Raw genomic sequence first — 56150 nt, 5'->3', positions numbered from 1 at the left:
CCACGACTTCCAGCATGGTCACACGCGATGTCCGCTTCCGGGCGGAGGCAAATTTTGCCTCCAGGGCCGACATTAGGCGCTAACCGCCCGCTCCGCTCCCCCAAGGACCATGGAAAGCGCCCTGCCCATCGATGCGCTCGAAGCCGTGCGCGCCGAAGAAATCGCGCTGCGCCTGGATCAGGTTCGAAGTGCCGCGGCCCTGCCGGTAACTGTCGAAATAGGCAAGTGCAGATGACAGGGCCGGCACCGGCGAGCCGGCTTCGGCCGCCCTTGCGACGACACGGCGAAGCGACGGATGTGCCTCCTGCATCAATGAGACGAAAGCCGGCGCCATCAACAGGTTGGTGGCTGCGCCGCCGCCGCCGAAGGCCTCCGCCATCGTATCCAGCAATTGCGAGCGGATGATGCAGCCGGCCCGCCAGATCTTGGCGATGACCGGCATCGGCAGGTTCCAGTTGAATTCCTTCGACGCGCCGCTCATCACCGCGAATCCTTGCGCGTAGGCGGCGATCTTGCCGGCAAACAGAGCCAGCTCGAGATCGGCGAGCAGGGCGTCCCTGTCTCCGGAAATCTTGCTCACGCCGCCGCCATAGACCTTTTCGGCGGCAAGCCGCTCGTCCTTGATCGACGACAGCACGCGTGCCGCCACAGCCGCCTCGATCGCGGTGGCCGGGATGCCGAGCTGCTGCGCCTCGATCACCGACCATTTGCCGGTGCCTTTCTGGCCGGCGCGGTCGAGGATGATGTCGACCACCGGTTTGCCGGTCTTGGGATCGTCGGCGGCCAGCACCTTGGCGGTGATCTCGATCAGGTACGAATTGAGCCGACCCGTGTTCCACTGGGAAAACACCTCGGCGATCTCTTTCGGCCCCATGCCGAGCCCGTCGCGCAATATGCCGTAGATCTCGGCGATCATCTGCATGTCGGCATATTCGATGCCGTTGTGGATGGTCTTGACGAAATGGCCGGCGCCGTCGGTGCCAAGCCACGCCGCGCAAGGCTCGCCCTTGAACTTGGCCGAGATGGCGGTCAGCACCTTTTCGACGCGCTTCCAGGACTCTTCGGTGCCGCCGACCATGATAGAGGGACCGTGACGTGCGCCCTCCTCGCCGCCGGACACGCCCATGCCGATGAAGGTCAGGCCCGAATCGGTAAGCTCGGAGAAGCGCCGCATCGTATCGCGGAAATTGGCATTGCCGGCGTCGATGACGATGTCGTTGGCCGACAGCACGCCGCGCAATGCCGCGATCTGCTCGTCGACCGGCTTGCCGGCCAGCACCATGATGATGATCGGCCGCGGCGGCCGGATCGCGGCGGCCAGTTCTTCGAGGCCGTAGCAGGGCACCATCCTATCCCGAAGCGCGCCGGCATTTTCGACAAAGGCATCGGTGCGCGCCGCGGTACGATTGAAGACGGCGATGCGGTGCCCCTTCTCGGCGATATTGAGCGCCAGGTTGGAACCCATCGTGCCAAGGCCGATCAGGCCTATTTCGGCTTTTTCCATCGTTTCTTCCCTGCTTTCGGATCTTGTTGGTTTGAGCCCGCGATTGGGTTGGACGCCCATTCTTGATGGCGATGATTGACGGGGGTTCGCGGCCGCGTCAACCGCCTCGCCGAATTGTCTTGCAGCCGGGGCGTGTTGAGATGCAGGTCAGGCCGAGCCGGGGTCGAAGACGGGCGCGTAAGCGACCCAACAGGTGGTTTCCGAGAACCGGAGCGGAGCGTACTCAAAGTACGTGATCACCAGAAGCGCAGGATACCGCCATTTGCAGGCCGGCATCACCTGAATATCAGCACGTCACTCCGGCCTGATGTCGATCGGCGCCTCTATCTTCACCATCTCGAAATCCGAGACCAGGATATCGAGCCGCGCCGTCCACCGGCCAGCGACCGGAATGACGAGATCGTCGACGCGCCAGGTGCCGTCGCCAAGCCTCGTCGCCGGGCGCTTGATGGGTTCGATGCCGGAATCGGGCTTTGACAGTACCAGCGTTACCTGCTTGGCGTCGAGCGGGCCGAAATCGCCGGTCATGATGAAGATCGAAGCGGCAACAAGCCCGGCATGGCCGGGCGCAATGCTGAGGTCGGCCATCGCTTGCAGTGTGTGGATATGCACCGACGCCGGCTGTGCCGCGGCGATCGCCAGCGCGCGCGGCGGCGGCGTGAAGCGCCAGCCGGAGGCAACGCCGAAGATCGCGACCACGATCAACACCTCGATGGCGATCGAGCGGGCCAGCCGCCTCTGGACCTCGGTATTTCCTGCCTCGGCCGGGGCCGTAAGCTTGAAGCGATTGACGGCGGCGAGCGTGAACAGAAAGACGAGCAGCGCCAGCTTGAGCAGCAGCAGCCGGCCATAAGCGGTGTGGACCAGCGCCGACGGCGTTCGCACCTGGATGACGGCGAGCACGATGCCGGCTGCCGCAAGTACGGCCACGACGAAAAGGATCGCTCGCGAAAACCGGCGCAGCAACGGCCCGGCTTTGTCCGGCTGCCGTTTCAAGGCAAGACCGAGCGGCGCCAGCGCCCCGGCCCAGACGGCGATACCAGTGGCGTGCAGAAACACCATCGGCCGGGTCAGCCATTGCGGCTCGGCGGCACTGGCATGCCCGCTGGCGGCAAGTGCTGCGCCGACGCCAACCAGTCCGGCCAAGGCCAGCGGCTTTGCGTCGGCGGGCGGCACGACCAGCGATAATAGGCCAAGGCCGAGCGCCATCAGCGCGATCAGCACCGTCCAGCCGAAGCTGGTGCCAAGCCCCGTCTGCCAGATGACCGGCTGCGCCAGCCGGGCAAGCGGCGCGCCGAGTGCATCCAGCCCCTGGAAGCCGTGCGACAAAACTGCGGCGGCCAGCCCGCACAGGATCGCGGCGACGATCATGTTCTGGCCGGATCGGCCGCCTTGTGCCAGCCAGGCCAGCGCAAAGGCACCGCCGACGCCGAAGAACAGGCCGATATATAGAAAAACCTTGCCGATCCAGATCGCCGTTCGAAGCTCCCGGTCGACAGCTTCGGAGGCGGCCGGCGCAGCACTCGGTGCACCGACCGAGAACAGCACCGAGCCGCCGACCGGATGGCCGTCGGCGGAAATCACCCGCCAGCTCAGCACATGCGTGCCGGATGTCAGCGCCTGCGGATTGTCGATCTCGACGGTCTGGCCGCTGAGCCGGAAAGAGCTCAGCGGGATCGACGTCCCGTCGGGCCGCACCAGCGTCAGCACCAGCGGCGAAACCGGCTCGCTGAAGGTCAGCGACATCTGCGACGGGCTCTGCGCCAGCACCGCACCGTCAGCCGGCTCGGCCTGGATCAGCGCCGCATGGGCGAAGGCAGCGTTTGGCGCGGCAATGGTGGCAAGCAGCACAATCGCAGCCAGCAGGCCGATGGCAAGCCGGCCGGTTGTGCAGGCCGTTCGCAGGATGGATGCCGCGCTCATGTCACCGCCACAAAGACAGCGGCGCGCTCTTTCGGATAGAGCGCGCCGCGTAAGGATCACTTCTTCGGCAGCAGCTTGAGGCCGGGCGCCGGAAATTCCAGCGCGTCCTCAGCCTGCCCGGCCGCCGGAATTTCGATCCAGCGATCGGCAACCCCGTCACATTCCTGCACCACCGGGAAATGCAGCATCTGGCCTGCCGGCAGATCCGCCGCCAGTGTCGCGCGAAAGACGAATTCGTCGTAGAATTCGTCCGGCAGGCTGCCGGCGCTCCAGTCGATCTCCTTGACGCCGCTGGTCACTGCCTGGCCGTAGAGCTGATAGGACTTCTCGTATTTGCCGTTCTTGACCTGCAGCGTCCAACCCGGCTTCGGCATCGGTTTGACCGAAAGCACCCCTTCCGGGATCTGCACGCGCACGGCGGTCGTCGCCTTGCCCTCGCAGCCATGCGGCACCCGAAGAACCGCCTTGTAGGTCGAGCCCACCGCCGCCTCCGGCGTTTCGAGCGTGATGTGGGCAAAGGCCGCGCTGGTCCCGAGGACAAGAAGCACGCAGCCGGGCAAAAGAGATCTCTTCATGATGCTACCTCTCGAAGCGGCCAAGTCAGTCGTCGTCCTGGGGCGGCGCGCTGCCGATGCCTTGCACGGCGAATTCAATCTGCACGGGCCCGGCTTTTTCGAAGGTCAGCGTGGCGGAGAACATTTCGCCCTCCTTGGGCTGCCGCTTCAAATCCATGAACATCAAATGATAGCCGTTGGGCGCCAATGCGACCTTGCCGCCAGCCGGGATTTCGAGGCCGCCGGTGACCGGCCGCATCGTCATCACGCCATTGCTGACGCCCATCTCGTGCAGTTCGGCCTTGGCCGAAATGTCGGAGGTGATCGACAGCAGGCGATCCGGCGCACTGCCGGTGTTGGTGATGGTGAAGTAGCCGCCGGCCACCTTGGCGCCGGCTGGCGTGGCCCGCGACCAGGGGTGCCCGATCTCGAGATCGCCAAGCTTGAACTCGTGCGCCAACACCGTCTGGGCGCTGGCGAACAGGAGGGCAAGAACGCAGAGGGCGACGCCGAGACGCTGCTCGAAACTACCCAGTGAGAAGCGCCTGCGGCTGGATGCGGCAGCGCGAAAAGAGTGAGACATGATTGCTCCGTGGACTTTAGGGGATCGCGCCGATGGCCGGTCGCGAATGATGTCGATAAACGCGCCGGCAAAGCGTTGCGCGGCGCGAACCAGAACGGATCAGGCCGTCGCCGGTGGTGCGCGCGGATTGGACGGAGTGCGGGCGCGGGCGAAATCGCGATGCCGGAAGGCCGGCAGGATAAAGGCGATGGTTTCGACGGAAAGGCTGCGAGCCAGGCTCCCGGCTGCATCCAGCGGCGCGTAGACCGCCGAAACGAGGTTGCAGCCAAGCATGCAGCAAGCCGGCATGTGCTGCTGATGCGGATCGCCGGCGGGGAGTTGCGCCGCACCGTCATGGGTGCAGATCGTGTTGCCGAAAGCATCGAATTGCGAGGCGTTCGGCTCGCCGCCGGAAGCAAACGCGCCGAACATCGACTGGAGCACGAAAAGCCACGCCGCGGCGAACGCGACCGGCATGCTCCATCGTCTCCGGCGTATGGTCAAGAACCAGCCTCTTCACGCAGCAACGTCAGCTCTCTAGCACGGAGCCGGCGGCCGGAAAATCGCCAAAACGTTGCTGCGGCAACGCAACACAATCACGCGCGTTGCGGCTGCCTGCCCTCGGGAATGGACGTCAGCAGCGTGTGGCGGGCCGATTTCAGGTGCTTGCGGCAGGCGGCGTCGACCTTGGCGAGATCGCGCGATTTGAGCGCGGCGATATAGGCGAGATGCTCCTGGACCGCGACTTCGTTGCGCTCGCGCTCCTGCGCCTTGTTCCACTGGTAGTGGTAGTGGAAGATCATGGCGATGACGTCGTAGAAATCGACGATGAAGCGGTTGTGCGACGCCCGATGGATCAGCCGGTGAAAGCGCTCGTCAAGCTCGGAGAATTCGTTGAAGCGCACGGCGATCTCGCGCTCCAGCCGGTGATGCTCGTCTTCCAGGCGGTCGAGGTCGGCCCACACCGGGCTGTCCTCGGGCAGAGCGGCAAAGGCTGCGGCCGAGCGCAGTTCGAACATCTCGCGGATTTCGGTCAGCTCCAGCGCGAAGGCGCGGGTAAAGCCTTTCAGCACCCAGTGGCTGTTGCGGCGCTTCTCGATCAGCCCGAAGCGCGAGAAGCGGATCAGGAATTCGCGCACGCTGGTGGTGCCGACGCCGATCTCGCGCGCCAGTTCGAGCTCGTTGATCTGCATGCCGGCTTCGGCACCGCTGGCAAGCAGCCGCCGCATGAAGGAGCGCTCGATGATCTCGGCCAGCGTGTCGGTTTCTTCCTCGGGGAAGAAATCGTCCGGTCGCGGTTCGCGCAGGACCGTCTTGCTGCGCTTGTTCCAGTCGATCAGCCCGGTTTCTTCCATGCGCGCAAGGATAGTGCGGACCGTCGTGCGGCTGACGCCGAGCAGCGTACCCAGCTCCGGCTCCGAAGGCAGGCTCCTGGTTTCGTCGAGCAGCCTCAGACCGCGATTATAGGCGTCCTTGTAAACGTTGTTGCTCTTCGACATCCCCTGCCCCGTGGCGCATCTGCGTTTGCGGCCAGTGTGAAGCGTTTCTCGCGCATGAAACCGGTACCTTTTCGGAAAACATCATGCGCAACGCTAGTTTTGGTTGTAGAGCCTACTTCTCGCATCCAAAAGACGCGTCGCGCTCTGGCGAAAAAACAATTGACGCAAAAATGTTTTTTCACGATAAAAGACATTATATGTTAAGAGCCGCGTGTCAATCCGCTCGCGCACCCAGGAACACACCCAGGAAGCTCCCGTGAACGCCGCAAACAGCATTCTTCTGTCTCCCGCCGACAATGTCGCGGTCGCCAATGGCCGCATCGAGATCGGCACCGTGCTGCCGGGCGGCGCCGTCGCCGCCGCAGTGATCGAGCCGGGCCACAAAGTGGCGATCAAGCCGATTGCGGCCGGCGAGGCCGTGGTCAAATACGCCCAGGCGATCGGTCGCGCCACGCAAGACATCGCGCCCGGCGAGCATGTCCATTCGCACAATCTGGTCTTCGAAAGCGGGCGTTTGCCGGTGGTGCCGCCGAGCGAGGCTGTGCATGCGACCGAGGCCGATCGCGCCCGCACCTTCATGGGCTACCGCCGCGCCGATGGCCGCGCCGGCACGCGCAATTTCATCGGCATTCTCGCCAGCGTCAATTGCTCGGCCACCGTCTGCCATGCCATCGCCGACGCCGCGAACCGCACGCTTTTGCCGCAATATCCCGGCATCGACGGCTTCGTCCCGATCGTCCACGGCCAGGGCTGCGGCATGAGCGCCACCGGCGACGGCATGATGGTGCTGCATCGCACGCTGGCCGGCTATGCCCGTCACCCGAATTTCGGCGGCGTGCTGATGGTCGGGCTCGGCTGCGAGGTCAACCAGCTCACCCTCTACGGCCAGAAGGGCGTTGCCGCGGGAAAACGTCATTTCAACATCCAGGAAGCCGGCGGCTCGCGCAAATCGGTCGAGAAGGCGTTGGTCGTGCTGGCCGAGATCGCCGAGGAGGTCGGCAAGCTTCAGCGTGAGCCGATCCCGGTCAGCGAGATCGTCGTCGGCCTGCAATGCGGCGGCTCCGACGGCATGTCCGGCATCACCGCCAATCCGGCGCTGGGTGCCGCGGTCGACATTTTGGCCGGCGTCGGCGGTGTCGGCATCCTCTCCGAGACGACGGAGATCTACGGCGCCGAGCACCTGCTCGCCTATCGCGCCGCAACCCCCGAGATCGCCGCCAAGCTCGACGGTTATGTGAAATGGTGGGAAGACCACGTCGCCAAGCATGGCGCATCGATCGACAACAATCCCTCACCGGGTAACAAGCGCGGCGGCCTGACCACCATCCTGGAAAAGTCGCTCGGCGCGGTCGCCAAGGGCGGCCAGACGCCGCTCAACGGCGTCTTCGGCTATGCCGAAAAGGTCACCGGGCACGGGCTGGTGTTCATGGACACGCCCGGCTACGACCCGGTCTCGGCCACCGGCCAGGTGGCGGGCGGCGCCAATGTCATCGTCTTCACCACAGGCCGCGGCTCCTGCTTCGGCTGCCGGCCGACGCCGTCGATCAAGGTCGCCAGCAACTCGACCATGTATCACACGATGGAAGAGGACATGGACGTGAATTGCGGCGTCATCGCCTCGGGCGAAAAGACCATCGCCGGCATGGGCCGCGAGATCTTCGAACTGATCGTCGAGACGGCTTCGGGCCGCAAGACCAAGAGCGAAGAGTTCGGCTACGGCGACAACGAGTTCGTGCCTTGGCATCTCGGAGCGACGCTCTAAGCCGGACATGCGCAAACGGTCGCGAACACCGGACGTGATCGCCAGGCGTCACAGTTCCAACGCTCCCGAAAAAGAATGAACATTCCATATTGACTGAGTGATGGAATTAATATTCCATGCGACATATTGGAGGAGATTGGCAGCGGAGTTCCGAGGGAGCAAGCTTTCCCACCCAGCCATTCGAGCGGCCATCAAACATCGCTTGCGCCGACCGAGGTGATGCACTATCAAAATGCGGTAAATGTTTTTTATTGATAAAGTTCCGTTCGGGCCGCGCCATCCGAATGGAGCTTCCGTAACATTCACCGGGCGACTTAGGGAGGACTCCTAATGAAATTCGTGACCAGCATTCTCAATCGCCGCGCCTTCGTGGCACTCGCAGCCGCCTCGATGCTTGCCGGCGTGATGCACTCGGCCCCGGCATCCGCGGCCGACGCGACCATTCCGATCATCGTTAAGGACACCACGTCCTTCTACTGGCAGATCGTTCTGGCCGGCGCCCGCAAGGCCGGCAAGGATCTCGGCGTCAACGTGCCGGAGCTCGGCGCCCAGGCCGAGACCGACGTCAACGGCCAGATCTCGATCCTCGAAAATGCCGTCGCCGGTAACCCGGCCGCCGTCGTCATCGCGCCGACCGAAGCCAAGGCGCTCGGCAAGCCGATCGACGAGGCCGCCACCAAGGTCAAGATCATCGGTATCGACTCTGGCGCCGACTCCAAGGCCTTCACCTCGTTCCTGACCACCGACAACATCCAGGGCGGCCGCGTTGCCGCTGACGGCCTTGCCGCAGCCATCGGCGAAGCCAATGGCGGCAAGGTCGAGGGCGACGTCGCCCTGATCACCGCTCTTCCGGGCGCCGGCTCGCTCGAACAGCGCGCCCAGGGTTTTAAGGAACAGCTCGCCGCCAAATATCCGGGCCTCAAGCTGGTCGCCGACAAATACGCCGACGGCCAGGCCACCACCGGCCTCAACATCGCCACCGACCTGATCACCGCCAACCCCAACCTCAAGGGCATCTTCGCCTCCAACCTGATCATGGCGCAGGGCGTCGGTCAGGCGATCGCCGAGAACAGTCTGGCCGGCAAGGTCGGGCTTGTCGGTTTCGACAGCGACGAGAAGCTGATCAAGTTCCTCAACGACGGCGTCATCTCGGCGCTCGTCGTTCAGGATCCGTACCGGATGGGCTATGACGGCATCAAGACGGCGCTCGCCGCCTCGAAGGGCGAGAAGGTCGAGGCCAATGTCGACACCGGCGCCAATTTGGTTACCAAGGCCAACATGAAGGATCCGAAGATCGACGCGCTGCTCAACCCGAAGCTCGACTGAGCATAGCCGCAAGTGAACTGTTTCCGGGGCCTTTTTCGCCCCGGAAACATCCCACTCGTGCCAATCGCGAGGCCAATCTTTGGGGGCCAATCTGGGAGGATTGTCATGATGTCGACGGCGCAGGAACTCCATCCGGCCCCAACGCTTGAACCGGGCAGGACCATCCTCGAACTCCGCGGGCTGGAAAAGCGCTATCCCGGCACCCACGCGCTGAAGCCGGTCGACCTCGCCTTCAAGGCCGGCGAGATCCACGCCATCGTCGGCGAGAACGGCGCCGGCAAATCCACCCTGATCAAGCTTCTGACCGGCGTCATGCCGCGCACCTCCGGCGACGTCATCTGGGAGGGCAAGCCTGCCGCATTGGCAACGCCGCATGAGGCGATGGCGCTCGGCATCAATGCCGTGCATCAGGAAGTCGTCCTATGCCGCCATCTCACCGTCGCCGCCAACATGTTCCTCGGCGAGGAGGATTCCCGCTTCGGCATCCTGCAGCAGCGGGCGATGGTCAGGCAGGCGCAGAAGATCATCGACGATCTCGGCTTCGACCTGCCGGCGCATGTCATGCTGGGTGACCTGACCATCGGCCAGCAGCAGTTGATCGCCGCCGCCCGCGCCACGGTGCGCGGCACCAAATTCCTGATCTTCGACGAGCCGACCGCCTATCTTACCCGCAAGGAGGCCGACCAGCTGTTCACGCTGATCCGCCGGCTGAAGGGCGAAGGCGTCACCATCATCTACATCAGCCATCGCATGGAAGAAGTGTTCGAGCTCGCCGACCGCGTCTCGGTGCTGCGCGACGGCACGCTGGTCGGCACCAGGAACATTGCCGAGACCAATGACGCCGAGCTGGTCAAGATGATGATCAACCGCTCGATCGAGCAGGTCTACCACAAGGAGCATTTCACCCCCGGCGCGACCATCGTCGAAACCAGGAACCTGTCCGGCAAGGGTTTCGAAAATGTCTCGATGTCCGTCCGCGCCGGCGAGATCGTCGGCCTCTACGGCCTGATCGGCGCCGGGCGCAGCGAGTTCGTCACCACGCTCTATGGCCGGCACCGCAAATCGGCCGGCCAGATCCTGTGGGAGGGCAAGGAGGTCAAGGTCAATTCCGAACATGACGCGATCAGGCTCGGCATGGCGCTGGCCCCGGAAAGCCGCCGCGACCAGGGCCTCTGCCTCAACCTGCCGGTCGGACTCAACCTCAATCTGCCGATCTACAAGCGCATCTCGAGCAATCTGCTGATCTCGCGCGCGCAGGAAAAGGCGCAAGCCGATCGCCAGATCGCCGACCTGCGCATCAAGACGCCGACGCGCGGCGCGCTGGCCTCCAGCCTGTCCGGCGGTAACCAGCAGAAGATCGTCATCGGCAAATGGCTCGCCCATGGCGCCAAGCTATTCATCTTCGACGAGCCGACTGTCGGCGTCGACGTCGGCACCAAGGCCGAGATCTACCGGCTGTTCGGCGCGCTGTTGTCCAAGGGAGCCGGCATCATCCTGATCTCGTCCTACCTGCCCGAGGTCTATGAACTCGCGGACACGCTGCACGTGTTCCGGCGCGGCAAGCTGGTGGCCACGCACGGCTTTCGTACCGCTGACCACGAGGAGATCCTCACCCAGGCGCTGGCCGAGAAACAAGAAAAACCGGGAGGACGGATATGAGCACCGAGGCGATCGCTGCCGAAAGGCCGAAACGCAACTACAACGCCCTGTTCGGGCTGACACTGCTGGCGCTGCTGGTTCTTTTATGGATCATCCTGTCGGTGGCGACGCCGAGCTTCGCCTCCGCCAACAACATCTCCAACCTGTTGCGGCAAGGGTCGATGATCGCCATCCTGGCGGTCGGCCAGACCTTCGTCATCATCACCGGCGGCATCGACCTTTCCGTCGGCGCCGTGGTCGGCTTCGCCACCGTCATCGTCGCGATGCTGATCAACGCCGGCACACCGGTTTTCCTCGCCATCCTGATCACCTTGCTGGTCGGCGTCGCCATCGGCATGTTCCATGGGTTCGGCATCGTCAAGATGGGCCTGCCGCCCTTCATCATCACCCTGGCAACGCTGACCTCGCTGCGCGGCATCGGTCTGTTGATGACCAATGGCAACTCGATCTCGATCAACAACGACGCCTTCCAGACGTTCTCGCGCAGTTCCTTCGCCGGCGTCCCCAATCTGTTCTGGATGGTGATCCTGGTCGGCATCCCAGCCTACATCTTCCTGCACCACAGCCGCTGGGGCCGCTATCTGTTCTCGGTCGGCTCCAACGCCGAGGCGTCGCGCCTGTCAGGCGTCAACGTCCAGCGCACCATCTACATGGCCTACACGCTGTCGGGCCTGTGTGCGGCCTTCGTCGGCGTGCTGCTTGCCTCGCGCATCGGCATCGGCAATCCGACGCAGGCCGAGGGCTGGGAATTGCAGGCGATCGCCTCCTCGGTGATCGGCGGCACCTCGCTGTTCGGCGCTGTCGGCTCAGTGCACGGGCCGCTGCTCGGCGCCTTCATCCTTGCCACCATCAACAACGGCGCCAATCTGCTCAACGTCAACGCCTTCTGGCAGCGCATCATCACCGGCGTGCTGATCATCGTCATCGTCTATTTCGACGGGCTGCGCCGCCGCGGCAAATAGACCGCCTCCCAACAACCGCCGGCCTCGCGACAGCAGGACCGGCGGTGCCATGAACCGACTGGATTGAAGCATGAAAGCCGTCGTCTGCCGCTCGCCCGGCGAACTTGTCCTCGAAGACCGCCCGGAGCCCGGCGCGCCCCCCGCCGGCTGGGCGCTGGTCGCCGTCAGCCATGTCGGCATCTGCGGCACCGACTATCACATCTTCGAAGGCAAGCACCCGTTCCTCGCCTATCCCCGCATCATGGGCCACGAGGTTTCCGGCACCGTGATCGAGGTTGGCGAGGACGTCGATCTCGCCGTCGGCGAAGCGGTGGTCGTCAATCCCTATCTCGCCTGCGGCAAATGCATCGCCTGCCGGCAAGGCAAGCCGAATTGCTGCGTCAGGATCGAGGTGCTCGGCGTCCACCGCGACGGCGCCATGTGCGAGCAGATCCTGGTGCCGGCGCAAAATCTTTATCCGGCAAACGGCCTGTCGCTGGCCGATGCCGCCGCCGTCGAATTCCTGGCGATCGGCGCCCATGCCGTGCGGCGCTCGCTCGCTGATCCAGGTGCGCGCACACTGGTCATCGGTGCAGGCCCGATCGGGCTCGGCACGGCGCTGTTCGCCCGCATCGCCGGGCTAGACGTGACGCTGCTCGACATGAGTGCGGAGAGGCTGGGTTTCGCCGAAAGCGAACTCGGCTTCGCGACCCTCGACGGCTCGCGGGGCGCTGCCGACCTGGTGCGGGAAGCAACCGGCGGCGACGGCTTCGACGTGGTTTTCGATGCCACCGGCAACACCCGGTCGGTGCAGTCGGCCTTCGCCCATGTCGCGCACGGCGGGGCGCTGGTCCTGGTCAGCGTCGTCAAGGACGACATCGCCTTTTCCGATCCCGAATTCCACAAGCGCGAGATGATGGTGATCGGCAGCCGCAACGCCCTGCGTGCCGATTTCGACCATGTCGCCGCCTCGATCCGCAACGGCGCGCTGCCGCTGGCAAAGCTGGTCACCCACCGCACCACGCTTGGCGAGACGCCGCACGACCTCGCCCGCTGGGCGCATGAGAAGTCCGGCCTGATCAAGGCCGTCATTCAAGTCGGATGATGCCAGGGCTGCCGCATCTCAGAGCGCCGACAATTTGAGCTCGATCCGCTCGGCCGGGAAGCGCGACTCCGAAAACTGTATCGGCTGACCGTCGGGCGTGACGTTGACGGCGACCGTCACCAGCACGATGGCGCCGGGCTGCAGCTCGAGGTCCGCAAGGTCGGCGGCATCGGCATGGCGCGCCGACAGCACGGTAGATTGCCTGAGATAGTCGTCGATGCCGAAACGTGCCAGCGATGCGGTGATCGAACCGGTTTCCGCCATGGCGGCATCGATGCCGGCAAAGCGCCTGGCATCGAACCAGCCGGCCGCGCGGGACACCGGCATTCCATCGGCTTCGCCGCGCGTTTCCAGGCGTATCACATCGGCCCCCGTCGCAAGGCCTAAGCCCTCTGCGACACGACGGTTGGCCGGCTCGATCGATGACGCGAGCAAGGTGATATGCCGCTCGGACGCCTGTCCTTGCAATCCCTCGGAAAAGCGGGTGCGGGCGCCGATCGGATAAGACAGCCGCTTGCGCGACAGCACGAAGGTGCCGCGCCCCTGCTCCGCCCTGAGCACACCCTCCTGCACCAGCGCTGCGATAGCGCTGCGCACCGTGTGGCGGTTGACGCCATGGCGTCCGGCCAACGCGATCTCCGGCGGCAGCGCCGCATTTTCGGGAAAATCGCCGACGGCAATCGAATGCAGGATCTGATCGGCGATCTGCCGCCACAGCGCGACACCGCTGCGCCGCTCGATGCTGTTGGCTTGTCCGATCATCTCCCGCCCCAATTCCTTGCGCCGATCTTTTGGCCCGTGTCATGCACCCGTCATAGACACGCATTAGATAATAGGTATAATTTGTATAATTGTCTATATCAATAGACAAATTTTCGATGCAAGGGAATGTTAACCATGCGAGGACAGGAAGCGCGCGATCAGGCTGAGCGCAAGGCCGTGATGGCAACGCTGGCGCAATCGACCGGCGACGATATCGTCCGCCTCTGGGACGAAGCCGGCCTGCCTTGCGAAGCGGAACTTCTGCGTGGCCCCGAAACCGGCCTGGTTACGGTACGCGGCCGCATCGGCGGCGGCGGCGCGCCCTTCAATGTCGGCGAGGCGACGGTCACCCGTGCCACGGTGCGGCTTGCGTCCGGCCATGTCGGCCACTGCTACGCGCTCGGCCGCGACAAGCAGAAGGCAAGGCTGGCGGCAATCGCCGATGCGCTGTGGCAGGACCCGGCCCACCGCAATGAGGTCGAGACCAGGATCGTTGCGCCCTTGCAGGCGGCACTGGCCAAGGCGCGTGAACAGCTCCGCGCCGAGACGGCGGCGACCAAGGTCGATTTCTTCACCATGGTGCGCGGAGAAGACTGATGGATATCGCCACTCAATCCATTGAAGGCGGCTTCGCCGATCCGGTATTCAATGCCCAGACCGTATTCCGTGCCGTGATGGACGCGATGGCGCGGCCGGGCAGCGTCCAGCCCTTGCCGGCCCTTGCCCACCCCCCGGTGCCGCTGTCGGCCACCGCCGGCGCCGTTGCGCTGACGCTGTGCGACAACGACACGCCGCTCTGGCTCGACCCGGCTTTGCAGGGGTCGGCGGCAGTGAAATCCTGGCTTGGCTTCCATACCGGCGCGCCGCTGGCCAACACCCCGGCCGACGCGCATTTCGCGCTGATCGCCACGCCGGCCGAGATGATGGCGCTCGACGGGTTTTCGCAAGGCACCCAGGATTATCCCGATCGCTCCACGACGCTGATCCTCGAGGTCGGCGATCTCGTCTCCGGCGCTGCGCTGCTGCTCGAAGGCCCGGGCATCGAGAAGACGGCGACGATCGCGCCGGCGCAAATGCCGCGCCATTTCGTCGAGCAATGGAAGCAGAACAACCAGCGTTTTCCGCGTGGCGTCGATATCATCCTCGCCACGTTCGACGCAATTGCCTGCCTGCCGCGCACGACGCGCATCAAGATCATGGAGGCGTAGCATGTATGTGGCGGTAAAGGGTGGCGAGACGGCCATTCGAAATGCTCACAAATTGCTCGCCGACCGCCGGCGCGGCGACCGTTCGGTGCCGGCACTTCGTCTAGACCAGATCGTCGAGCAGCTGGCGCTCGGCGTCGACCGGGTGATGAGCGAAGGTTCGCTCTACGACAGGGAACTGGCGGCATTGGCGATCGTCCAGGCGCGCGGCGACATGATCGAGGCGATCTTCCTGGTTCGCGCCTATCGCACCACGCTGCCGCGTTTCGGCTACACCAGGGCGATCGACACCGGCACGATGCTGGTCGAGCGGCGGGTGTCGGCGACCTACAAGGACCTGCCCGGCGGGCAGCTGCTCGGCCCGACTTTCGACTACACCCACCGGCTGCTCGATCCCGAGCTTGCCGCCGGCGGCGAAGTCGCCGAGCCGGAACAGCGTGCCGGCGAGGCGGAAGCGATGCCGCGCGTCTCGGCCATCCTCGCCCGCGAAGGCCTGATCGAGCCTGATGGCGACATGCCTGGGGATCGTGTCCCCGGCGACATCACCCGCGAGCCGCTGGAATTCCCGATGGCGCGCGACATCCGCCTGCAGGCGCTGTCACGCGGCGACGAGGGGTTTCTGCTGGCGCTCGGCTATTCCACCCAACGCGGCTATGCGCGCAACCATCCCTTCGTCGGCGAAGTTCGCATCGGCGAGGTCGAACTGGAACTGGACGTGCCGGAACTGCCCTTTGCCGTGCCGCTCGGCAGCATCCGCGTCACCGAATGCCAGATGGTCAACCAGTTCAAGGGCTCGGCCAAGGCGCCGCCGCAATTCACCCGCGGCTACGGCCTCGTCTTCGGCCAGAGCGAACGCAAGGCGATGGCCATGGCGCTGTGCGACCGCGCGCTGCGCGCCTCGGAGTTGGGCGAGGATGTCATCGCCGCCGCGCAGGACGAGGAGTTCGTCATCTCGCATTCCGACAATGTCCAGGCGACCGGCTTCGTCGAGCATCTGAAGCTGCCGCATTATGTCGACTTCCAGGCCGAGCTCGACCTCGTGCGCCGCATGCGCACCGAGCACGACGCCCGCGAAAATGCCGGCAAGGGCGAAGAGAAGAGGCAGGCAGCGGAATGACTTCAGTTAGCTCCACCACCGTGACCTCCCCCGTCTGGGGAATGGCCTCCGGATCCGCCGTAACCGTTACTGCCGCCAATGGTCTCGCCTTGCGCGCCTTCCCTCGGCTCAGGAAGAACCATTCTTCGAAGCACAAAGGCAACCACCCCGACGAACACCAGCAACAGGATTCCGAGGCGCATCCATCCGGTCGGGGTCATCGGAGCCCAGCCCCTTTTCCGTGTCTTGGAACTCAATTCGGTAGCACAGAGCGGAAGCGATCGCCATGACCGACATCGCCACCTACAACTTCGCCTATCTTGACGAACAGACCAAGCGGATGATCCGCCGCGCCATCCTCAAGGGCATCGCCATTCCTGGCTATCAGGTGCCGTTCGCCTCGCGCGAAATGCCGATGCCCTATGGTTGGGGCACCGGCGGCGTCCAGGTTACCGCTTCGATCATTGGCCCGGACGATGTGCTCAAGGTCATTGACCAGGGCGCCGACGACACCACCAATGCCGTCTCGATCCGCGCCTTCTTCAAGAAGGTCGCCAATGTCGCGGTCACCACCGAAACGGCCAAGGCGACCATCATCCAGACCCGCCACCGCATCCCTGAATATCCGCTGAGTGCCGGTCAGGTGCTGGTCTACCAGGTGCCGATCCCCGAGCCGCTGCGCTTCCTCGAGCCGCGGGAAACGGAGACGCGCAAAATGCATGCGCTGGAGGAATACGGCCTTATGCATGTGAAGCTCTACGAGGACATCGCCAGGCACGGCCGCATCGCCACCACCTACGCCTACCCGGTCAAGGTTGAGGGCCGCTATGTGATGGATCCCTCGCCGACGCCGAAATTCGACAATCCGAAGATGCACCGTTCGCCGGCTTTGCAATTGTTCGGCGCCGGCCGCGAAAAGCGCATCTACGCGCTGCCGCCCTTCACCGATGTGGTCAGCCTCGATTTCGAGGACCATCCGTTCGAGGTGCAGACCTTCGACCAGCCCTGCGCGCTGTGCGCGGCCGAGAACGTCTATCTCGACGAGGTCATCCTCGACGACCATGGCGGCCACATGTTCGTCTGCTCCGATACCGATCATTGCGAGAAGCGGCGCAACGCCCCTACCTCCCCCTTGTGGGGAGGTCGCGCCGAAGGCGCGGGTGGGGGTACTGCCACCGCCTCACCCCCCACCCCGGCGCTACGCGCCGACCCTCCCCACGAGGGGGAGGGTAAGGAGAAGCAATGACCGACGAACCTTTGCTGCGCGTTTCGGCGCTGTCCAAATCCTACGGCTCGCGCGTCGGCTGCGAGAACGTCACTTTTGACCTCTGGCCGGGCGAAGTGCTGGCGGTGGTCGGCGAATCTGGTTCCGGCAAGACGACGCTGCTCAACTGCCTGTCAACTCGACTGCTGCCCAGTTCCGGCACCGCCAGCTACCGGATGCGCGACGGCCAGTTTCGCGAACTCTACCGCATGAGCGAGGCCGAGCGCCGCTTCCTGATGCGCACCGATTGGGGTTTTGTCCATCAGAACCCGGCGGACGGGCTGCGCATGACGGTGTCGGCCGGCGCCAATGTCGGCGAGCGGTTGATGGCGGTCGGCGACCGCCACTATGGAAAAATCCGCGCCACCGCCGTCGACTGGCTGTCGCGCGTCGAGATCGACGAGGATCGCATCGACGACGAGCCGCGCGCCTTTTCCGGAGGCATGCGCCAGCGCCTGCAGATCGCCCGCAACCTCGTCACCGGGCCGCGGCTGGTGTTCATGGACGAGCCAACCGGCGGCCTCGACGTCTCGGTGCAGGCGCGCCTGCTCGATCTGTTGCGCGGCCTGGTCACCGATCTCGGCCTGGCCGCCATCGTCGTCACCCACGATCTCGCCGTGGCGCGGCTGTTGTCGCAGCGCATGATGGTGATGAAGGACGGCCGCGTCGTCGAAAGCGGCCTCACCGACCGCGTCCTCGACGATCCGCGCGCGCCTTATACCCAGTTGCTTGTCTCCTCGATTCTGCAGGTGTGACGATGATTGCTCCGGCGTACCCCCCTCTGGCCTGCCGGCCATCTCCCCCTCAAGGGGGGAGATCAGCAGCTTTTATGGCCCGCCCGTTCTGCGACACAGGAGAATGGCGAAACCGAATGCGACTGCCAATCCCCCCCCTTGAGGGGGAGATGGCAAGTTTTGGCAAAGAGGGCAGGCCAGAGGGGGGTGTTGGCCCGCAGACGAATGACGATTGGAGAACGCTCTGATGGCAACCCCGCTCGTTGTCTCCGATGTCGCGAAGAGCTTCACCATGCATCTGCGCGACGGCATCAAACTGCCGGTGGTCGCCGGTGTCTCGTTCGCGATCAGGGCCGGCGAATGCGCCGTGCTCGGCGGCCCGTCCGGCGCCGGCAAGAGCTCGATCCTGAAAATGCTCTACGGAAATTATGCCGCCGATGAAGGCCAGATCATCGTCCAGCACGAGGGCGGGCTCATCGATCTCGCCTCGGCCAGCCCGCGCACCGTGCTTGCCGTGCGCCGGCTTACCATCGGCTATGTCAGCCAGTTCCTGCGCACCGTACCGCGTGTCTCTGCGCTCGACGTCGTGGCCGAACCGCTGGTCGAGCGCGGCGAGGAGCGCGAGGTCGCGCACGGCAAGGCACGCGCCTTGCTGGCGCAGCTCAACCTGCCGGAGAAGCTCTGGGCGCTGCCGCCGGCGACGTTCTCCGGCGGTGAACAGCAGCGCGTCAACATCGCGCGCGGCTTCATCACCGAGCACCCGATCCTGCTGCTCGACGAGCCGACCGCTTCGCTCGATGCCAGGAACCGCGATGTGGTGATTTCCCTGATCGTCGCCAAGAAGGCAGCGGGCGTCGCTTTGCTCGGCATCTTCCACGATCACGACGTGCGTGAGGCGGTCGCCGACCGCGTCATCGACGTGACCGCCTTCGCCGCCGGGAAAATCGCCGCATGACCAGGAAACTGTCGGAGGCGCCGCTGATCCACGAGACGGCGGAAGTCGAGAACTCGACGCTTGGCCGCTGGACCGAGATCGCCGAGCGCTGCCGGGTTTCCGAAAGCACGCTCGGCGACTATTCCTACATGATGCAGGACTGCGGCGTCTGGTGCGCAACGATCGGCAAATTCGCCAACATCGCCGCAAGCGTGCGCATCAACGCTACCAACCATCCGACCTGGCGGCCGACGCTGCACCATTTCACCTATCGCGCCTCGGATTATTGGGACGACGCCGAGCACGAGAGCGAATTCTTCGCCAAGCGCCGCGCCAAACGCGTCACCATCGGCCACGACACCTGGCTCGGCCACGGCTCGACCATCCTGCCGGGCGTCACCGTCGGCGATGGCGCGGCGGTCGGTGCCGGTGCGGTGGTGTCGAAGGACGTCGCGCCCTACACCATCGTCGCCGGCGTACCGGCCAAGCCGATCCGCGAACGCTTCGACCGCCGCACCGCGGAGCGCTACCAGGCGCTCGCCTGGTGGGACTGGGACCACGCAAGGCTGCGCGCCGCGCTCGACGATTTTCGGGAATTGTCGGCGGAGGCGTTTCTGGAGAAATATGGCGGCTGAGGGTCGTGAAATGGTGAATGGTGAATGTGAATGGGGGCAGCGGACAGGTTTCGAGGCTCAGGGAAGCCGTTCTTATCACCATTCACCATTCGAGCTTCTCGCGCCGAGTTGATCCCGCCCCGCTCCAGGCTGTGGGCAGTAACAAAACTGACATCGTTCCGACACCGCAGGTTCATGCGGCTGCGCTAGCCAGGGTAAACAGACCTTCAATTGCGATTGGACTGGAGCCTGCACCATGTCAGCTACGCTCGAAATCCGCGGCGTCACCCGCCGGTTCGGCAAGAACACCGCCGTCAGCAATGTTCACATCGCGATTCCGCAAGGCCAGATGGTCGGCATCATTGGCCGCTCCGGCGCCGGCAAATCGACGCTGCTGCGCATGATTAACCGCCTCATCGATCCCAGCCAGGGATCCATCCTGTTCAACGGCGTCGAGGTCTCCGGGTTGCGCGGCTCGCCGCTCCGGCGATGGCAGCGCGACTGCGCCATGATCTTCCAGCAGTTCAATCTCGTGCCGCGCCTCGATGTGCTGACCAATGTGCTGCTCGGCCGGCTCAACCACCGCTCGACGCTGTCCAACCTATTTGGCATGTTCTCCCGCGGTGAATGCGCCGAGGCGGTTGCAGCCCTCGAGCGCCTCGACATCGCCCGCACCGCCCTGCAGCCGGCCGGCACACTTTCCGGCGGCCAGCAGCAGCGCGTTGCGATTGCGCGCGCCATGATGCAGCAGCCGAAGGTGTTGCTGGCGGATGAGCCGATTGCCTCGCTCGATCCGCTCAACGCCAAGGTGGTGATGGATTCGCTGCAGGACATCAATTTGCGCGAGGGCATCACCGTCATCACAAATCTGCATACGCTGGATACGGCCCGCACCTACTGCAACCGCATCATCGGCATGGCCGCCGGCAAGGTCGTCTTCGACGGCCCGCCCGAAGCCCTCAACCGCGAGGCCGTGCGCATGGTCTACGGCGCCGACAGCAATGGCGGCGAAATCTCCGAGGCCATCACCTCCACCAGTGTCGCCATCAAACAGAAAATCGCTGCATCCGCCGGACCGCTCGAGCCCGCATTCCCGGGATATTGAGAACGGCCTGATCGCCCGCCCGCGTCAAAGGCACCTGTCAAAAAATTCGAACGCTACCGGCGCGAGGCCGGGACCAACAGGAGAGAGATAATGTTCAGGAAGATGGTTTTTGGCGCCGTTTCATTGCTCGCCATCGCGGCAAGCGCCGCTCACGCCCAGGATATCAAGGAATTCCGCATCGGCATCCTTGGCGGTGAAAACGAAGCGGACCGGCTGCGCAACTTTCAGTGCCTCGCCGATCACATGAAGTCCGAATTCGGCTTCGAGAAGGTCTCGCTGTTCCCGGCCGCCGACTATGACGGCGTTATCCAGGGCCTGCTCGGCGGCACGCTCGATTTCGCAGAGCTTGGCGCGTCGGGCTATGCCAGCGTCTACCTCAAGGATCCGAACGCCGTGACCCCGATCCTCACCACCCAGCAGACCGACGGCGCGACCGGCTATTATTCGATCGGCCTTGCGCTGAAGTCGTCCGGCATCACCGACATCAAGTCGGCCAAGGGCAAGAAGCTCGGCTATGCCGACCCGGATTCGACCTCCGGCTACCTGATCCCGCTGACCCAGATCCCGAAAGACACCGGCGCTTCGAACGAAACCTTCTTCGCCTCGACACAGTTCAATGGTGGCCACGAGAACAACCTCCTCGCCGTTCGCGACGGCAAGGTCGATGTTGCGGTTGACGATTCCTCTGGCATCGGCGACTTCAAGAACGGCTACACCTCCGGCACCTTCCACAAGGAAGTCGCCAAGGGCGCCGTGGACCCCAACGATTTCGTCGAAGTCTGGCGCTCCGGCTTGATCCCGAACGGCCCGCTGGTCGTGCGCACCGCACTCGGCGGCGATATGAGCGCCAAGCTCGCCAACTTCTTCACCAGCCTGCCGGCCAAGGACAAGCCTTGCTTCGAGGCCATCGAAGGCGGCGATTTCACCGGCTATGTTCCGGTGAAGCCGGACTTCTACAGCGTCATCGTCGAAGCCCGCAAAGCCGCGATCGGCGGCTGACGACAATTGCGGAAAGGGCGGCGTCCTCCAGCGCCGCCCTTTTTGCGTGTCCGCTCGTGACCCCGTATGACCTTCGCCGCTACAATTCGTTCAGACGCGGTCCGGCAGGCAGCAGACGCCTGGCGACGCCAGACGTCCTTGCGCCGGTTCTACACGGCGCTCGGCATCGGCTCACTGCTTGTCGCCATGTGCACAGCCATGTGGTTCGCCGACGAGGCCAATGCCGGACATTTCTTCGATCGGCTGCCGCACATACTGGATTTCCTTAGTTGGCTTGTTCCCAAGGACTGGAACGACGTCTGGCGGGCGCTGTTCGACATCGCATCGCCGCACGACAAGGGCAGCCAAGAGTTCAACTTCCCGCTTGGCCGCGTCTATCTCTGGGGCGGCTTTTATCTACCCGAATATTTCGAGCTGATGCTCACCACGCTTAACGTGGCGCTGGTTTCCACTTTCATCGGCTTTGTCTTTGCGGTGCCCTTTTCCTTCATCGCCGCGCGCAACTTGACGCCCAGTCCGGTGCTCAGGCTCGTCGTCAAGCGCTTCATGGAACTGCTTCGCGCCTTCCCCGAGATCGTCATTGCCGGCCTGTTCGCAGCCATCCTCTCGACCGGCCCGGTCGCAGCCATCATCGCCATCGGCCTGCATTCCATCGGCGCTCTCGGCAAGCTCTTCTACGAGATCAACGAAAACATCGACATGCGCGCCGAAGAAGGCCTGCGCGCGGTCGGCGCCAACTGGTTCGAGCGCGTGCGCTTTGCCGGCCTGCCGCAAGTGCTGCCCAATTTCATGTCCTACACGCTGCTCAGGATCGAGATCAATGTGCGTATCTCGACCATTATCGGCGCGGTCGGCGGTGGCGGCATCGGCGAGGAACTGAAGCTCTCCATCTCGCGCGGCTTCGGCGCCAAGACGCTGGCATTGGTGCTGCTGCTGTTCACGACGATCTTCCTCGTCGACCAGTTTTCCGCCTGGCTACGCCGCAAGCTCGTCGGCGAGCAGGCATTCATGATGGGTGCCTGACCATGATCCCAAAAAGTGGATTCCGGTTTTTGGAAAAGATCATGGCAAATCAACAAGAAGACTGCCCATGGCCGCAATGACCGCCGCTGAGATGCGGTCGATCGAGGAGCGCTTTCCCCAAGTGTTCCGGCGGCCCTTGTACAAACGCTTCGGCCCGCTGGTCCTGTTCACCGGCATCCTGCTCTATCTCCTCTACGCCTTGTGGTTCTTCAGCCTGCCGCAAGTGCTGAGGGAATCGCACTGGGAGCGCCTGCCGCTCTTCCTGACGCAATGGATCAGCTACGATCTGCAGCCGGAATTCCGTCTCGACCAGCCTCAGATCACACCCAGATACCCGCGTTTTTCGGCGCTCGGCGAAGATCCGCATCCCGATTGGGTCATCACCAACGCCAACGGCTCCTACACCATCCTGATCGACGGCCGGGCCAAATCGGTCATCTTCGACAAGACCGAGGCGACGCTGGTCGCCAATGGCCAGACGGTGCCGGTGTCCTTGGCCAGCGGCAAACCGGTAATATCCGGCCCGGTGCCGGAGTGGATCACCGCGCATGACGATGAGATCGTCGCCAGGATGGGCTTTGCCGGCGAGGTCCGTATAACCGTCGATCGCGTCAAGGTCCGCAAGCGCTTCCTCGGCTGGGCGAATTTCGTCTTCGACACACGCTCGCCCTTCTTCGGCAAGTCGCCCGGCGAGGTGGTCTCGTTGCTGGTGTCCGGACCCCAGCTCAAGCCGGGCACATCAAACATTGCGCTGGCCGCCGATAATATCTGGAACAACGCCCAATGGCAGCATGGCGACGTCTGGACGAAGCTGTTCCAGACCATCGTCATGGCGTTTCTCGGCACCTTACTCGGCGGCATCGTTGCCTTCCCGCTCGCCTTCTTCGCCGCCCGCAACATCACCCCGAGCGGCCTGCTTAGCCAGGTGCTAAAGCGGTTCTTCGATTTCATGCGTTCGGTCGACATGCTGATCTGGGCGCTGTTCTTCACCCGCGCCTTCGGCCCGGGCCCGCTTGCCGGCAGCGCCGCGATTTTCTTCACCGAGATCGGCACGCTCGGCAAAGTCTATTCGGAAGGCCTCGAGAACATCGATGACAAGCCACGCGAGGGCATCCAGTCGACCGGCGCCAACGGCTTGCTGGTGCAGCGCTATGGCGTGCTGCCGGAAGTGATCCCGGTCTTCATCAGCCAGACACTCTATCAGTGGGAATCCAACACCAGGGGCGCGACGATCATCGGCGCCGTCGGTGCCGGTGGCATCGGCCTGAAGCTCTGGGAGGCGATGCGCACCAATTCCAACTGGGCCAATGTCTTCTACATGGTACTCTTGGTCCTGCTCGTCGTTTTCATCTTCGACAACATTTCCAATTTCCTGCGCCGCCGCTTGAGCAGGACGATCCACGACTACAACCGGATCCAGGCCGGCCAGGGCTGACGGGGGCGTTGCGCAGGCGTGCGGTTAGGGCGCCTTCCTCCATCCATTCCTGATATGCCTGTAGCCGTCGCGGTAAACAGCTTCCGGGCCTTCGGAAAAGTCGCGCCACACCTTGGTGGCCGCGGCTAAATCCTTCAGCGAACGCCCGAACGCCTCGATCGTCAGCCAATCGTCGTAGCCGCTCTTGCGAATGGCGGAGAAAGTCTCCTTCCAGGGGACGTGGCCGCGGCCCGGCACGCCGCGATCGTTCTCCGAAATATGGATATGGACGATGTTCTTGCGGTTGCGCGTATAGGCGCCGATCGGGTCGGCCTCTTCGATGTTGGCATGGAACGTGTCGTACATCGCCTTGATGTGCGGCCGGTCGATCGCGTCGATATGCGCCGACAAATCGTCCATCGTGTTGAGCAGATAGCATTCGAAGCGGTTGAGCGCCTCCAGCCCGATGGTGACACCCTTGTTGCCGGCATGGTCACCGATGGCGCGCTGCGAAGCGATCGAACGTTTTTTCTCGGCCGCCGTCGGCCCGCTGCCGGAGAAGGCTCCGAGTGTGGAATGCAGCGGGCCGCTCAACGTGTTCGCGCCAAGCGCCTGAGCGCAGTCGATCGCCGATTTCATGTAGTCGATACCGGCCTTGCGCGTCGAGGCGTCGGCCGAGATCAGGTTCATCGCCGGATCGCCCATCGCCGAGACGGCGGTACGTTGCAGCCCGATGCGGTCGAGCAGCTCACCGAGCTTCTTGTAGTCGTCCGGCGTGCCGGAGAAGACCGGTATCTCGACGCCGTCGAAGCCGGTCGCCTTGATATCCCTCAACAACGGCTCGTGTTTTTTCGTGACACTGGTCGTCCACAACAACATGCACATGCCGATTTTCATCGACGCCCCTCCCCTTTGACGGCCGGGCTTGCTCCTCCGGCGACTTCGCCACAAGCCCCTCATCCGGCCACTTCGCGGCCACTTTCTCCCCGCTGGGGAGAAGATGCAGACGCCAACGCAGGCGATCTCCTCTCCCCTCGGGGAGAGATCGGAATGCCCCGAATTGCCCTTGCAATTCGGCCGGCAGTCCGGGTGAGGGGGATTTCCCGGTAACCGGACGCAGTGATTAAAGTTTCGTCCACGCTCCATTCTTCTTCGCCGATTTCACGCAGGCCTCGATGAAGGCCATGCCTTCGACGCCGTCTTGCACAGTCGGGAAAACGACATCCTTAGCCGGCTTGCCGCCCTTCCGGCGCGCCGCACGAATGGCCCGCGCGGCTTCCTGGTAGATGTTGGCGAAACCTTCGAGGTAGCCTTCCGGATGGCCTGGCGGAACGCGGCTGACGCGCCCGGCGACGGGCAACGCTCCCGCGCCGTTTCGGGTGATCAACTGCTTCGGCTGGCCGAACGGCGTGTACCAGAGATAGTTCGGATCGGCCTGTACCCATTCGAGCCCGCCCTTCGAGCCGTAGATGCGCAATTTCAGGCCGTTCTCGTGGCCGGGCGCCACCTGGCTTGCCCAGATCATGCCCTTCGCGGGGTGCGACCCGCCGACCGGCTTGAAGCGCAGCAGCACATTGATGTTGTCGTCGAGCAGCCGCCCCGGTACGAAGGCATCGAGATCGGCCGACAACGAATCGAGCTCCAGCCCGGAGACGAAACGGGCGAGGTTGTAGGCGTGCGTGCCGATATCGCCCAGCGCACCGCCGGCACCGGCCTGCTTGGGGTCTGAGCGCCACGCAGCCTGCTTCTGGCCGGTTGCGGCCAGATCTTCGGTCAGCCAGTCCTGCGGATATTCCGACTGCACGATGCGGATATCGCCGAGCTGTCCTTTGGCCACCATCTCGCGTGCCTGCCGCACCATCGGATAGGCGGTGTAGTTATGCGTCAGCACAAACACCTTGCCGGTCTTTTCGACCAGCGCCGCCAGCTTCTTTGCCTCGGCCAGCGTCGTCGCCAGCGGCTTGTCGCAGATGACGTGGATGCCGGCCTCGAGAAAAGCCTTGGCGGCCGGCACGTGCACATTGTTCGGCGTGACGATGGCCACCACCTCGATGCCGTCCGGCCGCTTGGCCTCGGCCTTGGCCATCTCGGCATAGGAGCCGTAGCTGCGTGCCGGATCGAGCCCAAGCTCGGCCGCCGAGGCCTTGGCGCGCTCCGGATTCGACGACAAGGCGCCGGCAACCAGCACGAACTCGTTATCAATGCGCGCCGCGATGCGGTGCACCGCGCCGATAAAGGCGCCTTGTCCGCCGCCAACCATGCCGTAGCGGATCGGACCGCCTCCCGTTTCCGTCTTCGATGCGCCAACCACGATTTTCTCCCTCGTTATCTGAGATACCCCTCCCCCTTGAGGGGAGGGTCGACGCGTAGCGCGGGGTGGGGTCGCCGGGCATGAAGCTCGGCATGGACCGACCCCACCCGGCCCCCCGGGCCACCCTCCCCTCGGGAGGGATATCTGTGCTAGATCCCCATCATGCCGCGCAGCACCTTTTTATCGGTCGTGCCGCCGGCGAAATCGTCGAATGCTTTTTCCGTCACCCTGATGATGTGGTGCTGGATGAAGGGGGCGCCTTCGGCAGCACCATCCTCCGGGTGCTTGAGGCAGCATTCCCATTCCAGCACCGCCCATGAATCGTAATTGTATTGGGTGAGCTTGGAGAAGATGCCGCCGAAATCCACCTGCCCGTCGCCGAGCGAGCGGAAACGTCCGGCACGGCTGGTCCAGCTCTGGTAACCGGAATAGACGCCTTGCCGCCCGGTCGGATTGAACTCGGCATCCTTGACGTGGAACGCCTTGATCCGCTCGTGGTAGATGTCGATGAATTCGAGATAATCGAGCTGCTGCAGCAGGAAGTGGGACGGGTCGTAGTTGATGTTGCAGCGCTTATGGCCGCCGACCGCATCGAGGAACATCTCGAATGTCGCGCCGTCGAACACGTCCTCGCCCGGATGGATTTCGTAGCCGACATCGACGCCGTTCTCGTCATAGACGTCGAGGATCGGCTTCCAGCGCTTGCCCAGCTCGGCAAATGCTTCCTCGATCAGTCCCGCCGGCCGCTGCGGCCATGGGTAGAGGTATGGGAAGGCCAACGCGCCGCAAAACGACACCGACGCCTTGAGCCCGAGATTCTTCGACGCCTTGGCGGCGAACTTCATCTGTTCGACCGCCCATTGCTGCCTGGCTTTTGGATTGTTGTGCACCGCAGCCGGCGCAAAGCCGTCGAACTGCGCGTCATAGGCGGGATGCACCGCCACCAGTTGCCCCTGCAGATGCGTCGACAGTTCGGTGATTTCGACGCCGGCATCGGCGCACATGCCCTTCACCTCGTCGCAATAGGCCTTGGAGGAGGCTGCCTTCTCGAGATCGAACAGTCGAGCGTCCCATGTCGGAATCTGCACGCCCTTGTAGCCCAGACCAGCCGCCCATTTGGTGATCGAGGCCAGCGAATTGAACGGCGCGGCGTCGCCCGCAAACTGCGCCAGGAACAGACCAGGCCCCTTCATCGTCGTCGGCATCGGCATCTCCCTATGTTTCACGACCAAGCATAGCGCCGATTGAAAACAGGGCCAGCGTCTTTGGTCTCTTTGCACAGCGCGCTCAGCGCTGCTATTCTGGTATTACCAAATGCCGAAATCTGGTCAAGCCATTTGACGCGCTGCGACGGTCCTGCAACCATGCCGAGTTAAGCCACATGTTTAAGTATAATCAATAGCATAGACAGGAGCCAACGCTTGATGGCAGCAGTTCTTGCCGTCCAGATGAAATTACTGTAGACCTCCCTTCAAGCCCAATTGGTCGAACCAGTTTGCAAAAAATGCTGGGACGCCTTGGGGAGGAATCATGCGGCACGCTTCGGCAGAGTGCGCCGCAGGCGAACTGGTACAGGCGATTCTGGGAAGGATAGACCATGCATCTTTCGACGCACAATTGGATGCGGGCGGAGCCGCTGGAAACGACGCTCAAGCGCATCAAGAAATTCGGCTACGAGTCGATCGAGATCTCCGGCGAACCCGAACAGTACAAGCCCAAGGAGACGCGCGCACTGTTGAACGAGTACGGCATTCGCTGCTGGGGAGCGGTGACGCTGATGCTGGGCGAGCGCAATCTCGCCGCCAAGGACCAGGGCCAGCGCGAGCGCTCGGTGCAGTATGTCAAGGACGTGCTGACCATGGTCAGCGAACTTGATGGCGAGATCATCACGCTGGTTCCGGCCACCGTCGGCAAGGTGGTGCCGGACGGCACCGAGGAAGAGGAGTGGAAATGGGTGGTCGACGCCACCCGGGAATGCTTTACCCACGCCAAGAAGGTCGGCGTCAAGATCGCGGTCGAGCCGCTCAACCGCTTCGAGACCTATCTGTTCAACCGCGGCGCCCAGGCACTGGCGCTGGCCGATGCGGTCAGTCCCGAATGCGGCGTCTGCCTCGACGCCTACCACATCCACATGGAAGAATTTAACGTCTACGACGCCATCCGGCAGGTCGGCAAGCGCCTGTACGACTTCCATGTCGCCGACAACAACCGCTTCGCCGCCGGCCTCGGGCAGATCGACTGGCCGAAGATCGTCGGCACGCTGAAGGAGATCGGCTATGACGGCGCGCTGACCAATGAATTCGTCGCCCCCGTCGACCGCACGCCGGCTGCCCCCTATCCCGACATGGTCGAACGCAACCCCGTCGACATCTCGCCGGAGCAGCTGAAATTCATTCAGGACCACGGCTCCAGCGTGCTCACGGAGAAATTCTACACCGACCAGATGCGCATCAACGCGGAAACGCTGCTGCCGCTGATCAAGTAGCCGAGCCGTTTGGAAAGAGCCCTTCCGCCTCACCGCGGCCGGGCCGAGGATGAACATGCGCATCAAGACGGTCCAAGCCTGGTGGGTCCGCATACCGATCGAAGCCGCGAAGCAGCACCGCAGCGACTTCGGTCAGGTGGCGACGTTCGACGCCGCCATCCTGCGCATCGAAACCAACGACGGGCTGGTCGGCTGGGGCGAAGGCAAGAATGCCGCCGGCAGCGCCGGCAGTTACGGCGCCCTTGTCCATTTGCTGAACTACGAGGTCGGCCCGCAGCTGGTCGGCCGCGACCCGGCTGACATCGGCGTCATCTGGGAGATGCTCTATAATGGCACGCGCCACGACAGCGCCGCTCGCGCCGGCCACGCCATGCCGCAATTGGCGCGACGCGGCATGAGCATCGCGGCTATCAGCGCCGTCGACATCGCATTGTGGGACATTCTTGGCAAATCGCTCGGCGTTCCGGTCTGGCGGCTGCTCGGCGGCCGCAAGCTGGACCGCATGCCGGCCTATGCTTCCGGCGGCTGGGCCACTGCGGAAGCCATCGGCGACCAGCTGCAGTCCTACATCGCCAAGGGCGGTTTCAAGGCGCTGAAGATGCGCGTCGGCGCCATGGACGGCGCCCCACATATCTCGGCCGCTCGCGTCCGTGCCGCCAGACAGGCGCTCGGTCCCGATATCGACCTGATGGTCGACGCGCACGGCACCTACACGGTGGCCGAAGCCAAGCGCTTTATCCATCTCGCCGGCGACCTCGATCTCGCCTGGTTCGAGGAGCCGGTGATCGCCGACGACAAGCCCGGCATGGCCGAGGTGCGCGCCTGCGGTTCGATCCCGATCGCCACCGGCGAAAGCGAGGCGACGCGCTATGCCTTCCGCGACCTCGCCGTGCTAAAATCCGCCGATATCTTCCAGCCGGATCCGGCCTTTTGCGGTGGCATCAGCGAGGCGATGAAGATCGGCACCATCGCCAGCGCCTTCAATCTGCGCTTTGCGCCGCATCTTTGGGCCGGCGCGCCCTGCTTCTTTGCCGGGCTGCATGTCTGCGCTGCTTCGCCGGCGAGCTTCACCGTCGAATATTCGCTCGGCGCCAACCCGATGATCCACGATCTGATCGAAGAGACTGTCGAAGCAAAGGACGGTATGGTAGCGATCCCTGATAGACCCGGGCTGGGATTCACCATTTCGGAGCGGTTCCTGGAGGCGCACGCGCAACACGGCTGACATGAAAGAAAAGAACCTTCTCGCGGAACTCGCCGCCTATCTGTTCTCCCATTCGGACAAGGAGACGGGCCGCACGCCGTCGGAGCGCGAACTGGCAGAGCATTTCAGCGTCAGCCGCGGCCAGATCCGCGAGGCGCTGGCCATTCTCGAGGCCATGCGCATCGTCGAGCGACGGGCGAAATCCGGCATCTACATCGATACGAAGCAGGCGAGCGTCGAGGCGATGGCGCTGTTCGCCCGCGCCGGCCTGCCGCTCGATCCCGTCCAGATCTACGAGACGGTCGAGTTGCGCAAGATCCACGAGATCAAGGCCGCCGAACTTGCCTGTTCACGCGCCACCGAGGAGAATTTCGAGCGGCTGCGCGAGATCCTGAAGGCCTCCGAGGATCGCATCGCCGCCGGTGAAGGGCTTGCCCGGGAAGACCGCGAGTTCCACCTCGAGATCGTGCGGGCGACCAAGAACAGCGTCTTCCACAATATCTGCAGCGTCTACTACATGATGGGTGAACTGCGCCTGCCGATCTATTTCAACGATCCCGAACGCAGCGTGCGCTCCCATGCCGAGCATATCCAGATCTACGAGGCGCTGCTGCGCCGCGATGGCAATCTCGCCCAGGCGCTGATGAGCGCCCACCTGCAAGGCGCGGAAAGCTACTGGAAGGGGCTGATCGAGGGGCGTGGGGCGGAACCGGAAAGCCCTGCGCTCGAAAAGGCCTGAAATGCTCAAGATCCTGTCAACACACAGACTGCACCCTCGTGCCGCTTCCATGCTGACCGGGGCCGGCGAACTCGTCGTTGCTTCCGCCCTCGATGCGGCCACGCTGGCCGCCGAGGCGAGGAACGCCGATGTCATCATCGTTCGCGCTCCCTTGCCTGCGGCGCTTTTCGAAGGCGCGAAGAAGCTCAGGGCCGCGATCCGCCACGGCGCCGGGCTGGACATGGTACCGATGGAAGCGGCCAATGCGGCCGGCGTGCTGGTGGCGAACGTGCCGAGGGTGAACGCGCGATCTGTCGCCGAATATGTGATGTTCGCGGCGCTGGCGCTGCTTAGGCGCTTCCGTGTGTTGGACCGCGACTTGCGTGCGAAGGGCTGGCTGGCGGGCCGCGAACACACGGTGGTGGCCAGCGAGCTAGCGGGCAAGACGATCGGCATTGTCGGCCTCGGCGCGATCGGTCAGGCGGTTGGCCACATCGCCGCCCATGGGTTCGATCTGAATGTGGTGGCGACGACGCGCAGCATGCGGCCGGCGCCGGACAGGGTCGGCTTCCTGTCGATCGATGCACTCATCGAGCAGAGCGACATCATCGTTCTGTGCTGCCCGCTGACGCCCGAAACACGGGGGCTGATCAGCCGCGAGCGCATTGAGCGGATGAAGCCGGATGCGCTGCTGATCAATGTTTCGCGCGGGCCGGTGATCGATGACGACGCGCTGATCGAGGCCTTGCAGAAGGGCCGCATCGGCGGCGCTGCGCTCGATGTTTTTGCTACACAACCGCTACCGCCCAACCATCCTTATTTCGGCTTCGACAACGTCATCGTCACCCCGCACATGGCTGGGATTACCGAGCAGTCGATGATGCGCATGGGCGTCGGCGCGGCTGGCGAAGCCTTGCTGGTGCTGGCCAACAGATTGCCGGTCAATCTGCGCAACCCCGAAGCGGTCGAGCACTACCGGCGGCGGTTCCCTGCCGATTTCTGAAAGCGCCCCAATTTTCCCGAATTCGCCGGCGATGGTGCCGGCATGGCAAGCGTCACAAAATTCCTGCTGACCGCCGGCTTCTGCGTGGCGACGGCGCAAGCCTTCGCCAACGGACAGGGTAGCTACGTGTTCTGCGACAACGGCATACGCTGCGTGGCGGCACCCTGTCCATCGAACAGCGCACTCGACCTCGCTGCTGGGAAGCTCATCAAAGGCGTTTCAATCGACATCGATCGCCTGCCCCAGCAAGACAAGGCGCTCGATCTTTCAGACAAGCTCTATGCCGGCAAGGTCGTTGTTGTCGGCTCGATCGAGAACCGCACCCGGACCTTCAACGGCAAGCGGTACACCCTGCCTTGGCTGGTCGCCACCAGCATCGAACGCGCCGCCAAGGACAGCGAACGCGGCCACTGCTCGTCGCGCTGACACGCGCTATCCGATCAATTTGCAAGCAGCCCCTCCACGCCCGCTGCGATGCGCAGCAGGTGGTGGTCATGGCCATTGCGCGCCACCAGCATCAGCCCGGCCGGACGCGTCATTCCCGGCATCGGCAGCGAGATGGCTGATAGATCGAATTGGTTGGCGACCTGCGTGTTGCGCAGCAGAAGGCCTTCCGTCCTGTTGCACAGAGCCTCGTCGCTGGTCATCGACACGATCGTCGGCGCCGTCACCGGTGTGGTCGGCAGGGCCAGCACGTCGACCGACGCCAGCCGGTCATCCATCGCGGCGGCCAGCGCCGTGCGGCGGCGCATTGCCCTGATATAGACCGTGGCCGGAATGGCGGCGGCGCGCGACAATGGCCCGCTTACCCGCGGGTCGACCGGCCTCGTCGCTCCCATCGCCAGCCAGTCGGCATGGATCTCCGCCCCTTCCATCGCCGCGATCGACGCGCGTTGGGTTGCCACGCGCAGATCGGCAAGCAGGTCGTCGATCGACAGCTCCACAAGCCGTGCGCCGCTAAGCTCTATCTTGCGCAGACACCGGTCGAACGTCGTCGCGACCTCTTCCTGCGTATCATCGAACAGCACGCCGCGCGCAATACCGATGCGCAGGCCGTCCAGCGGCAGCGGCAACAGTGCCGCCAGGTTTTCGCCCGACATCACTGCATCGGCCGCCGCACATTCGGCGACGGTGCGGGCCAGCGGACCGATCGAGTCCAGCGTGGCTGACAGCGGAAACGCACCCGTGAGCGGCACGCGCCGCGCAGTCGGCTTGAAACCGACGACGCCATTCAGCGATGCCGGAATGCGCACCGAACCACCGGTATCGGAACCGATGGAGATTTCGCTGGTGCCTTCGCCCACCGAAACGCCGGCGCCTGAGGAGGAGCCGCCCGGAATACGGCTGGCATCGCTAGCATTGCCGGGCGTGCCATAATGTGGATTGACGCCGATCGCAGTAAAGGCGAACTCGGTCATGTTGGTCTTGCCGAGGATGATTGCACCGGCCTGGCGCAACTGTTGCACGACAATGGCATCCCGCAGCGCCGGCGCTGCGTTGGCGAGCAGCAGAGAGCCCGCCGTGGTCGGCTCGCCGGCGACATCGAACAGATCCTTGATCGAGACGATCGCCCCATCGAGCGGCCCGAGCGTGACGCCGGCTTTTCGCCGCGCATCGGTGGCGTCCGCCGCCGCCCGTGCGGCTTCCGGGTAGAGCTTTACGAAAACCCTCTCATCGTCGACGCGAGCGGCAAGAGGCGAAAGAATTGCTTCGAGGTGATCGCGGGCTGATTGCATTTTTCGGTGTCGGACTCCGCGCGCTTGCAACGTCTTAACGTAGTAGCCAGAAACTGGCCGCAGGAGACATAGCCCGGCACGGTCGGATTTGCACCTGTCGAACCGAAGGAGGAAGGCCCGATGCTCTACCAAGGCAGCTGCCACTGCGGCAAGGTCGCGTTCGAGGTCGAAGGCGAGCTGACCGGAGCCGTTCGGTGCAATTGCTCGATCTGCTCGCGCAAGGGTGCACTGCTATGGGCAGTTCCGCATGAGAGCATGTGGGTGCTTGCCTGGGGCGATGATCTCGGCCGCTACAGCTTCGGCAACCATGTCATCGCCCACCGCTTCTGCCGCAGCTGCGGCATTCACCCCTTCGCCGAGGATATCGGCGAAGGGAGCGGGCGAAGTGCCTATATCAATATTAATTGCATCGAGGCGTTGGACGTCGCCGCCGTGCCGGTCTTCGACTTCGACGGCCGTTCCGTTTAGGCCTTGGGGTCGTCGATCGGCTTGGGGCCAAGGAAGAACGCCGCCAGTGCCGCAAGCAACGTCGCCGCCGCGCAATAGGCGAAGGCGGTGGCAACGCCGGTATTGTCGACCAGCAGGCCGCCGAAGACGGCGCCCAACGCGATGGCGACCTGGAACGTCATAACCATGAGCCCACCGGCGCTTTCCGCCTGATCGGGGGCGGCCCGCACCAGCCAGGTCTGCAGCCCGACTGGTACGGCGCCGAAGGCAAAGCCCCAGCTGCCCACTGCTATTGCAGCCACGACGGGTGAACCTCCGACCACCAGCAGCAGGAGCGCCGAAAACGCGATCAGCAGGGGCGCCAGGCTGATGGCTGCCTTGAGGCTGCGTTCGGCAATGAAGCCGCCGGCAAAATTGCCGAAGAAGCCACCAATGCCGTAGGCGAGCAGCACAAGCGAGATCGTCTCGATGTCCAGCGCGGGCACCTTCTCGAGAAACGGGCGGACATAGGTGAAGCCGGCAAAATGTCCCGAGGCGACCAGCAGCACCACCAGCAGTGCCACCCTGATCATCGGCCGCTTCATCACCTCCAGCAGCGTGCGAAAACCTGCCGTACCTGCAGGCGGCAGCTTCGGAATGGTAGCCACCTGCACCAGCAGCGCCAGCGCACCGACCACGGCGGCGATCATGAACGCCGTCCGCCAGCCCCAGATGTCGCCGACATAGGCGCCGACCGGAGCCGCGCAGACCGTCGCCACCGAAACGCCGGTGAGAATGATCGACATGGCGCGCGGCATCAGCCGCATTGGGACAAGCCGCATCGCCATGGCCGCCGACATCGACCAGAAGCCGCCGAGACTGATCCCGAGCATGATGCGGGCGATCAGAAGAACAGGAAGCGACGACGCAAACGCGGCCACCAGGTTTGACAGCACAAGCAGCACAGTCAGCGCCAACATGACCAGCCTGCGGTCCAGCCGCTTGGTGACAATAGCCATGGTCGGCGCCGCAATCGCGCCAATGACGGCCGTCGCCGTTACCGCCTGCCCGGCGGCGCCTTCGGTGATGCCGAGATCCTGCGCAAGCGGCGTCAGCAGGCTGGCCGGCAGAAATTCTGCGGTCACCAGGCCGAAGACTCCGAGCGCCAGGGAAACCACCGCCCCCCATGCGGGCTCGGATCGTTCGCCGGTTTCCGATGGATCGAGAACGGCGTCCATGACGCCTGTCGCGGGTTCGGTCATGAGGGATCTCCGGTCTGTTGCAGCGCAGCATTTGGCTGCAATGCAACATAAGGAGTGACTAGCTGGAGTTTCCATGCTAGAAACACCATTATGTTTGACCGTTCGTCCAAAATTCCAATCACCGGCGATCCGCTGACAGACATATTGCGCGGATTGCGTCTCGAAGGCGTCGATTACGGCCGTTGCGAGATGAAGGAACCCTGGGGCATCCATTTTCCGGCTCAGGCGGCGGCACGGTTTCATTTCATCGGCCGCAAAGGCTGCTGGTTGCTGCAGCCGTCCGGTGAATGGGTCGAGCTCAAGGCGGGCGACGCGGTATTGTTGCCGCGCGGCTCAGCCCACACGCTGGCGAGCGAGCCGGGTATCGAGGCGGCGCCGATCCACGGCTATGAGGTCGAGGAAATCTGCAAGGGTGTCTATTGCATGTCGAATGACGGCATGCCCGGCTGCCGTCCGGGGACCTTGCTGTTTTTCGGCAGCATGTATTTCAATCTCGATGGCTTGCACCCCTTGCTCGGCATGATGCCGGACGTGATGCGCGCACATGAGTTGGAGGCCTATGAGCCAGGTATCCCGCATTTGCTGGAAGCGATGGCCCGCGAGGTGACGATGGAGCGCGTCGGCTCCGGCGGCATCTTGGCGCGGCTGGCCGATGTGCTCGCCGCGACCGTCATCCGCTCATGGGTCGAGCGCGGCTGCGGCGACTCTTCCGGTTGGATTGCGGCGGTCAGGGACCGCGAGATCGGCCGGGTGCTGGCCGCGATCCATCTGGAACCGAACCGCGACTGGACGGTGGAGGCTCTGGCGAAGATGATGGGTGCCTCGCGATCAGGTTTCGCCGAGCGCTTCGCAACCATTGTCGGCGAAACACCGGCAAAGTACGTCACGCAGGTGCGGATGCACCAGGCGAGGCAATGGCTGGTCCGCGACCGGCTCAAGATTTCCGTCGTCGCGGCTCGTCTCGGCTACGAATCCGACGCCTCCTTCAGCCGCGCCTTCAAACGGGTCATCGGATCGCCGCCCAGCCATTTCCGGGCCGAGGAACAGGCGGAGATCCGCCAGGCCGGCTAAACGTTGGCCGGCTTATTGCTCGGTAATGCAGGCCGAGCCGGCGCTGCTCTTGCAATATTTGCCGGAGGCCCCGCACCTGCCATCCGAGACTTCCACGACGGTGCCGCTCAACAACAGCTTGCAGTCGCTGGTGGACAGATTGACCGTGCCGTTGAGGTCCTTGATCTTCTTGGCGTCGACCTTCGCGCCGGCGACAACTTTCTTGGCTGCCTGCGCCTCGCCCAGATGCGCCGCCGACAATCCCATACCGGCGACGAGCAGGATCGTCGCAAAACTGCGGAACAGATTTCCCATAGCCAACCCTCCATTTTGGGCCTCCAAATTGGGCTTGCAAAGCCGTTTGGGACCAAAGGATCAGCCTATTCGACAAATCGGAGCATCCGCATCCCCCGTACGGGGGATGACGGGAAGACTCGAGCATTTCGCAGCCAAGTGGAATCACGTGGCGTCGCACAAATGCGGCTAAAACACATGGATAGAGCGGGATGCACGGTTCACTTTGAACGCATCCCGCTCTAGCGCAGTAAAGACGCTTGTACTTAGCCGGCGTGACGCAGGCTTATTCCGCTGCCCTTGTCGAACAGCACCACCTTGTCCGGGTTCCAGGCAAAGCGCACCGGCTGCTCTATCTGGACGTCGGTCCTGGCAGGCACGGTGGCGCGCAGCATGGCGTCGCCGACCCGCAGCGTCAGGATCTTCTCGACGCCATGGTTCTCGACGTCATGGACCCGCGCCTCGACCGGCGCGCCGGTCTCGAGATAGACGTCCTCGGGACGAATACCGAAGACGAGCGGGCGACCGTCGGTCGCCGCGCCCGTCTTTAGCCCCCACGAAGTCTTGGTACCCCCCGAAGTCTTGGCACCCCCCGCAAACGGCAATTCGAAATTGAGCGGCGCCATCACCGCACGTCCGTTGACGAGCTTGCCGTCGATGAGGTTCATCGGCGGCGAGCCGACGAAGCTTGCCACGTAGGTGTCGCGCGGATTGTTATAGATCTCGTACGGCGTGCCGGTCTGGACGATGCGGCCATGGTTGAGCACGCCGACCTTGTCACCCATCGACATCGCCTCGATCTGATCATGCGTCACGAACAGGAAGGTGGCGCCAAGCTGCATCTGCAGGTTCTTCAATTCGGTGCGCAGCGCCTCGCGCAATTTGGCGTCGAGCGCCGACAACGGCTCGTCCATCAGGAATACCCGCGGCTTGCGCACGATGGCGCGACCGATCGAGACGCGCTGCATCTCGCCGCCTGAAAGCCTGTCGGTCTTGCGGTCGAGCAGATGCTCGATCCTCAGCGTCCTGGCCGCGCGGTCGACACGATCCTTGATCTCGGCATCGGGCAGCCGGCGGATCTTCGGCTTCAGCGGAAATTCGAGGTTCTGGCGTACCGTATAGCGCGGGTACAGCGAATATTGCTGCAGCACCAGCGCCACGTCACGCTCGGCCGCGCCCCAGTCGGCGACATCGACGCCGTCGATGAAGACCTGGCCTTCGCTCGGTTTTTCCAGGCCGGCAATCATGCGCAGCGTCGTCGTCTTGCCGGCGCCGGTCTCGCCAAGCAGGACGAAGAACTCGCCATCGGCGATGTCGAGATCGAGCCCGGTCAAGGCGGTGTGGTTGCCGAATTTCTTCGAGATGTTCTTGAGTTGGATGTGGGCCATCAGAGTCTCACTCCCAGCGATTTGCCGCTCGCCGTGTCGAAGAAATGCGCCTGGCTGGGATCGATTCTGACGAAGACCCTTTCGCCGGGGCCGCTGATGAAGCCGCTCTTGGTGCGCGCACGCAGCATCTTGGAGCCGACCTTGAGGTCGACGATGTCGAAAGACCCGAGCGGCTCGACGATCTGCGTCTCCACCGGCAAGAATCCCTCGGCGGCTTCGCGGCGGACGAGGACGCCTTCCGGCCGGATGCCGAGCGCGAGTTGGCTGCCGGCATGGCCGTTGAGCTTCGACAGCAAGGCGCGCGGGAATTCGAAACCGGCGGCCGCATCGCCGACGGTGACCGAGGCCGATGAGGCTTTCTCGGTCACCGAAGTGTCGGCGACGTTCATCACCGGGCTGCCTACAAATTGCGCGACGAAAAGATTCGCCGGATGCGAATAGACCTCGTCCGGTGAGCCGACCTGCTGCAGCACACCTTCATGCATGATGACGATGCGGTCGGCGAGGCTCATCGCCTCGATCTGGTCGTGGGTGACGTAGATGCTGGTCGAGCCCTGCTTGATGTGCAGCCGCTTGATCTCGGCCCGCATCTCCTCGCGCAGCTTGGCATCGAGCGCCCCGATCGGCTCGTCCATCAGCATCGCCTTCGGCCGCCGCACCAAGGCTCGGCCGATCGCCACGCGCTGCATGTCGCCGCCCGACAGCGCCGACGGTTTCTTGGCGAGGAGATCGCTGATCTGCAGCGTCTTGGCGACCGAGCGCACCTCGCTGTCGATCTCGGCCTTGCTCTTGCGCGTCGCCCTGAGCGGAAAGGCGATGTTCTCATAGACGCTCATATGCGGATAGAGCGAGAACGACTGGAAGACCATGGCGATATCGCGATCGGCGGCCTTGAGGTGCTGGACCGGCTTGCCGTCGATGAGGATGTCGCCGCCGTCGATCGTCTCCAGCCCGGCAATCGCCCTGAGCGTCGTCGTCTTCCCGCAGCCCGACTGGCCGAGCAGCACGATGAACTCGTTGTCGTTGATCTTCAGGTTGAGGTCCTTGATGACCTGGACGGCGCCGAAATATTTCTGGACGCCTCGAAGCTCGATCTGGGTCAATGCTGTGCCCCCGGATTTGCCCCTTGCCCGGTGCCGGCCTTCTCCTCCGGCGCGATCTTGGAGGTGATGTTGAAGCCGATCAGGCCGATCAGGATGATGGTCACGCCATAGCTGTGCAGCAGCATGTTCCACGGCTGGCAGAGCGCGATGATACCGAGCACCATCAGCACCTGGCTGCCCGGTTCGAGATATTTCTGGTTGATGTCGCGAAAGCTCATTTGCGGATCGCTCCAAACGACATGCCGCGCAACAGGTGGTTGCGGAGCAGGAAGGTGAAGATCGCGACCGGCAGCAGGAACAGGAAGGTTCCGGCGGCAATCACCGTCCAGTCCGGCAGGCCGGAACCGATCTGGCTGGGGATGAAGGGCGGTGCTGTCTGGGCACGGCGGCTGGTCATGATCAGTGCGAAGGCATATTCGTTCCACGCCGTGATAAAGCAGAACACGGCGGTGGCGGCGATGCCGGTGGCGGCCTCGGGCAGCACGATCTTGAAGAAGGCCTCCATGCGCGTATAGCCGTCGACGAGGGCCGCCTCCTCATACTCCTTGGGGATCTCGTCCATGAAGCCCTTCATCAGCCACACCGAGAAGGACAGGTTGAAGGCGGTGTAAAGGATGATCAGGCCGATATGGGAATCGTTGAGGCCGACCGCCCGGTACATCAGGAACATCGGAATGGCGACGACCACCGGCGGCAGCATGCGTGTCGACAGGATGAAGAACAGTAGGTCCGCCTCGCCTTTTACCTTGAAGCGCGAGAACCCATAGGCGGTGAAGGTGCCCATGCCGACGGCCAGGACGGTCGAGGTTATGGCAACGATCAGTGAGTTCATGAAACGGCTCGGATAGCCCGACCACTGCACCTGGCCCTTGCCGTCGCGCACGATCTTTTCGCCTCCATTGAAGACGACGCGCTCCCACCACGGCGCAGCCGCGTACTCCTCCGGCGACGGCGGGCTGCGCAGCTGCGAACGCTTGGTGAACAACTTGACGAAGGGCGATATCTCCGGCTGGAAAACCACCGTCGGCGGAATGGTGGTGGCGAGGTTGCGCGGCTTGAACGCCGTCGAGGCGATCCAGTAGATCGGCGCCAGGAAGATGATCGTCACCAGCAGGACAGCGACGATGGCGACCCGGTTGAAGGTGATTTCGGAAGAAGTGCGGACTGCGGCCATCTCAGCGCTCCTTCACCTTGTTGAGGTATTTGACATAGATGTTGGTGATCGCCAGCACCATGATCAGCACGATGTAGGCGAGCGCGCAGGAACGCCCGGTCTGCCATTCCTGGAACGCCATCTTGTAGAGCCGGATCGAGATCAGCTCGGCCGTCGGCTGGCTGGTCAGGATGTAGGCGAGGTCGAAGGTCTTGAACGCCTCCATGGTGCGGAAGATGACCGCGATCATCAGGATCGGCGCAACAAGCGGCAGCGTTATGCGGAAGAAGGTGTAGAACGGCCCGGCCCTGTCGATCGCGGCTGCCTCGTAGAGATGCTTGGGCACGGCCGACAGGCCGGCCAGCGACAACAGCATGACGAAGGGCGACCACATCCAGATGTCGGTCAGCGCGACCGCATAGAGCGCCATTTTCGGATCCGACAGCCATTCGAAGGTGCCGAGGCCCAGCGCATAATTGATGATGCCGAAGGACGGATCGTAGAGCAGCTTCCAGAACAGGCCGACGACGGCCATCGACAGCATCATCGGCAACAACAGGAGCGTCGTCAGCAGGCCCTTGAGCGGAATGTCGCGATTGAGCAGCATGGCCACGCCGAAGCCGACGAGCAGCTGGCCGGCGACCGAGATGATGACGTATTTTGCGGTAATGGCGAAGTTGGACCAGACATAGGGATCGCTGAGCAGGTCGCGATAATTTTGCAGCCCGACGAAATTCGCCGCCGCGCTGGTCGAGGCGCGGAAATCGGTGAACGAATAGCCCAGCGAATAGATCAGCGGGAAGATGTTGAAGACGATCAGAAACAGGATCGTCGGGATGATGAAGAGATTGCGGATCGAAATGTCGCTTAGACCGCGAGCGGCGGCCCGCGAGGACCTGTCCAGCGTGGTGATCATCGTGGTCGCCAAGACTCTGCTCCCGGTTCAAAAATCAGAAAAAGAAACGGAGGAGGCACGAACGCCCCCTCCGTGAAACTTCATACTTATTGGCCGCGGCCGTATTTCTTGAAGGTCGCGTTCCAGTCGGCTGCCAGTGCGTCCAGCGTCTCCTTGGCGGTGCCTTCGCCGCCGATCATGTAAGGATAGATGCGCTGGTTAAGCTGCTGCAGCAGTTCCGCGTATTCCGGAACCGCCCAGAAGTCCTTGACCTTGAACATGGTCTCGTAGAACGCCTTGTTGTAGGGCGTGGCGTTCTGGAATTCGGGCGACTTGAGCACGGCGGCACTGCAGGTGTAGCCGCCAAGCGCTGCCCATTTCTTCTGGGTCTCGTCCTTGATGAACCATTCCAGGAACTTCGTCGCCTCTTCCTGCTTCTGCGAGTAGGAAACGATGGAGATGCCCTGACCGCCGAGTGCGGCGAACTGGTCGCCGCCAGGTCCGGCTGGATTGGCGAAGAAGCCGGTGTTCTTGGCGTTCGGGTTCGACGCCTCGTTGATCAACGAGGGGAAGAACGCGAAGTAGTTCATGCTCATCGCGGCCAGGTTTTCAGTGATCGCCTGGTTGTCCTCGACGAAGAACGACTTGGCCCAGCCCGGAGGCGTGAACTTGTAGAGTTCCTTGTAGGCGTCGAGCGCCGCGATCGCCTTGTCGGAGTTGATGAAGCCATCGACCTTGTAGGTCTTATAGTCACCCAGCTCGCCGCCGAAGGAGAACAGCGCGTTTTCGAAGCCCATCGCCATCGCGTCATAGGAATTGTCGGTGTAGATGGCGATGCCGTATTTTTTCTGGTCCGGCCGGTAGAAGAATTCGGCGATGTCGCGTAGCGCCTTGAAATCCTTCGGCACGTCGAGATCGTAGCCATACTTGGCCTTGAAGGCTTCCTTTTCCTTGGGGTCTTCGAACCAGTCCTTGCGATAGGACCAGCCGACGGCGTCGCCTTCGAGCGGAATGGCCCAGTACTTGCTGCTGCCGCCCGGATATTCGGCATAGTATTTCACCGTGGCCGGTGCCATCACTTCACCGACCTTGTGCTTGTTGAAGAAGTCGGTCAGGTCGACATAGTGGCCACCGGTCGAGCCAGCACCAAGCCATTGCGAGTCGCCGACGACCATATCGTAGGCGTCGCCATGGGCGTTGAACTCCGTGAAGGCCTTGGTCTGGAAGTCGGGCCACGGTGTGGTTTCCACCGTGATCTTGACGCCGGTTTCCTTCTCGTACTCGTTGCCGAGTTCCTGCAGGTAATTGGCCGGATCCCATTCCGCCCAGAAGATTGTAAGTTCCTTTTCCTGCGCGTAGACGGACGTTCCGCAGGCGAGCACTAGGCCGATACCAGCAAGCAAGCTGGTCATTGTCTTGCGCATAATGATTTCCTCCCTTGTGCGCATTCTACCGTTCATGAGAACCGGCATCGAGGCCGGCCCTGGTAGTCCTCCCGTGACGGCACCGTTTCGGTCTGTGAGCCTCCTCGCTCGACCGAAACGGATCTCAGCCTTCACCTTTGATCCGCTTTATTTGTCCTGATCTGGTATTACCAATTTAAGAGGAACGTCAAGCCCTTTCTTGGACGGTGGCGGACACGCAGACAAGTTGGCTTCTGCGATATCTGCCTGTTTTCCCTGAATTTTCCTACTCCTTGATACATGAATGCCTTACTTGGGCCGCTGCATCGCTAGTAGCATGAATAGCCAGGTTGAAAATCTGGTCGAACCAGATTGGCGTCATCTCACGGCGGTCGTCGGCGCGATCCCATCTCCTTCAATCATCGATTCGGTCATAGCCGCGCGCACAAGAGCGCCGGCCGCCCATTGCGCAACCGACATCATACTGCGGCTATCCAATCCCCATATATCCTTCAATACGATCAGCACCTCAACACCGAAGATCAATGACAGCGCCTGCGCGAGCCGCTTGAATTCGCGCGGCGGCAACCGGCCTTTGAGTGGCGCGATCGCATCTTTCAAAAGATCGACGCGATGGCCGCGCGTGAAGGCAGGTTCGCCGTCAAGCGTGCCTGCCTGTCGCTGCGCCCACTGGTCGAGCGACAGTTTCAGCGCCGCCTTGAACGTCGCTTCGAAGACCTCGATGCGCGGCATGGCGGTCTCGAACAGGTCGGCGACCCGGCGCTCGGGATCGGCAGAGCTCGATTTCCACGTAAGGATCGGCCCAAGCCCCTCATCGACCACCGCCTGCACCAACGCCGCTTGGCTCGGAAAATACCGATAGGCGGTGGCGCGCGAGACCTCCGCTGCCTCCGCCACCTCGCTGACGGAGGGCGTGGCGCCCGCCTGCATCAGCTTTGTCGCCGTCTCAAGCATGAGACGCCTGGTGCGCGCGCGGGCCCCGCGCTCTACTTGGGGGTTCGGCCCTTGGCTGGCATCGTCGTCCATTGCCGCTTGTTGACGTGAGACATTCATGTCAATACGATACGCGTGTCTCAAAAAATTGCAATGGCCCTTCGCGCCGTCGAACGGCCGGGCAAAAAGGGGCGGCAGCGCCGAGCACGCCCAAGACCGGGGAAACGCGATGAAGCGCATCTATGTGGTGGGCACCGCCGACACCAAGGGCGAGGAACTCGCATTTCTGGCCGATGCGGTCGCGGCTACCGGCGCTTCGATTGCCCGTGTCGACATCGGAACACGCGGCGCGACCGTGTCGGTCGATGTTTCGGCAGACGAGGTCGCCAGCCACCATTCCGAGGGTCGCAATGCCGTGCTCGGCGTCGACGATCGCGGCACCGCGGTGGCGGCGATGGCTGCCGCCTTTGCCCGGTTTGTCCAGTCGCGCAGCGATATTGCCGGGATTATCGGAATTGGCGGCGGTGGCGGCACCTCGATCATCACCGCAGGCATGCGCACGCTGCCGCTCGGTCTGCCCAAGATCATGGTTTCGACGTTGGCCTCGGGTGACACCGCGCCTTACGTCGACGTCTCCGACATCGTCATGATGCCGTCGGTGACCGACATGGCCGGCCTCAACCGGCTTTCGCGTGTCGTGCTGCACAACGCCGCCCAGGCGATATCAGGCATGGCGACAAAGCCGGCGCCGCCGCCCGAGGGCAAACCGTCGCTCGGCCTCACCATGTTCGGCGTCACCACGCCATGCGTGACCGCGATCGCCGATGAGCTTCGTTCGACTTATGACTGCATGGTCTTTCATGCCACCGGCACCGGCGGCCGCACCATGGAAAAATTGGCCGACAGCGGCCTGTTGTCAGGCGTCATCGACATCACAACGACCGAAGTCTGCGACTTGGTGCTTGGCGGCGTGCTGCCGGCGACCGAAGATCGCTTTGGCGCCATCGCCCGCACCGGGCTGCCTTATGTCGGCTCGGTCGGCGCGCTCGACATGGTCAATTTCTGGGCGCCGCCGACAATTCCGGAACGCTATCGCGGCCGGCTGTTCTATGAGCACAATCCAAACGTCACACTGATGCGCACCACTGCCGACGAAAGCAGAACGATCGGCGAATGGATCGGTACAAGGCTGAGCCTCTGCCAGGGTCCGGTTCTTTTCCTCATTCCGGAGAAAGGCGTGTCGGCGCTCGACATTGAAGGCGGCGCCTTCTTCGACCCTGAAGCCGATGCCGCTTTGTTCGAGGCGATCGAGCGTACCATCAAACCCGCCAAAACGCGGCGCGTGCTGCGCCTGCCGCTTCATATCAACGACCCCGAATTCGCCTGGGCTGCCACAACGGCCTTCCTCGACATCGCCAGACAGTGAGACACCAAGACATGGCCGCCATACCGCGCAAGAAAATCCTGGAGAAATTCCGCAAGATGATCGCGGACGGCGTGCCGATCGTCGGCGGCGGTGCCGGCACCGGCCTGTCGGCCAAGGCAGAGGAAGCCGGCGGCATCGACCTGATCATCATCTACAATTCCGGCCGCTACCGCATGGCCGGGCGCGGCTCGGCCGCCGGCCTGCTCGCCTATGGCAACGCCAACGAGATCGTCAAGGAAATGGCGTACGAAGTGCTGCCGGTAGTGAAGAAGACGCCGGTGCTGGCCGGCGTCAACGGCACCGATCCCTTCGTCATCATGCCGCTGCTTTTGGCCGAGTTGAAGACGATGGGCTTTTCCGGTGTGCAGAACTTTCCGACCATCGGACTGTTCGACGGCCAGATGCGGCAGAGTTTTGAAGAAACCGGCATGGGCTTCGGGCTCGAGGTCGACATGATCGCCGAGGCTCACAAACTCGACCTGTTGACCACGCCCTATGTCTTCAACCCAGACGAGGCGCGCGCCATGACAACAGCTGGCGCCGACATCGTCGTCGCCCATATGGGGGTGACCACCGGCGGCTCGATTGGCGCGACATCGGCTAAATCGCTGGACGACTGTGTGAGCGAGATCGACGCCATCGCCAAAGCGGCACGCTCAGTGCGCGAGGATATGATCCTGCTTTACCATGGCGGGCCGATCTCGATGCCGGACGACGCCAGATATATTCTCGAGCGCTGCAAGGGCCTGCACGGGTTCTATGGCGCCAGTTCGATGGAGCGGCTGCCGGCGGAAGCCTCGATCGCCAGGCAGACGGCGGATTTCAAGGCCGTCACGTTCGGCGCTGCGTAGAGACCAGCAAAAAGAAAGGTGGGACGATGACCGACAACAGCAAGGTATTCGTATATCCAAAAGACGTCAGCGCCTTCGGCTTCGACTGGGGCAGGCTGTCGCTGACGGTCGCTCCCGAAGTGAACGGCGCAAAGCGATTTTCCGGTGGTGTCGTCGACCTACCGTCAGGCAAAGGCCATACGCGTCATAACCATCCGGGTGCGGAGGAGATCATCTTTGTCATCTCAGGCAATGGCGAGCAGATGGTCGAAGACGAGAAAGGCAACCCGGTCGTCGAGAAAGTCGGCCCCGGCTGCACCATCTATGTGCCGGAAAGCCGCTTCCACTCGACGCTCAATACCGGCGACGGGCCGATGCAGCTTTTCGTCGTCTATTCGCCGGCCGGGCCGGAACTGGCGTTGCGCGACCTGCCGGATTTCAGGCTGCTGCCGCCGGGCGGGAAGTGAGATAGAAGCGCCTAACCCCCGCCCCTGTTCCAGCCCCGGCCCCGATCGCCGAACATGACGTAACCGGCATCGGTCACCGCCACCGTGTCCTCCAGCTTGATGAAGCCGCGCGTCGGGTGGAGCATGGTCGTCTCGACCGAAAGCACCATGTTCTTCTCCAGCGGCTTTGCGGCATAGGTGCCTTCATAGGTCACCGGATGGTTGGTCATCAGGAACGGCGCTTCATGCGTGATCAGCCCCATGCCATGCGCGAAGAAATCAGTATAGGCCGCAACCTTGGATTTCTTCAGAACGCCTTCGGCACGAGAAATCATGTCACCGCCCAGCGTGCCCGCCTTGACCTTGGAGAAGGCCGCCTGCTGCACTGTCTCGATCTCGGCCAGCAGATCCTCGAGTTCGGCGTCAGGGTCGCCCAGCACGCCCATGCGGCAAAGATCGCCGATATAGCCGTGGTAGTTGCCGCCGGAATCGATCGACATCACCTCGCCCTTCCTCCACGCCTGCGGCGAGGCGGCGCGGTTGTGGCTGGAGCCTAGCGTCAACAGGCAATATTCGAAATGCGCGCCGCGATTGGTCTCCTCGCGCCTGAGCTGTTCGATGATCTCGCTCTTGGTCGTGCCTTCGCGTGCCCAGCCGATGGTCGCCAGCATGGAATCGGTGATCAGCTCCGAAGCGATGCGCAGCTTTTCCAGCTCCGCCTCGGTTTTGATTGCCCGCATGCGCTCCAGCATATCAGTCGCATCGATCAGCTTGGCATCCGGCAGCGCGTTGCGGATCAGCATATAGGCGTCGGACGGCAGGAAGGCGGGCTCGATGCCGATGCGGGCATTGCCCTTGCCGATCTTTCGCAAATGCTCGACCGCCAGATTGGCGGCATCGAGCGTACCCCAGCAGGCGGCATGCAGTGTCGGCGTCCAGAACGGATGATTCTGGTGCTCGCCGCCTTCCATGCGGTTGCCGATATAGGCGGCATGCTCCGGCCCACCTTTCTCATAGACGACGACAGGCAGATAACGGCTGTGGCCGATTGCATCCATGGCGGCGAAGAAGATGAACTTGTAGCCGCCAAGCAGATATTGCGTGTTGTGCTTGGAGGTGGCGAGCAGCACGTCGATGCCGGCCTCCTCCATCAGCCCGTCCACCCTGGCCTGGTCGAACGGCACGCTGCCGACGGCATTCTTGCCTGGGGCAATGTTCATGTCTCTCTCCCTGAAATCCCTTAGCCGGCCGCTCGCCGGCACCGGCTTTTCCGGCTCTGAACCTCGGCTATGCTTAAATCTGCATCATTTTGCCCGATCTGGTCCAGCCAGAACGGGCGAACCAGCCCCAAAAGCTGCTCCACCGGCTGCACTTTACTCCAGTCTGGTCCTGCTAGAACCGCGCGTCGAACCATTTTCTGTACAACTGGTCCAGCGGACGGAAATTTCAAAGCCACGCAGAGATGCGCCAATTCCGTCTTTGGCGAAACCCCGCACAAGGCCCATAATCAGCTTTGCAGGATGCTTACGAGCGTCCGAGGGGTACGGCGGACCCGGCCGGGTCCGCGGAGAGGACGGAGTTCGATCATGCCAGAGTTCACCATTTCCAGACGTACAATGCTGGCCGGTTCGGCATTGCTGTTGGCCTCCACCGCCATGCCGACGATCGGCTCGGCGCAGACGCCGAGAAAGGGCGGACGACTGGTTGTCGCCGCCGATTCCGAGCCGCGCAATCTCAATCCGGCGATTGTCGCCTCGAACGGCGTCTTCTTCATTTCGAGCAAGATCGTGGAAACCTTGGCCGAGGCCTCCTTCGGCGGCAAGGACGGGCTCGATCCGCGCCTGGCGCTCAGCTGGGAAGGTGCCGCCGACGGCCTGTCGGTGACGTTTAAACTGCGCGAGGGCGTCAAATGGCATGATGGGAAGCCATTCACCTCAGCCGATGTCGCCTTCTCGGCGCTGCAGGTCTGGAAGCCGCTGCAGAATCTCGGCCGCACCGTGTTCAAGGATCTGGAGGCGGTCCACACGCCGGACGAAACCACCGCCGTGTTCAAATTCGCCAAGCCGACACCGTTCCAGCTGATCCGCAACGCCTTGCCGGCGCTGAGCAGCGTGGTGCCCAAGCACATCTATGAGACCGGAAAGATCGAGGACAACCCGGCCAACAACGCCCCGGTCGGCACCGGACCGTTCAAATTTGCCGAACACAAGCCCGGCGAATATTACCGGCTGGAGAAGAACACCGACTATTGGGGCAAGGACGAGCCCTATCTCGACGAGATCATCTATCAGGTGCTGCCGGACCGCACGTCGGCGGCCAGCGCCCTGGAAGCCGAAGAGATCCAGCTCGCCGCCTTCTCCGCCGTGCCCCTGGCCGATCTCGACCGCATCTCCAAAGTGCCCGGTCTCAAGGTGATCACCAAGGGTTATGAAGGGCTGACCTACCAGCTCGTCGTCGAGATCAATCATCGCCGCAAGGAGCTGGCCGACCTGAAAGTACGCCAGGCGATCGCTCACGCCATCGACAAGGATTTCGTCGTCAAGACGGTATTCCTTGGCTATGCCGCCACCGCCACTGGCCCGGTGCCGAAAAAATCTACACCTCCGACGTGCCGACCTACGCCTTCGACGTCGCCAAGGCCAACGCCTTGCTTGACGAGGCCGGCTACAGCCGGGGCGATGACGGCAAGCGCTTTTCACTGAGATTGCTGCCGGCGCCTTACTTCAACGAAACCAAGCAGTTCGGCGACTATCTGCGCCAGGCGCTCGCCGCCATCGGCATCGACGCCCAGCTGGTCAACAACGACTCTGCCGCGCACATCAAGGCGGTCTACACCGACCACGCCTTCGACCTCGCGGTCGGGCCGCCGGTGTTCCGCGGCGATCCGGCGATCTCGACCACCATCCTGGTGCAGAGCGGCATTCCCGACGGCGTGCCCTTCTCCAACCAGGGCGGCTACAAGAGCGCCGAACTCGATGCCCTGATCGCCAAGGCATCGGAGACGCTCGACACCGCCGCCCGCACCGAACTCTACAAGGAGTTCCAGAGGAAAGTTGCCGCCGACCTGCCGCTGATCAACGTCGCCGAATGGAGTTTCATCAGCGTCGCCCGCGATACGGTCAACAACATCGCCAACAACCCGCGCTGGGCGGTATCGAACTGGGCGGACACTTGGCTGGAGGGGTAAGAAAGTCTCTCCAGACTTGCGCGCCGCTTGTGTGGGTGCTCAGCTTCAGCGATGAGAGCTTTTTCGCGCCCCCCTCTGTCCTGCCCTCTTTGCCACCACTTGGCATCTCCCCCACGAACGGGGAGATCGGCTGTCATTGTCGCTTTTGCCAATCTCCAGCGTTGCAAGACGGCCGGCAACGCCGAAACTGCCAATCTCCCTCCTTGTGGGGGAGATGTCCGGCAGGACAGAGGGGGGCGCCGTAGAGCGCGGCACCGAAGACTTGGCTCTCCTATCGGCGTTGCGCCATGACCCGCGCCGTCATCCTCCTTCGCCGCCGTCTCGTCGGCAGCATCTTCGTGCTGCTGATTGTCGTCATCGGCACGTTCCTGTTGCTCGAAGCCGCTCCCGGCGACGCGGTCGATGCCTACATCGTCTCGACCGGCGGCGACGCCGGCATGATCGAGCTGTTGCGTCACCGCTGGGGGCTCGACCAGTCGGAGCTGACACGGCTCGCCAATTACCTTTGGGCGCTGCTGCATCTCGATCTCGGCCAATCGGTCACCTTTTCGCGGCCGATCCGCGATGTCATCCTCGAGCGCCTGCCCAACACGCTGCTGTTGATGGGCAGCGCCACCGCGCTCTCCTTCGGCCTCGGCTCGGCGCTCGGCATCTATGCCGGCGCCAGTCCCGGCAGCTTCCGCGATCGCTTCCTCTCCATCGGTTCGCTGGCGCTCTATGCCGTGCCGGGCTTCTGGCTCGGGCTTGTGCTGATCATTGTCTTCGCCGTCGACCTGCGCTGGTTTCCGATCGGCGGCATCGAGAGTATCGCCTCGGCCAGGACCGGCCTCGGTCGTGCCGCCGATATCGCCCGCCATCTCGTCCTGCCGGTTTCGGCGCTCGGCTTCATTTATCTCGCGCTCTATCTGCGCATGATGCGCGCCGGCATGGCCGAGGTGTGGCGACAGGACTTTGTGCTGGCCGCCCGCGCCAGGGGACTTTCCCGCCGCCGCATCGTGCTCGCCCATGTCGCACGCAACGCACTGTTGCCGCTGGTCACCATGCTCGGCCTGCAATCCGCGCAGATGCTGGGCGGCAGCGTCGTGATCGAGAGCGTCTTTTCCGTGCCCGGCCTCGGCCGGCTGGCGCAGGAAGCGGTGGCCGCGCGGGATACCCCACTACTGCTCGGCATTATTCTCACCAGCGCTGTCCTGGTCGTCATTATCAACCTTCTCGTCGACATCGCCTACGTCTTCCTCGATCCGCGCGTCGGCGCCAGTGAGGCCAGCGCATGACTCCACTTGCCCGCTTCCTGCGCACGCCGGAGGCTGTCGCCGGCGCGGTCATCCTGGCGGCGCTGTTTGCCGTGGCGCTTGCTGCACCTTTGTTCTTTCCCGGCGATCCGCAGGCGATTGCCGGACCGGCATTGCTGCCGCCGTTCCAGGACTGGTCGTTGCCACTCGGCACCGACCGCCTCGGCCGCGACGTGCTAGCCGAGCTCTTCCATGGCGCCCGTACCTCGCTGGCGGTCGGGCTGGCAGCAGCAGCCGCCGCCCTTGCCATCGGCGCCGTGATCGGCACCGTGGCCGGCTTTGCTGGCGGCCTTGTCGACGAGATGCTGATGCGCATCACCGACGCTTTCCAGACCGTCCCAGCCTTTCTGCTGGCTTTGGCTTTCGTCAGCATCGTTGGGCCGTCGCTCGGCGTCGTCGTCGCTGCGATCGCGCTGGGCGCCTGGACCGGACCGGTACGCGTGGCGCGGGCCGAAGTGCTGTCGATCCGCGAGCGCGATTTTGTTGCCGGCGCCCGCGTCATCGGCATGCATCCGCTGGAGATCGCCTTTCGCGAGGTGCTCCCCAATGCGCTGCCGCCGGTAATGGCTTTGTCGTCGGTGATCGTCGCCGCGGCGATTCTCACCGAAGCGGCATTGTCCTTTCTCGGCCTCGGCGATCCCAACCGGGTTACCTGGGGCGGCATGATCGCCGAAGGCCGCGCCGTGCTGCGCACCGCGCCCTTCCTGTCGATCATTCCGGGCGTAGCGCTCGTGCTCACCGTGCTCGGCGTCTATCTCGCCGGCGAAGGCGTCGTCGAGACGACGGCGATGAGGAGGAGCCTGTCGTGACGGCGCTTGCTTCGATCCGCAATCTGACGGTGACCTATCGCCGCGACGGCGCCGAGGTGGCGGCGCTGAAGAATGTCGGCTTCGACATCACCGCCGGCGAGCGCTTTGCCATCATCGGTGAAAGCGGTTCGGGCAAGAGCACGCTGGCGCTGGCCATTGCCGGGCTGCTGCCGGCCACCGCCAGGATCGAAGGCCGCATCGATTGGCTCTTGCGCCCGCCACCAATGTTTGGTGCCAAGGCACCCCCCTCTGTCCTGCCGGACATCTCCCCCTCAGAGGGGGAGATCGGCAGTTTCGCAGCCGGTTCCTTTCCGCCAGCTTCGGTGATTGGCGAAGGCAGAGATGAAAGTGCAATCTCCCCCCTTGAGGGGGAGATGTCCAGCAGGACAGAGGGGGGCGCGACAGAGCGCCGACCATTCGTCATAGCGACAAGCCACACCCCCATCGGCGGCCGCGATATCGGCTTCGTTTTCCAGGACCCATCCGCCAGTCTCGACCCGGTGATGCCAATCGGCAAGCAGATCGCGGAAGTCGCGTGCACTCATCTCGGCCTCAGTTGGCGAGACGCCTATGCCAAGGCAAAAACCCTGCTCGAGCGCGTCCGCCTGCCCGATCCGGACGCTGCCCTCTGCGCCTTCCCACACCAGCTCTCCGGCGGCCAGAAGCAGCGTGTGGCGATCGCCGCGGCGATTGCGGCCGGTCCGAAACTGCTGATCGCCGACGAGGCGACCAGCGCGCTGGATACGATCGTGCAGGCCGAGATCGTCGGGCTGATCCGGCGACTGGTGGCCGAGGACGGTATGACGCTGCTGTTCATCAGCCACGACATTGCGCTGGCCGCTGAGCTTGCGGAGCGCATCGCGGTGTTCCGGCATGGCGAGCTGCTCGAGCTCGGTTCGACAGCCCAAATCGTCAATGCGCCGCGTCACGCATACACTCGTGTGCTGCTTGACGCTCATCTCGGCCTCGACGCCGAGCCGCTGTTGCGAACATGACCGACCCGCTGCTCGCCGTTTCCGGCCTGACCAAACGATACAGTCGCGGCGGCAAGATCATCGCCGCGGTCGACGACGTTTCCTTCCACATCGACCCCGGCGAGACGCTGGCGCTGGCCGGACCTTCCGGCAGCGGCAAGTCGACGATAGCTCGTCTAGTGCTCCGGCTCATCGAATTCGATACCGGCCGTATAGAGTTTGAAGGCAGCGATTTCCTGTCGCTGAACGGCGCTGCCTTGCGCGGCCGGCGCGCCCGTCTTCAGATGGTGTTTCAGGATCCGCTCGCCGCCTTGAACCCACGCGCCACAGTCGCGCGTGTGCTCGACGACCCCTTGCGCATCCATCACATTGCCTCTGGCCCCGAGCGCCCGCGCCATATTGCAGCTCTGCTGGAACGCGTCGGCCTCAGCCCCGGTCTCGCCGGCCGCGCCATTCACGAAATTTCCGGCGGCCAACGCCAGCGCGTTGCAATCGCCCGCGCCATCGCCACGAAACCGTCGCTGGTCGTGCTCGACGAGGCCGTGTCGGCGCTCGACGTTTCGGTGCGCGCGCAGATCCTGCAGCTGCTGCTTGACCTTCAACGCGAGGAACGCATCGCCTATCTGTTCATTTCGCACGATCTCGGCGTCGTCCGTGCCATCGCCCACCGCATGGCCATTCTGGACGCCGGGCGCATTGCCGAGAGCGGCGATGCCCGCACCGTCATCGACGCGCCGCAATCCGCGATCGGCAAGGCGCTGGTGGCGGCAGCGCCAAGACTGTCAAGGATCGAACGGGACGCATCATGACCGACGCCGAAGCCCGAGCCGAAAAACTGTCGCGCGAACTCGATTCCGCCTTCCGCAACCGCGCCGATCTCTATCGTCTATTCCTCGACGAGCTAACCGCGGAGTTGGGCGCGGAAAAAGCCGAGGCGATCATGATCCGTATAATCGAACAACGCGGCAAGGAGGTTGCGGCGGCGGCCTTTGCCGATTTCGGCCCAAACGACGCACCGGCGATCGGCGAGGCGTTCCTCGCCGTCAGCCCGGATGGCGGTCGCATGTATCCGACCGACGTCGAACGCGGTCCGGACCGCATCGCCTTCAAGGTCAGGCGCTGTCCGCTGAAGGACGCCTGGGTCGAGGCCGGCGTCGGCGACGAGAAGCTCGCCACACTCTGCCGCATCGCCGGCGCCTTCGACCGTGGCCTGTTCGAGGCCACCGGAGTGCGCTTCGACAACGTCACCTGGACGCCCGGCCACGGTTCCGGCTGCTGCCACATCGCCTTGACCAACCGGGATGCCGGTTAGAGCTGCATCCATGCAGCACATTTAGGTGGCGGCAGGACGTGGAACTCTGTTTTGGGGCGTGCTGCCAAACACCGAAGCTCGCGCGCCGGGACGGAAAAACCCGGCCCCGCAAGGCTACAGGGGTTTTTGATGCTCGCATGCAAGGAATTTGGTTGCGGGGGCTGGACCTTCCTTGGTGTCTCGCTGTGCCTGCTTCGTGGTATGCATACGACGACGGCCGCCTACTGACGCGTACCTTGAGGCGTTAGTGTCCGCTTAGATTAAGTGGACGCTTGGCGAATGAAGTATCTGGCTATGGAGCAGCCGTCGACGGTGGAAGCGAGCACGTCCGCGGCTCTGCCGCCGCCGGGTGCGGGCCGACAGCGGACGCGCCGCTCCTGGACGGTCGAGCAGAAGCTGGCGATCGTGCGTGAGGTGCAGGAGACCGGTGATCCCGTGTCGGTTGTGGCGCGGCGTCACGATATGAACGCGAACCACTTGTTCATCTGGATGAAGCAAGCCCAGCAAGGGCGATTGGGCCGAGCCAACCCGGTGCCCGAGACCCCACCGATCGCCTTCATTGACATGGGTGTTGTCGGTCCCAGCCTGCACGATGTAGAGCCGGAAGAGTCGGCTCCTGCGCGATCGCACTCTGAAGTACCAGCTACGACCAGCCAAGCGGTGTCTACCGGTGGCCGGATGGAAATCGTCGGGGCCAACGGTCGGCGTGTGATCGTCGACCGCACTGTCGACGTCAGTGTCCTGCTGCGGATCTTGCAGGGACTGGAAATGCTGCGATGATCCCGACAGAAGGCGTGCGTGTGTGGTTAGCCACAGGCTACACCGACATGAGATGTGGCTTTCCATCACTGGCGCTACGGGTGCAGGAGGTCCTCAAACACAATCCCCTTGGGGGCAACCTGTTTTGCTTCAGGGGGAAACGCGGAAATTTGTTGAAAGTCATTTGGCATGATGGCCAAGGAGCATGCCTGTTCACAAAAAGACTCGAGCGCGGCCGCTTCATATGGCCGACAGTTGAGGGTGGAGCTGTGACAGTATCTCCTGCACAGCTGAGTTATCTCTTGTCTGGCATAGACTGGCGCAACCCTCAGGAAACGTGGCGTGCAACTCGGGTTGGGTAGCATTTTTTTATTGAAAATACGATGGAATGTGATTCAATCGGCACATGACTTCGAAGCCGGTTGAGCTCCCCTCGGATCTTGCCAGCGCCTACGTGGCGCTGCTGGCTGAGCGTGAGGCGTTGCAGGCTGAACGCGATGTGGCGGTCGCGGATGCTGCCAACTGGCGGGCTGAAGCCGCCAACGCGCAGGCCATGCTGTCCGACACCGAGGCCCGGATTGCGTATCTCGAGCTGCGCATCGAGAAGCTGAAACGCGAACTGTATGGGCAGCGCTCCGAGCGCACGGCGCGGCTGATCGAGCAGTTGGAATTGGAACTCGAAGACCTCGTCACCTCGGCGACCGAGGACGAGCTTGCCGCGCAGGCCGCGGCGGCGAAGACGCAGAAGGTCCGACCGTTCACGCGCAAGCGACCGGTGCGCAAGCCATGGCCGGATGACATCGAACACGAGCGCGTCGTCATCGACCCTCCAACTGCCTGCGCCTGCTGCGGCGGATCGCGGCTGTCCAAGCTGGGCGAGGATGTGACCGAGACGCTGGAAGAGATTCCGCGCCGGTTCAAGCTGATCGAGACGGTGCGCGAAAAGTTCACTTGCCGCGATTGCGAGAAGATCACCCAGCCGCCGGCGCCGTTCCATGCCACGCCGCGCGGCTTCATCGGTCCCCAACTGCTGGCGACAATCCTGTTCGACAAGTTCGGCATGCATGCTCCACTCAACCGCCAGAGCGCGCGCTTCAAGGCCGAGGGGATCGACCTGCCGCTGTCGACGCTGGCCGATCAGGTCGGCCACGGAACCTTCGCCGTCATGCCGCTCTTCCAGCTGATCGAGCGCCATGTGCTCGCGGCCGAGCGCCTTCATGGCGACGACACCACCATCCGCATCTTGGCGAAGGGCAAATGCGCGACCGGGCGCATCTGGACCTATACGCGCGACGACCGGCCCTTCGCCGGGCCTGCGCCGCCGGCCGCGATCTATTACGCCTCGAGCGACCGGCGCGGCGAGCATCCTCAGAAGCATCTGGCTGGGTTCGCCGGCATCCTTCAGTGCGACTGTTACAGTGGCTTTGAGCCGCTGTTCGACCCGCAGCGGAAGCAGCAGCCAATCACGCCGGCATTTTGCTACGCCCATGCGCGGCGAGGATTCTTCGAATTGGCCGACATTGCGAAAAAGGCCCGGGATGGCAAGAAGGGCAAACCGATCTCCCCGATTGCGCTGGAGGCGGTCAGGCGCCTCGACGCCCTGTTCGAGATCGAGCGCGCCATCAACGGCCGCAGCGCTGACGAGCGGTATGCCGTGCGCCAGGAGAAGAGCAAACCACTTCTCGACGACATGCACGCCTGGTTGCTCCGCGAGCGCGATACCCTCTCGCGCTCTTCCGAGGTCC

General features: G+C 63.5%; 55 protein-coding genes and 1 pseudogene. 35 read left to right on the top strand and 21 right to left on the bottom strand.

The features are described 5' to 3' along the window. Positions 1-79 precede the first annotated feature (79 nt). The 6 genes from gnd to NKK47_RS14635 all read right to left on the bottom strand — a co-directional run bounded on the left by gnd (position 80) and on the right by NKK47_RS14635 (position 6042). Positions 80-1504 (bottom strand): NADP-dependent phosphogluconate dehydrogenase, encoded by a 1425-nt coding sequence (gene gnd / locus NKK47_RS14660; RefSeq protein ID WP_352577428.1) that lies wholly within the window; start codon positions 1502-1504, stop codon positions 80-82. Positions 1505-1798: 294 nt separating this feature from the next. Then, on the bottom strand, positions 1799-3427 hold the full coding sequence (locus NKK47_RS14655; protein WP_352577427.1) for a copper resistance CopC/CopD family protein: 1629 nt from the start codon (positions 3425-3427) through the stop codon (positions 1799-1801). Between the two features lie 56 nt (positions 3428-3483). Beyond that, positions 3484-4002 (bottom strand): YcnI family copper-binding membrane protein, encoded by a 519-nt coding sequence (locus NKK47_RS14650; protein ID WP_352577426.1) that lies wholly within the window; start codon positions 4000-4002, stop codon positions 3484-3486. Positions 4003-4027: 25 nt separating this feature from the next. Beyond that, entirely contained in the window at positions 4028-4564 is a 537-nt protein-coding gene (locus NKK47_RS14645; RefSeq protein WP_352577425.1) for a copper chaperone PCu(A)C, read from the bottom strand. Between the two features lie 99 nt (positions 4565-4663). Then, a complete protein-coding gene (locus NKK47_RS14640; protein WP_352577424.1) occupies positions 4664-5020 on the bottom strand; it encodes a DUF2946 family protein in 357 nt (118 codons plus the stop codon). Between the two features lie 119 nt (positions 5021-5139). Further along, the gene (locus NKK47_RS14635; RefSeq protein ID WP_352448373.1) at positions 5140-6042 is read right to left on the bottom strand and encodes a GntR family transcriptional regulator; all 903 of its coding nucleotides are present in this window, start codon (positions 6040-6042) and stop codon (positions 5140-5142) included. A gap of 256 nt (positions 6043-6298) precedes the next feature. Between NKK47_RS14635 and NKK47_RS14630 the strand changes: the two genes are divergently transcribed. The 5 genes from NKK47_RS14630 (at position 6299) to NKK47_RS14610 (ending at position 12835) form a co-directional block, all read left to right on the top strand. Then, positions 6299-7804: a UxaA family hydrolase gene (locus NKK47_RS14630; RefSeq protein WP_352577423.1), complete on the top strand. Its 1506-nt coding sequence runs from the start codon at positions 6299-6301 to the stop codon at positions 7802-7804. A 330-nt stretch (positions 7805-8134) separates the two neighbouring features. Continuing rightward, positions 8135-9130: an ABC transporter substrate-binding protein gene (locus NKK47_RS14625; protein ID WP_023675208.1), complete on the top strand. Its 996-nt coding sequence runs from the start codon at positions 8135-8137 to the stop codon at positions 9128-9130. 105 nt (positions 9131-9235) lie between these two features. Then, complete coding sequence (locus NKK47_RS14620) at positions 9236-10789, top strand: sugar ABC transporter ATP-binding protein (protein WP_352456805.1); 1554 nt, start codon at positions 9236-9238, stop codon at positions 10787-10789. Beyond that, the gene (locus NKK47_RS14615) at positions 10786-11751 is read left to right on the top strand and encodes an ABC transporter permease (protein ID WP_352448376.1); all 966 of its coding nucleotides are present in this window, start codon (positions 10786-10788) and stop codon (positions 11749-11751) included. The genes NKK47_RS14620 and NKK47_RS14615 overlap by 4 nt, the downstream gene beginning before the upstream one ends. Before the next feature lie 70 nt (positions 11752-11821). Next, a complete protein-coding gene (locus tag NKK47_RS14610) occupies positions 11822-12835 on the top strand; it encodes a zinc-binding alcohol dehydrogenase family protein (protein WP_352577422.1) in 1014 nt (337 codons plus the stop codon). Positions 12836-12853: 18 nt separating this feature from the next. Here the strand turns inward: NKK47_RS14610 and phnF are convergent, their stop codons facing one another. Next, complete coding sequence (gene phnF / locus NKK47_RS14605) at positions 12854-13597, bottom strand: phosphonate metabolism transcriptional regulator PhnF (protein ID WP_352577421.1); 744 nt, start codon at positions 13595-13597, stop codon at positions 12854-12856. Positions 13598-13732: 135 nt separating this feature from the next. On the opposite strand from phnF, the gene phnG reads away from it, so the two are divergent. The 11 genes from phnG (at position 13733) to phnE (NKK47_RS14550) (ending at position 24006) form a co-directional block, all read left to right on the top strand. Next, positions 13733-14194: a phosphonate C-P lyase system protein PhnG gene (gene phnG / locus NKK47_RS14600; RefSeq protein ID WP_352577420.1), complete on the top strand. Its 462-nt coding sequence runs from the start codon at positions 13733-13735 to the stop codon at positions 14192-14194. Next, positions 14194-14805, top strand: a complete 612-nt coding sequence (phnH, locus tag NKK47_RS14595; RefSeq protein ID WP_352577419.1) for a phosphonate C-P lyase system protein PhnH — start codon at positions 14194-14196, stop codon at positions 14803-14805. The genes phnG and phnH overlap by 1 nt, the downstream gene beginning before the upstream one ends. Before the next feature lies 1 nt (position 14806). Next, complete coding sequence (locus tag NKK47_RS14590; RefSeq protein WP_352577418.1) at positions 14807-15919, top strand: carbon-phosphorus lyase complex subunit; 1113 nt, start codon at positions 14807-14809, stop codon at positions 15917-15919. 265 nt (positions 15920-16184) lie between these two features. Continuing rightward, positions 16185-17144, top strand: coding sequence for an alpha-D-ribose 1-methylphosphonate 5-phosphate C-P-lyase PhnJ (locus NKK47_RS14585; RefSeq protein ID WP_502899011.1), 960 nt, complete (start codon positions 16185-16187; stop codon positions 17142-17144). Then, complete coding sequence (phnK, locus tag NKK47_RS14580; RefSeq protein ID WP_352577417.1) at positions 17141-17917, top strand: phosphonate C-P lyase system protein PhnK; 777 nt, start codon at positions 17141-17143, stop codon at positions 17915-17917. Before NKK47_RS14585 ends, phnK begins: the two co-directional genes overlap by 4 nt. Positions 17918-18143: 226 nt before the next feature. Then, positions 18144-18851, top strand: a complete 708-nt coding sequence (phnL, locus tag NKK47_RS14575) for a phosphonate C-P lyase system protein PhnL (RefSeq protein WP_352577416.1) — start codon at positions 18144-18146, stop codon at positions 18849-18851. Further along, the gene (locus tag NKK47_RS14570) at positions 18848-19465 is read left to right on the top strand and encodes a DapH/DapD/GlmU-related protein (RefSeq protein WP_352577415.1); all 618 of its coding nucleotides are present in this window, start codon (positions 18848-18850) and stop codon (positions 19463-19465) included. Before phnL ends, NKK47_RS14570 begins: the two co-directional genes overlap by 4 nt. 235 nt (positions 19466-19700) lie before the next feature. Continuing rightward, on the top strand, positions 19701-20549 hold the full coding sequence (gene phnC, locus NKK47_RS14565) for a phosphonate ABC transporter ATP-binding protein (RefSeq protein ID WP_023675197.1): 849 nt from the start codon (positions 19701-19703) through the stop codon (positions 20547-20549). A 90-nt stretch (positions 20550-20639) separates the two neighbouring features. Then, a complete protein-coding gene (gene phnD, locus NKK47_RS14560) occupies positions 20640-21548 on the top strand; it encodes a phosphonate ABC transporter substrate-binding protein (RefSeq protein WP_352539454.1) in 909 nt (302 codons plus the stop codon). A gap of 66 nt (positions 21549-21614) precedes the next feature. Beyond that, the gene (gene phnE / locus NKK47_RS14555) at positions 21615-22571 is read left to right on the top strand and encodes a phosphonate ABC transporter, permease protein PhnE (RefSeq protein ID WP_023675195.1); all 957 of its coding nucleotides are present in this window, start codon (positions 21615-21617) and stop codon (positions 22569-22571) included. Between the two features lie 67 nt (positions 22572-22638). Beyond that, positions 22639-24006, top strand: coding sequence for a phosphonate ABC transporter, permease protein PhnE (gene phnE / locus NKK47_RS14550; protein WP_352577414.1), 1368 nt, complete (start codon positions 22639-22641; stop codon positions 24004-24006). A 24-nt stretch (positions 24007-24030) separates the two neighbouring features. Here phnE (NKK47_RS14550) and NKK47_RS14545 read toward each other — a convergent pair whose 3' ends face one another. From NKK47_RS14545 to NKK47_RS14535, 3 genes are all read right to left on the bottom strand, one after another. Further along, a complete protein-coding gene (locus NKK47_RS14545) occupies positions 24031-24882 on the bottom strand; it encodes a sugar phosphate isomerase/epimerase family protein (RefSeq protein WP_352456817.1) in 852 nt (283 codons plus the stop codon). 226 nt (positions 24883-25108) lie between these two features. After that, the gene (locus tag NKK47_RS14540) at positions 25109-26296 is read right to left on the bottom strand and encodes a Gfo/Idh/MocA family protein (RefSeq protein WP_352577413.1); all 1188 of its coding nucleotides are present in this window, start codon (positions 26294-26296) and stop codon (positions 25109-25111) included. A 149-nt stretch (positions 26297-26445) separates the two neighbouring features. After that, entirely contained in the window at positions 26446-27501 is a 1056-nt protein-coding gene (locus NKK47_RS14535; RefSeq protein WP_352577412.1) for a sugar phosphate isomerase/epimerase family protein, read from the bottom strand. A gap of 392 nt (positions 27502-27893) precedes the next feature. On the opposite strand from NKK47_RS14535, the gene NKK47_RS14530 reads away from it, so the two are divergent. Genes NKK47_RS14530 through NKK47_RS14510 form a run of 5 tightly spaced genes read left to right on the top strand, consistent with a single transcriptional unit; the run spans position 27894 to position 32132 of the window. Next, entirely contained in the window at positions 27894-28781 is an 888-nt protein-coding gene (locus NKK47_RS14530) for a sugar phosphate isomerase/epimerase family protein (protein ID WP_023675190.1), read from the top strand. A 55-nt stretch (positions 28782-28836) separates the two neighbouring features. After that, positions 28837-30006: a mandelate racemase/muconate lactonizing enzyme family protein gene (locus NKK47_RS14525; RefSeq protein ID WP_352577411.1), complete on the top strand. Its 1170-nt coding sequence runs from the start codon at positions 28837-28839 to the stop codon at positions 30004-30006. A 1-nt stretch (position 30007) separates the two neighbouring features. After that, positions 30008-30724 (top strand): FadR/GntR family transcriptional regulator, encoded by a 717-nt coding sequence (locus tag NKK47_RS14520; protein ID WP_292661187.1) that lies wholly within the window; start codon positions 30008-30010, stop codon positions 30722-30724. A 1-nt stretch (position 30725) separates the two neighbouring features. Beyond that, positions 30726-31706, top strand: coding sequence for a hydroxyacid dehydrogenase (locus NKK47_RS14515; protein ID WP_352577410.1), 981 nt, complete (start codon positions 30726-30728; stop codon positions 31704-31706). Positions 31707-31748: 42 nt separating this feature from the next. Further along, positions 31749-32132 carry a DUF6748 domain-containing protein gene (locus NKK47_RS14510; RefSeq protein ID WP_023675186.1) on the top strand — a complete coding sequence of 128 codons (384 nt, stop codon included), beginning with the start codon at positions 31749-31751 and terminating at the stop codon, positions 32130-32132. A gap of 14 nt (positions 32133-32146) precedes the next feature. Here the strand turns inward: NKK47_RS14510 and NKK47_RS14505 are convergent, their stop codons facing one another. Beyond that, positions 32147-33442 carry an amidase gene (locus NKK47_RS14505; RefSeq protein ID WP_352577409.1) on the bottom strand — a complete coding sequence of 432 codons (1296 nt, stop codon included), beginning with the start codon at positions 33440-33442 and terminating at the stop codon, positions 32147-32149. A gap of 120 nt (positions 33443-33562) precedes the next feature. Between NKK47_RS14505 and NKK47_RS14500 the strand changes: the two genes are divergently transcribed. Beyond that, on the top strand, positions 33563-33910 hold the full coding sequence (locus NKK47_RS14500) for a GFA family protein (RefSeq protein WP_352577407.1): 348 nt from the start codon (positions 33563-33565) through the stop codon (positions 33908-33910). Here NKK47_RS14500 and NKK47_RS14495 read toward each other — a convergent pair. After that, positions 33907-35130 (bottom strand): MFS transporter, encoded by a 1224-nt coding sequence (locus NKK47_RS14495; RefSeq protein WP_352577405.1) that lies wholly within the window; start codon positions 35128-35130, stop codon positions 33907-33909. The two genes, NKK47_RS14500 and NKK47_RS14495, sit on opposite strands and share 4 nt — an antisense overlap. A 90-nt stretch (positions 35131-35220) precedes the next feature. On the opposite strand from NKK47_RS14495, the gene NKK47_RS14490 reads away from it, so the two are divergent. Further along, complete coding sequence (locus tag NKK47_RS14490) at positions 35221-36201, top strand: AraC family transcriptional regulator (RefSeq protein WP_023675183.1); 981 nt, start codon at positions 35221-35223, stop codon at positions 36199-36201. Between the two features lie 12 nt (positions 36202-36213). On the opposite strand, the gene NKK47_RS14485 is transcribed toward NKK47_RS14490, so the two are convergent. The 8 genes from NKK47_RS14485 to NKK47_RS14450 form a co-directional block, all read right to left on the bottom strand. Then, a complete protein-coding gene (locus NKK47_RS14485) occupies positions 36214-36495 on the bottom strand; it encodes a hypothetical protein (RefSeq protein WP_352448400.1) in 282 nt (93 codons plus the stop codon). A 245-nt stretch (positions 36496-36740) separates the two neighbouring features. Further along, positions 36741-37862, bottom strand: coding sequence for an ABC transporter ATP-binding protein (locus NKK47_RS14480; RefSeq protein ID WP_352577403.1), 1122 nt, complete (start codon positions 37860-37862; stop codon positions 36741-36743). Further along, complete coding sequence (locus NKK47_RS14475) at positions 37862-38965, bottom strand: ABC transporter ATP-binding protein (protein ID WP_352577401.1); 1104 nt, start codon at positions 38963-38965, stop codon at positions 37862-37864. The genes NKK47_RS14480 and NKK47_RS14475 overlap by 1 nt, the downstream gene beginning before the upstream one ends. Beyond that, positions 38962-39183 (bottom strand): hypothetical protein, encoded by a 222-nt coding sequence (locus NKK47_RS14470; protein WP_023675179.1) that lies wholly within the window; start codon positions 39181-39183, stop codon positions 38962-38964. Before NKK47_RS14470 ends, NKK47_RS14475 begins: the two co-directional genes overlap by 4 nt. Beyond that, the gene (locus tag NKK47_RS14465) at positions 39180-40139 is read right to left on the bottom strand and encodes a carbohydrate ABC transporter permease (protein ID WP_352448403.1); all 960 of its coding nucleotides are present in this window, start codon (positions 40137-40139) and stop codon (positions 39180-39182) included. Before NKK47_RS14465 ends, NKK47_RS14470 begins: the two co-directional genes overlap by 4 nt. A gap of 1 nt (position 40140) precedes the next feature. Beyond that, positions 40141-41046: a carbohydrate ABC transporter permease gene (locus tag NKK47_RS14460; RefSeq protein WP_023722315.1), complete on the bottom strand. Its 906-nt coding sequence runs from the start codon at positions 41044-41046 to the stop codon at positions 40141-40143. Positions 41047-41120: 74 nt separating this feature from the next. Further along, positions 41121-42437 carry an ABC transporter substrate-binding protein gene (locus NKK47_RS14455; RefSeq protein ID WP_352448404.1) on the bottom strand — a complete coding sequence of 439 codons (1317 nt, stop codon included), beginning with the start codon at positions 42435-42437 and terminating at the stop codon, positions 41121-41123. A gap of 357 nt (positions 42438-42794) precedes the next feature. After that, the gene (locus tag NKK47_RS14450; protein WP_502897736.1) at positions 42795-43490 is read right to left on the bottom strand and encodes a TetR/AcrR family transcriptional regulator; all 696 of its coding nucleotides are present in this window, start codon (positions 43488-43490) and stop codon (positions 42795-42797) included. Positions 43491-43599: 109 nt separating this feature from the next. On the opposite strand from NKK47_RS14450, the gene NKK47_RS14445 reads away from it, so the two are divergent. The 3 genes from NKK47_RS14445 to NKK47_RS14435 are packed head-to-tail and all read left to right on the top strand — an operon-like array spanning position 43600 to position 46093. After that, positions 43600-44796: a Tm-1-like ATP-binding domain-containing protein gene (locus NKK47_RS14445; protein ID WP_352577399.1), complete on the top strand. Its 1197-nt coding sequence runs from the start codon at positions 43600-43602 to the stop codon at positions 44794-44796. Between the two features lie 11 nt (positions 44797-44807). Continuing rightward, the gene (locus tag NKK47_RS14440; RefSeq protein ID WP_352577397.1) at positions 44808-45647 is read left to right on the top strand and encodes a phosphoenolpyruvate hydrolase family protein; all 840 of its coding nucleotides are present in this window, start codon (positions 44808-44810) and stop codon (positions 45645-45647) included. A gap of 26 nt (positions 45648-45673) precedes the next feature. Next, the gene (locus NKK47_RS14435) at positions 45674-46093 is read left to right on the top strand and encodes a cupin domain-containing protein (RefSeq protein ID WP_352577395.1); all 420 of its coding nucleotides are present in this window, start codon (positions 45674-45676) and stop codon (positions 46091-46093) included. An 11-nt stretch (positions 46094-46104) separates the two neighbouring features. Here NKK47_RS14435 and NKK47_RS14430 read toward each other — a convergent pair whose 3' ends face one another. Then, positions 46105-47292, bottom strand: a complete 1188-nt coding sequence (locus NKK47_RS14430) for a M24 family metallopeptidase (RefSeq protein ID WP_352577393.1) — start codon at positions 47290-47292, stop codon at positions 46105-46107. Positions 47293-47361: 69 nt separating this feature from the next. On the opposite strand from NKK47_RS14430, the pseudogene NKK47_RS14425 reads away from it, so the two are divergent. The 9 genes and pseudogenes from NKK47_RS14425 to tnpC all read left to right on the top strand — a co-directional run. Continuing rightward, a pseudogene (locus tag NKK47_RS14425) lies at positions 47362-49259 on the top strand (ABC transporter substrate-binding protein). Between the two features lie 287 nt (positions 49260-49546). Beyond that, on the top strand, positions 49547-50533 hold the full coding sequence (locus NKK47_RS14420; RefSeq protein ID WP_352577391.1) for an ABC transporter permease: 987 nt from the start codon (positions 49547-49549) through the stop codon (positions 50531-50533). After that, positions 50530-51360 carry an ABC transporter permease gene (locus tag NKK47_RS14415; RefSeq protein WP_352577389.1) on the top strand — a complete coding sequence of 277 codons (831 nt, stop codon included), beginning with the start codon at positions 50530-50532 and terminating at the stop codon, positions 51358-51360. Before NKK47_RS14420 ends, NKK47_RS14415 begins: the two co-directional genes overlap by 4 nt. After that, positions 51357-52355 carry an ABC transporter ATP-binding protein gene (locus tag NKK47_RS14410; protein WP_352577387.1) on the top strand — a complete coding sequence of 333 codons (999 nt, stop codon included), beginning with the start codon at positions 51357-51359 and terminating at the stop codon, positions 52353-52355. The genes NKK47_RS14415 and NKK47_RS14410 overlap by 4 nt, the downstream gene beginning before the upstream one ends. Then, a complete protein-coding gene (locus NKK47_RS14405; RefSeq protein ID WP_352577385.1) occupies positions 52352-53143 on the top strand; it encodes an ATP-binding cassette domain-containing protein in 792 nt (263 codons plus the stop codon). Before NKK47_RS14410 ends, NKK47_RS14405 begins: the two co-directional genes overlap by 4 nt. Continuing rightward, positions 53140-53646 (top strand): L-2-amino-thiazoline-4-carboxylic acid hydrolase, encoded by a 507-nt coding sequence (locus NKK47_RS14400; protein WP_352577383.1) that lies wholly within the window; start codon positions 53140-53142, stop codon positions 53644-53646. Before NKK47_RS14405 ends, NKK47_RS14400 begins: the two co-directional genes overlap by 4 nt. 279 nt (positions 53647-53925) lie before the next feature. Beyond that, positions 53926-54426: an IS66-like element accessory protein TnpA gene (tnpA, locus tag NKK47_RS14395; RefSeq protein ID WP_502904998.1), complete on the top strand. Its 501-nt coding sequence runs from the start codon at positions 53926-53928 to the stop codon at positions 54424-54426. Beyond that, positions 54423-54767 carry an IS66 family insertion sequence element accessory protein TnpB gene (tnpB, locus tag NKK47_RS14390; RefSeq protein WP_352577381.1) on the top strand — a complete coding sequence of 115 codons (345 nt, stop codon included), beginning with the start codon at positions 54423-54425 and terminating at the stop codon, positions 54765-54767. The genes tnpA and tnpB overlap by 4 nt, the downstream gene beginning before the upstream one ends. A gap of 44 nt (positions 54768-54811) precedes the next feature. Continuing rightward, positions 54812-56150, top strand: a 1339-nt coding sequence (tnpC, locus tag NKK47_RS14385; RefSeq protein WP_352577379.1) for an IS66 family transposase, incomplete at its 3' end; no start/stop codon positions are given.

This window comes from Mesorhizobium sp. M0019, from assembly GCF_040323975.1.
In the GTDB taxonomy this organism is placed as follows: domain Bacteria; phylum Pseudomonadota; class Alphaproteobacteria; order Rhizobiales; family Rhizobiaceae; genus Mesorhizobium.
The sequence above is the reverse complement of the archived record's forward strand: the minus strand, read 5'-3'. Positions and strand labels throughout refer to the sequence as shown.

Coding starts and splice junctions, on each gene's coding strand:
- NKK47_RS14505 (WP_352577409.1), bottom strand. CDS start 33,442: ATGCAATCAGCCCGCGATCACCTCGAAGCAATTCTTTCGCCTCTTGCC.
- NKK47_RS14535 (WP_352577412.1), bottom strand. CDS start 27,501: ATGCCGACGACGATGAAGGGGCCTGGTCTGTTCCTGGCGCAGTTTGCG.
- NKK47_RS14495 (WP_352577405.1), bottom strand. CDS start 35,130: ATGACCGAACCCGCGACAGGCGTCATGGACGCCGTTCTCGATCCATCG.
- NKK47_RS14465 (WP_352448403.1), bottom strand. CDS start 40,139: ATGGCCGCAGTCCGCACTTCTTCCGAAATCACCTTCAACCGGGTCGCC.
- NKK47_RS14500 (WP_352577407.1), top strand. CDS start 33,563: ATGCTCTACCAAGGCAGCTGCCACTGCGGCAAGGTCGCGTTCGAGGTC.
- NKK47_RS14650 (WP_352577426.1), bottom strand. CDS start 4,002: ATGAAGAGATCTCTTTTGCCCGGCTGCGTGCTTCTTGTCCTCGGGACC.
- NKK47_RS14440 (WP_352577397.1), top strand. CDS start 44,808: ATGGCCGCCATACCGCGCAAGAAAATCCTGGAGAAATTCCGCAAGATG.
- phnF (WP_352577421.1), bottom strand. CDS start 13,597: ATGATCGGACAAGCCAACAGCATCGAGCGGCGCAGCGGTGTCGCGCTG.
- NKK47_RS14615 (WP_352448376.1), top strand. CDS start 10,786: ATGAGCACCGAGGCGATCGCTGCCGAAAGGCCGAAACGCAACTACAAC.
- NKK47_RS14525 (WP_352577411.1), top strand. CDS start 28,837: ATGCGCATCAAGACGGTCCAAGCCTGGTGGGTCCGCATACCGATCGAA.
- NKK47_RS14610 (WP_352577422.1), top strand. CDS start 11,822: ATGAAAGCCGTCGTCTGCCGCTCGCCCGGCGAACTTGTCCTCGAAGAC.
- NKK47_RS14470 (WP_023675179.1), bottom strand. CDS start 39,183: ATGAGCTTTCGCGACATCAACCAGAAATATCTCGAACCGGGCAGCCAG.
- NKK47_RS14485 (WP_352448400.1), bottom strand. CDS start 36,495: ATGGGAAATCTGTTCCGCAGTTTTGCGACGATCCTGCTCGTCGCCGGT.
- NKK47_RS14635 (WP_352448373.1), bottom strand. CDS start 6,042: ATGTCGAAGAGCAACAACGTTTACAAGGACGCCTATAATCGCGGTCTG.
- phnH (WP_352577419.1), top strand. CDS start 14,194: ATGGATATCGCCACTCAATCCATTGAAGGCGGCTTCGCCGATCCGGTA.
- NKK47_RS14530 (WP_023675190.1), top strand. CDS start 27,894: ATGCATCTTTCGACGCACAATTGGATGCGGGCGGAGCCGCTGGAAACG.
- NKK47_RS14545 (WP_352456817.1), bottom strand. CDS start 24,882: ATGAAAATCGGCATGTGCATGTTGTTGTGGACGACCAGTGTCACGAAA.
- tnpA (WP_502904998.1), top strand. CDS start 53,926: ATGAAGTATCTGGCTATGGAGCAGCCGTCGACGGTGGAAGCGAGCACG.
- NKK47_RS14570 (WP_352577415.1), top strand. CDS start 18,848: ATGACCAGGAAACTGTCGGAGGCGCCGCTGATCCACGAGACGGCGGAA.
- phnK (WP_352577417.1), top strand. CDS start 17,141: ATGACCGACGAACCTTTGCTGCGCGTTTCGGCGCTGTCCAAATCCTAC.
- NKK47_RS14455 (WP_352448404.1), bottom strand. CDS start 42,437: ATGCGCAAGACAATGACCAGCTTGCTTGCTGGTATCGGCCTAGTGCTC.
- NKK47_RS14400 (WP_352577383.1), top strand. CDS start 53,140: ATGACCGACGCCGAAGCCCGAGCCGAAAAACTGTCGCGCGAACTCGAT.
- NKK47_RS14515 (WP_352577410.1), top strand. CDS start 30,726: ATGCTCAAGATCCTGTCAACACACAGACTGCACCCTCGTGCCGCTTCC.
- NKK47_RS14585 (WP_502899011.1), top strand. CDS start 16,185: ATGACCGACATCGCCACCTACAACTTCGCCTATCTTGACGAACAGACC.
- phnD (WP_352539454.1), top strand. CDS start 20,640: ATGTTCAGGAAGATGGTTTTTGGCGCCGTTTCATTGCTCGCCATCGCG.
- tnpB (WP_352577381.1), top strand. CDS start 54,423: ATGATCCCGACAGAAGGCGTGCGTGTGTGGTTAGCCACAGGCTACACC.
- NKK47_RS14450 (WP_502897736.1), bottom strand. CDS start 43,490: ATGAATGTCTCACGTCAACAAGCGGCAATGGACGACGATGCCAGCCAA.
- NKK47_RS14415 (WP_352577389.1), top strand. CDS start 50,530: ATGACTCCACTTGCCCGCTTCCTGCGCACGCCGGAGGCTGTCGCCGGC.
- NKK47_RS14640 (WP_352577424.1), bottom strand. CDS start 5,020: ATGCCGGTCGCGTTCGCCGCGGCGTGGCTTTTCGTGCTCCAGTCGATG.
- NKK47_RS14655 (WP_352577427.1), bottom strand. CDS start 3,427: ATGAGCGCGGCATCCATCCTGCGAACGGCCTGCACAACCGGCCGGCTT.
- NKK47_RS14490 (WP_023675183.1), top strand. CDS start 35,221: ATGTTTGACCGTTCGTCCAAAATTCCAATCACCGGCGATCCGCTGACA.
- NKK47_RS14435 (WP_352577395.1), top strand. CDS start 45,674: ATGACCGACAACAGCAAGGTATTCGTATATCCAAAAGACGTCAGCGCC.
- NKK47_RS14620 (WP_352456805.1), top strand. CDS start 9,236: ATGATGTCGACGGCGCAGGAACTCCATCCGGCCCCAACGCTTGAACCG.
- NKK47_RS14510 (WP_023675186.1), top strand. CDS start 31,749: ATGGCAAGCGTCACAAAATTCCTGCTGACCGCCGGCTTCTGCGTGGCG.
- phnC (WP_023675197.1), top strand. CDS start 19,701: ATGTCAGCTACGCTCGAAATCCGCGGCGTCACCCGCCGGTTCGGCAAG.
- NKK47_RS14445 (WP_352577399.1), top strand. CDS start 43,600: ATGAAGCGCATCTATGTGGTGGGCACCGCCGACACCAAGGGCGAGGAA.
- phnL (WP_352577416.1), top strand. CDS start 18,144: ATGGCAACCCCGCTCGTTGTCTCCGATGTCGCGAAGAGCTTCACCATG.
- gnd (WP_352577428.1), bottom strand. CDS start 1,504: ATGGAAAAAGCCGAAATAGGCCTGATCGGCCTTGGCACGATGGGTTCC.
- NKK47_RS14430 (WP_352577393.1), bottom strand. CDS start 47,292: ATGAACATTGCCCCAGGCAAGAATGCCGTCGGCAGCGTGCCGTTCGAC.
- NKK47_RS14405 (WP_352577385.1), top strand. CDS start 52,352: ATGACCGACCCGCTGCTCGCCGTTTCCGGCCTGACCAAACGATACAGT.
- phnG (WP_352577420.1), top strand. CDS start 13,733: ATGCGAGGACAGGAAGCGCGCGATCAGGCTGAGCGCAAGGCCGTGATG.
- NKK47_RS14645 (WP_352577425.1), bottom strand. CDS start 4,564: ATGTCTCACTCTTTTCGCGCTGCCGCATCCAGCCGCAGGCGCTTCTCA.
- phnE (WP_352577414.1), top strand. CDS start 22,639: ATGGCCGCAATGACCGCCGCTGAGATGCGGTCGATCGAGGAGCGCTTT.
- NKK47_RS14480 (WP_352577403.1), bottom strand. CDS start 37,862: ATGGCCCACATCCAACTCAAGAACATCTCGAAGAAATTCGGCAACCAC.
- NKK47_RS14420 (WP_352577391.1), top strand. CDS start 49,547: ATGACCCGCGCCGTCATCCTCCTTCGCCGCCGTCTCGTCGGCAGCATC.
- phnE (WP_023675195.1), top strand. CDS start 21,615: ATGACCTTCGCCGCTACAATTCGTTCAGACGCGGTCCGGCAGGCAGCA.
- NKK47_RS14625 (WP_023675208.1), top strand. CDS start 8,135: ATGAAATTCGTGACCAGCATTCTCAATCGCCGCGCCTTCGTGGCACTC.
- NKK47_RS14520 (WP_292661187.1), top strand. CDS start 30,008: ATGAAAGAAAAGAACCTTCTCGCGGAACTCGCCGCCTATCTGTTCTCC.
- NKK47_RS14590 (WP_352577418.1), top strand. CDS start 14,807: ATGTATGTGGCGGTAAAGGGTGGCGAGACGGCCATTCGAAATGCTCAC.